This is a genomic window from Streptomyces sp. NPDC107471, from assembly GCF_055582845.1.
This window is the reverse complement of record NZ_JBVJPC010000004.1, coordinates 687,996-742,666: the sequence shown is the minus strand read 5'-3', so window position 1 is coordinate 742,666 and position 54,671 is coordinate 687,996. Positions and strand designations below refer to the sequence as shown.

Genomic DNA, 54,671 nt, shown 5'->3' with positions numbered 1-54,671 from the left:
CGTTGGCGTCGATGTCGAAGGCCACCTCGATCTGGGGGACGCCCCGGGGCGCCGGCGGCAGCCCGGTGAGGTCGAAGACGCCGAGCTTCTTGTTGTACGCGGCGATCTCACGTTCGCCCTGGTAGACCTGGACGCCCACCGAGGGCTGGTTGTCGGTGGCCGTCGTGAAGATCTCCGAACGGCGGGTGGGGATCGTGGTGTTGCGTTCGATGAGCTTGGTCATGATGCCGCCCTTGGTCTCGATCCCCAGGGACAGCGGGGTGACGTCGAGCAGCAGCACGTCCTTCACGTCACCGCGGATGACACCCGCCTGGAGTGCCGCCCCGACCGCCACGACCTCGTCGGGGTTGACCCCCTTGTGCGGGTCCCTGCCGGTGAGCTCCTTGACCAGCTCGGTCACCGCGGGCATCCGGGTCGAGCCGCCGACGAGGATCACGTGGTCGACCGCGGAGAGCTTGATGCCCGCGTCCTTGACCGCCTGGTGGAAGGGGGTCTTGCAGCGGTCCAGCAGATCCGCGGTGAGCTCCTGGAACTGCGCGCGGGTCAGCTTCTCGTCGAGGTGCAGGGGCCCCTCGGCGGAGGCGGTGATGTAGGGCAGGTTGATCGTGGTCTCCGAGGACGACGACAGCTCGATCTTCGCCTTCTCGGCCCCCTCGCGCAGCCGCTGCAACGCCATCTTGTCGTTGCCGAGGTCGACGCCGTACTGCCCCTTGAAGCGTTTGACCAGGTGCTCCACGATCCGGTGGTCCCAGTCGTCGCCGCCCAGGTGCGTGTCGCCGTTGGTCGCCTTGACCTCGATCACGCCGTCGCCGATCTCCAGCAGGGAGACGTCGAAGGTGCCGCCGCCGAGGTCGAAGACCAGGACCGTCTGCTCCTCGCCCCGGTCGAGGCCGTACGCCAGCGCCGCCGCCGTGGGCTCGTTGATGATCCTCAGGACGTTGAGGCCGGCGATCTCCCCGGCCTCCTTGGTGGCCTGCCGCTGGGTGTCGTCGAAGTAGGCGGGCACCGTGATCACGGCGTCGGTGACGTCCTCGCCGAGATAGGACTCGGCGTCCCGCTTCAGCTTCTGCAGGACCCTCGCGGACAGCTCCTGCGCCCGGTACCGGGTGCCGTCGATCGAGCCCTGGTCCGGGAAGCGCCAGCTCCCGTCGCCCATGTGCCGCTTCACCGAGCGCGCGGTGCGCTCGACGTTGGTGACGGCCTGCCGCTTGGCGACCTCGCCCACCAGCACCTCGCCGTTCTTGGCGAAGGCCACGACCGACGGTGTGGTCCTGGCCCCTTCCGCGTTGGCGACGACCGTGGGTTCACCACCTTCCAGCACGGCCACCACCGAGTTCGTGGTCCCGAGATCGATCCCGACCGCACGTCCCATCGCTGTCCCCTTCCGCCAGGAGTTCCGCCCAGGAGTTTCGCCCAGGAGTTCCGCCAGGGAGCCTTCCCGAACTCCAGCACAAAACTTGAGTGCGCTCTTGTCAATGGTGCGGGTGGGCCTGCTCAGTGGGACGAGTACCCCGGCACGCGCTCCTCGTGCGGTCCCCCGCGCAGCGCGACCGCCCGCCGCGGCCGGTCGGTGACCAGGACGTCGACCCGCGGATGGTCGAGGAACGCCCGCATGCGGGCGTCGTCGTTGACCGTCCACACCATGGTGAACAGGTCGTGCCGGACCGCCTCGCGCAGCACGTTGACCCGGGCCAGAAGGTGGTGCACGGCCACCCCGCTCGCGCCGCAGGCGCGCACCCGGCGCATCGGCAGGAGCTCGCTCAGCCGGGTGCCGGCGAGGCGCCACCGGGCGATCTCCTTGCGGTCGCGCCCCAGGGACAGCGCGGTGCGCACCCGGGGGAAGGCCCGCGTGACGGCGGCGACGGAACGGTCCTGAAGGGTCGTGGCGACGAAGCCGTCGGTGCCGAGCAGGGCCACCGCCCGGTCGATCAGCTCCCGCTCGTAGCCGCTCTCCTTCAGGTCCAGGTGCCCGACCAGCTTCCCCGCGATCAGCGCCATCACCTCGTCGACGACCGGCACGGCGTGCCCGGCCCGTGCGCTGAGCTCGGCGTGGGTGATCTCGTGGAGGAACGGGCCGGTGCCCTGGGCCCGGGCGTCGTGGTGCACGACGAGGACGCCGTCGGACGTGCGCCGGACGTCGAACTCGACGTACTCCGCCCCCGAGGCGATCGCGTCCTCGTAGGCCTCCCAGGTCGCGGCGCCGGCACGCTCGGAGCCGCCCCGGTGGGCGGAGACGGCGGGACGTCGTGGCATACGGCGGTCAGCTTCCGGACGGGGGCCGCTGGGCGGGAACCGGGGCGGCCTGGCGGAGCAGCGAGCCGGAGCGACGGCCGGCCCGGATGATCCGGACGTAGCCGATCACGGCGAGCACCAGGAAGGGAACCCAGGCCAGGACGTACGCCGGGAGGTAGCGCGGGTCGAACACGGAGCGATGGGGGTCCACGGTGGAGGCGTTGGCGCCGAAGAACCCGAGCAGCAGCGTCGGCGGCAGCGCGATCAGCGTGGCGATCGCCACCAGCACGGACACCGTGCGGTCCCGGCGGTCGTCGCGCTCCGAGAGCTCCGCGTCCAGGGCCGCCGAGCGGGCGTTGATCACCGACGTCAGCCGCTCCACCATGCGGGCCGAGTTGCCCAGGCTGTCGCGGATGCCGAGCGCGTCCCGCAGGGAGGACTGAAAGGCCTCCATGACCATTTCCGGGATCAGCAGGCTGTCGACGTACGCCTCCACCCCGAAGGCCAGGTCCAGTTGGAGTTCGTTGACCCCCGCGGACAGTCGCGAGATGAGCGAGCGGATCTCGTACGGGGAGCTCGCCGAGGCCTGTTCGTTCGCCCGCATGGTCGCGAAGGCGGCCAGCCGGGTGCGCTGGAGGACGGCGAGCGCGGAGACCATCCCGACGGCGACGAGCGTCAGACCGTTCTCCACGTGCTCGGCCCAGCCGGCGTGGACGGAGACACCGCGGCCGTGCGCGGAGAGCGTGCTGCCGTGGCTCCTGAGGTGGGGCGGCTCCGCCGTGGCCCGTCGGCCGCGGTACACGAGCTCGCTGAGCACGACGGCCTGCCGGGCCGGGTCGGCAGCGAGCAGTTCCTCGCGCAACTCGCCGCCGGGGAACACGAGTTGGTGGACGTTCTGGCCGAAGGCGAGCGGCTCCCGCGGGACGAGCCGCTCGCGCAGCGCGTCGAGCAGCGGCCGGCCGCCGAGGGTGATCCGGTCCCGGTCGAAGCAGGAGTCGGCGAGCCACGCGGCGAGGGCGTCGGAGGGGGTGCGGCCGGCGAACTCGCAGTCGAGGACCAGGGTGATGTCACCGCGCGGGGCGGTGAGCACGACGAGTTCGGCCGACGCCGGGGCGAGTCCGTGGTCGCCGTGCGGCAGCCGCAGCTCCCCGGGCGGTACGTCCGCCACGAGCACCGGCGCGGGCAGCACCGCCTCGCTGGACTTCAGGTGCAGGGCGAAGCGGCCGAAGTCGAACCGGTCGACCAGGCTGCCGAGCGAGGGCCCCGGCGGGTCCAGGGTGCCGCTGAGGCTGAACAGCACCAGGACGCGGGTGAGTCGGCGGGTGCCGGAGTCGAGTTCCGCCGTGCCGCCGGACGTTGTTCCCGTGATCATCGCGTCCCCTTCCCCGCCCTGGCCCGCCCGAGTGCGGCAGCGCGCAGACCGCCCCGGACGAGCGGTCTGCGCGACTGGTGCCCCGGGGTTCAGGCGAGCTTCGCGTCCAGCGTGATCGGCACGGACTGCAGGGCCTGGCTGACGGGGCAGTTGGCCTTGGCGTCGGTGGCGGCGGCGACGAAGCCGTCCTCGTCGAGGCCCGGCACGGTGCCCTCGACGGTGAGGTGGATGCCGGTGATGCCCTCTCCCGGCTGGAAGGAGACGTCGGCCGACGTGACGAGCTTGGTGGGCGGGGTGCCCGCGCCGTTCAGGGCGTGCGACAGCGCCATCGAGAAGCAGCTCGAGTGCGCGGCGGCGATCAGCTCCTCGGGGCTGGTCTTGCCGTTGGCGTCCTGGGAGCGCGAGGCCCACGTGACCGGCTGTGCCTCGATGGCACCGGAGGAGTCGAAGTTGACGACACCGCTCCCCTCGAGGAGGTTGCCTTCCCAGACGGTGTGTGCGGAGCGCGTGGTAGCCACGATCAGTCCTTTCCTGTGGTCCCGCGGACGGGAGTGCGGGATCCATCCGATCACACACTACGGCTCAGCTCACCCGGAAGACGGGCCCCCGTGCGGTGAACGGCAGCCTGGCGCCCTGCGGGATCAGATAGGCGTGCTCGCGCCGCACCCGCAGCACATCGCACCAGCCGTCGGTGATCACCAGCACGGGGGCGCCCGCGGGGAAGTCGTCGGCGCGCTGCAGCAGGTCGATGCCGGGCTGCAGGACGGTGCCGCCGCGGCCGTGCACCCGGACCCGCTCGGCGATCTCGGTCACGGGCAGATAGCCGGCGTCGTGCGGTGCCGCGTCGCAGAACACCACCCGGGCGGCCGGTACGTCGCGGGCCTCGGCGTACGAGGCGATCGCCCCGAGCGCCTTGCCGAGCAGGGTTCGGCTCATCGAGCCCGAGGTGTCCAGGACCACGCCGAAGGTGCAGCGGGCGGTCTCCTCGGGCGGGAAGTACCGGCCCGCGCGCGGGATGTCGGGGGTGGCGGACTGACGGCGCGCGGGACGGGCGTAGGACCGCACGGGCTGCGGGCTCGGCACGAACTCGTCGAACCAGCGGGCGAGTTGTGCGTCCCAGGGCAGCGGCGGATGGCTGAGCGCGCGGATCTCCTCGACCAGCCCGCCGGGCAGGAAGCCGCGCTCCTGCCGCTGGTGCAGGTCGAGGCCCTGACCCAGGCCCCGGCGGTAGAACTCGTCGAGGTCGACGTAGTCGCGGGGCGAGCCGAGCGGACCGCCGAGGATGTCGCCGGTGCCCTTGCCGCGGAGGGTGGCCAGCCGGCGCATGCGGCGCAGGTCACCCGCGATGCGGTCGTAGACCTCCTCGGCGGACAGGCCGGTGAGCTCGGGGTCGTGGAGCAGGCCCTCCGGCATGGTGCCGACCTGCATCTCGTGCAGCCAGCCGTTGATGACGTAGTCGCAGGCGACGTTGAAGAGGTAGGGGTCGCGGGTGCCGCAGCGGTCGCCGTGGCGCAGGGCGGCGTGCAGCATCTCGTGGGCGAGGACGAACCGCCATTCGTCGTCGTCGAGGCGGCGCAGCGGGTTGATGTAGATCTCGGCGGCCGCCGTGTCGACGGCGGCCACGGCGATGCCGTGGGCGCGGGCGATCTCGGCGTCGGCGACCAGGGTGATGCCGGCCGCGATGCCGCCGAGCAGCGGGTAGGAGGAGATGAACCAGCTCAGGGCCCGCTGCCAGGGGCGCTGCCGGGGCAGCTCGCCGTCGAGGGAGTCGCGGCGGCCACCGGCCATGTCCATCGCCGCCGACACGGTCCGGGTCAGGGCGGTGGCGAACGCGAGCTGCCAGTCGGGCGGCTGGGACCAGCCCGTCCACCGCAGCAGCAGTTGGTCGGGGTCGGGGCCCGCGGTGCCGCAGTGTTCGAAGGGGGCGGGGATGCCGTCGCGCCGCCAGCGGGCGGCGAGCTGCTCCTCGTCGCCGTCGGGGTAGGAGGCGGGCAGGTGCTCGGGGGTCTCGCCGATGGTGAAGCCGAGCAGGAAGCGGTTGACGACCACGCAGCGGGCGGCGAGGTCGAAGCGGTCGGGCTGGGTGCGCTCGTCCTTGACGGCGGGGACGTGCCCGAAGCCGAGGTGGAGGACGGCGTGGGCGAGCGCCCAGGCCCAGGCGGCGGGTTCGGCGAGGCGGTGCGGCTGGACGTGCAGGTCTCCGTCGGAGTCGGCCACCACGAGCCCGTCGCGGGGCGCGAACCGGCAGTCCTCCCTGCGGCAGACGTCGAACTCGACGGCGGCGAGGGCCGGGTTGGCCCTGAGCAGCCGCATGCCCTCGGCGAACGCCTCACCGGCGAGGTCCCGCTTCTTCTTCTTTTCGGGACCGCGGCTCACCGCCGCGCCTCCACGAGCCGCGGCATGTCCCGGGCGGCCTCGACGAGGAACCAGGACGGCAGAACGGGGTTCCCGTCGGCATCGGAGGCGATGACGGTCTGGGCGACCTCGACGGAGATCTCGGCGAGCTGGACCAGCAGCGACTTGGCGCGGTACGCGGTCTGCCGGCCGTTCGCCGACATGTGCTCCTTGCTGGCGGGGAGTTCCTTGACCAGGCGGCCGCGGAAGGACTCGGCGAGGTAGTAGAGCAGGTCGCGGTCGGCCGGTCCGTTCGGCCAGCGGGCGTCGCCCTTGATGATCGCCTCGATGCCGAACCGGCTGCGCACGATCTTGACGTAGCCGCAGAACGCGGTCGCGTGCCGGGGCGTCAGCGTGCCGTGCGCGAGGACCTTCAGGGTCTCCTCGTCGAGGTCCCGGCCGAAGGAGTGCAGCGCGTCGGAGAGCATGTGCCAGGAGCGGGGCGTGGAGAAGGGCTCCTCGGTCTTCGGCGGCTTGGACCACAGGTGGTCGGGCCGGTCGGTGAGGTGGTCGAGGATCCAGGGGTGGATGCCGTTCTCGGCGGCCCAGACCAGCCAGTCCTTCGCGGACGCCTCCAGGTGGACGTGGGTGAGGCGGTTGACGAGGGCGGAGGCGATGGGCCGGGCCAGCGCGTTGTCGGTGGCCCGGTTCCCGGCACCGATGACGATGGAGCCCTCGGGGAGTTCGTAGTCCCCGATGCGGCGGTCCAGGATCAGCGAGTAGAACGCCTTCTGCACGTCCGGGCCGGCCGCGTTCAGCTCGTCCAGGAACAGGCAGTACGGCTCGTCGCGGGCGATGGACTCCGGCGGGCAGAACACCGAGCGGCCGTCCCGGATCTGCGGCACCCCGATCAGGTCCTCGGGGGCGAGCTGCGTGCCGAGGAGACTCACGCACTCCAGGCCCAGCGAGGCGGCGAACTCCCTGACGAGGGAGGACTTTCCGATGCCGGGGGCGCCCCAGACGAACACCGGCCGCACGGTGGCGAGGCCGAGGAGGAGTTCGGGGATCCTGGAGGGCGAAACGGTGACGGCAGCCTGCAAAGCGGTGGCTCCTGGGAGTGTTCGAGAAGGGGGCGACTCGAACAGTGTCCGCGTCGAGCGGAACAGCCGCAGCCGATTTTCTCAGGGCGTCGGAACCCACCAGGGGCGCGGGGCTGTGTCGATGTGCGGCTCCGCCGCGTGGGCGCGACCAGCCCTCACCGGCCCGCAGTCCGGGAACTACGCGGCCTTCTCCTCGGACTTCTCCAACGGCACTTGAGGGCCCCCGGCCTCGTCGAGCCACCTCCGGAGCACCTTGTGCACCTGTTCGGCCCCGGCGAGTCCGTCCGGCGGCGCGGACAAGGCGAGCGGCGACAACAGGAAGGGCTTCCCCTGCGCCCCGCCCAGCCCGCCGTGCGACCCGATCTGCTCCTCGAAGGCCAGCACCTCCCCCTCCGCCGGGTCGTACCAGGAGTTGACCATGATGTCGGCGGTGTGCGGGAAGGAGTGCGTCCGCCGTACCGCCTCGACCGCGCCGGGTCCGAAGTCGGCCAGCGGCCCGGGGTCCTCGTCCAGCCGGTCCAGCGGGATCTCCGTGCCGAACGGGCCGAGCACCACCCCGCCGTGCGCCTCGCTGCGCACCAGGAGGAAGCCGATGCCGGGATGGTTGGCGAGGGTGGTCAGCAGGGCCGGGTGCCGGGCGTCCAGCTCCTCCTTGCTCATCCGGTGGTGCACGTCGGGGAAGGAGATCAGTCCGAGGTTGCCGGAGGCCAGCACGATCGGCTCCGAGCCGCGGGCGGGCCGGTGCTCCCCGCGTCCCTCCTTGCCGGGCCGGCGCAGCGCGGCCCGGACGGCGGCGCGGGCCTCGGCCCCGCTGTGGGTGCGCTCGGCCCTGCGCGGCACGGGCAGCCCGCAGCCGGCCCGGACCAGGTCGCCGAGGGTGAGTCCGTAGCGGGTGCGGAAGGTCTCGCCGGGGCTCTGGCCGTGGTCGGACAGGACGACGATCCGGTACGGGCGCGGGGCGTGCTCGGCGACGTTCTCGATCAGGGCGAGCGAGCGGTCCAGGCGTTGCAGGACCTTAGCGGCGTCGCGGCCGGCCGGCCCGGAGTGGTGGGCGACCTCGTCGTAGGCGACGAGGTCGGCGTAGACGGCGGTGCGGCCCGCGAGCATGTCGCCCATGACGGCGGCGACCACGACGTCGCGCTCGACGACGGTCGCGAAGGCGCGGACGAGCGGGTACAGGCCCCCGCGGCCCACCCGCGGGCGCTCCTTGCGGATCCGGGCGCGGGTCGACTGGCCGATCTCGCGGCCGACCTCGGCGAAGAAGGACAGGGCGGTGCGCACGGCGTTGGCGGGGTCGGAGAAGTAGGCGAAGTACCCGGCCCGGGATCGGGTCTCGCGGCTGCGGCGGCGGGTGGCGATGGACAGGACGAGGGCCTGTTCCTCGGCGCCGCCGGAGAAGAGGTTGCCGCGGCTGGCGCCGTCGACGGTGAGCAGTCCGCCGTGGCCCGCCTGCTGCACGGCCCGCTGCTGGAGTTCGACGGCGCTGGTCGGGCGGTTGCAGACCATCACCTCGCCGCGGTCCTTCTCGTACCAGCGGAACGCGGGGACGTCGTGGTTGCTGCCGTGCAGGATGCCGAGCTGGCTGGCGCCGGTCTGGCTGGACCAGTCGGTGCGCCAGGAGGTGAGGCGGTGGGTGGGGCGCACGGCCCGCCCGGGGGTGTCGTTGTGGCCCATCCAGCGGGCGACCGTGGGCATCAGGCCCCTGCCGACCGCGGCCAGCAGGATGTCGTGGCCGACGCCGTCGAGCTGGAGGAAGACCGTGCCGGGGGTGGCCGGGCCGACGGGGCCGCCTCGGCGCCTGCGGTCGGCGAGACGGTACAGGCGGCGCCGGTAGGCGTCGTCGTCGCGCACCGCGAGGGCACCGCCGGTGGCGGAGGCGACGGCGGACATCACGGCGGCGACCACGACCGCGGTCTCCGGGGCGGCGTCGCCGCGCTCGGCGGGGTTCAGGCGCAGCGCGAGCAGCAGCAGCGCCCCGTTGAGGAAGAAGACGAGGAGCCCGAGCACCAGCGTCGGCACGAGCAGGAAGAGCCGGACGAGCAGCGGCCACACGACGGCCGACAGCACACCGAAGGCACCGGCGCCGAACGCCGCCGTGACCGCGATCCGGGTCGCGCTGTCACCGGTCGGGGACTGGAGCCGGAAGTCCGGCAGGATGCCCGCCAGCACCAGCATCGTCAGGGTGGAGACGGCCCACACCGTGACGCTCCGCCCGACCTGACTGGCCGCCCGTCGCCAACGCCCCGCACCCACGCCCCGCACACCTCACGTCCCGGCCCGTCGTCGGTGCGGGCGCTGGGACCAGCGTGTCATACGGGCCGGACGTCAGCGTCCGTCGTACCCCGCGGTCGGCATCGACAGCCTGCGGTGCACCCTGGCCTTCATCTGGGCGTCGTAGTGGGGCTCCGCGAAGCCCACCGTCTCGACCCGGACCCCGCGGCGGGCGCACTCGGCGGTGAACTCCTCCACGGAGGACAGGGCGCTCGCGAGGACGCGGAAGCTGGGGGCCACGAAGAGGTCCCGGCCCGCCCGCACCCCGTCCCACAGCACGCAGTGGTCGGCGCGCAGGCCCCGCACCAGCAGTTCCCGCCGCACGGTGTACCCCCGCTCCGCGGCCCAGCGCGCGCACATGGCGTGCTGGCTGCGGGAGTCCACCAGGAAGGGATCGGCGTCCAGTTCCTCGAGCGGCGTCAGACTCGCGATCGCCGTGACGCGGAAGGCTCCCATGGTGTCCCCCTCACCTCCGGGTTTCGCCGCCGACCCTACTCCAGCCCGTAGGCTTCGGGGAGTCGCGCGAAGGAGGCAAAGAGGTGCCGGTGGAGATCACCTGGTGGGGCCACGCCACCTGCACGGTCACGGATTCGGACGTACGCGTGCTCACCGACCCTCTGTTCGCGCGCCGGCTCGCGCATCTGCGCCGGCGCCGCGGTGCGGTACCCCCGCCCGACGCCCGGCGCGCGGACGTGGTCCTGGTCTCCCATCTGCACGCCGACCATCTGCACGTTCCCTCGCTGGCGCGCCTGGAGCCGGGCACGCGCCTGCTCGTGCCCCGGGGCGCACCACGTCAGGTGCCGGGGCTGCGCCGGCTCACCCACCTGCGGGTGGACGAGGTGGCGCCCGGCGACGAGCGGCGCGTCGGCGACCTGCTGATACGCGCGGTCTCCGCGTGGCACGACGGGCGGCGGCTGCCGCTGGGACCGCACCGCTCCCCCGCGCTCGGCTACGTCGTCGAGGGCTCGGCGCGGACGTACTTCGCCGGGGACACCGGGCTGTTCGACGACATGGCCAAGGAGGTCGGGCCGGTCGACGTGGCGCTGCTGCCCGTCGGCGGATGGGGGCCCTATCTCGGGGAGGGGCACCTTGACGCGGGGCGCGCGGCCCAGGCGCTGGCCCGGCTGGGGCCGCGCAGTGCGGTGCCGGTGCACTACGGGACGTACTGGCCGATCGGGATGGACGCGGTGCGCCCGCATGAGTTCCACACGCCGGGCACGGAGTTCGTGCGACGGGCGGCGGAGCTCGCGCCCGAGGTGGACGTGCACCGGCTGGAGCACGGGGAGAGCGTGCGGCTGGGGGTCTCGCGGTGACGTGGCTCGCGGCCGCGACCACGGGGGCGACGCCCGGGGCCGCCGGTCAGGCGATCGGGTATCCGACGTTGTTCCTGCTGGTCTTCCTCGGCGCGCTGGTGCCGGTGGTGCCCACGGGCGCGCTGGTGAGCTCGGCGGCCGTCGTGGCGTTCCACCAGACGGCGCCCCTGTCCCTGCTGTTCGTGTTCGCCACGGCCTCCACGGCGGCCTTCCTCGGGGACATCGCCCTGTACTGGCTGGGGCGGCGCGGGATGAAGTCGAAGAACGGCTCGCGGTGGCTGGAGGCGCTCCGGTCCCGGGCGCCGGAGGAGCGGCTCGCGCAGGCGCAGGGCAAGTTGGCCGACCACGGGGTGGCCGTGCTCGTGCTGTCCCGGCTGGTGCCGGCCGGGCGGATTCCGGTGATGCTGGCCTGTCTGATGGCCGAGTGGCCGTTGCGGCGGTTCGTGCGAGGGAATCTGCCGGCCTGTCTGGCCTGGGCGGTGACGTACCAGCTCATTGGGATCCTGGGCGGATCGCTGTTCGAGGAGCCCTGGGAGGGCGTGCTCGCGGCGGTCGCGCTGACCGTGGCGATCAGCGTGGCGCCGAGTGCGTGGAAGCGGGTTCGGGCCGGGGGGTGAGGGTGCGAGGTGCGGCTGTCGCGGGGCCGGTCACGCACCCACGCGGCGGAGCCGCACCTCGGAAACTGTCCGCCGCGCCCCTAAGGGCGCTCCAGGACCCGTGAGGCCCCGATGGGCAGGTCCCACAGGTCCTCGCGATTGAGGCCCGCCTTCTCCCAGGCCTCCCGCACCCTTGTCAGCGGCTCCAGGACCGGCTCCGCCGACAGCACGAACGTGGCCCAGTGCATCGGCGCCATCCTCCTCGCGCCGAGGTCCTGGGCCGCCCGCACCGCCTCCTCCGGGTCGCAGTGCACGTCGCTGAGCCACCAGCGGGGGTCGTAGGCGCCGATGGGCAGCAGGGCGAGGTCGATGCCGGGGTAGCGCATGCCGATGCGGGCGAACCAGTGGCCGTAGCCGGTGTCGCCCGCGAAGTAGACGCGCCGGCCGTCCCGGGCGGTGAGGACCCAACCGCCCCACAGGGTGCGGCAGGTGTCGGTGAGGGAGCGCTTGGACCAGTGGTGGGCGGGGACGAAGTCGAAGCGGACGCCGTCCAGTTCGGCCGCCTCCCACCAGTCGAGCTCGGTCACCGCGGTGAAGCGGCGGCGGTGGAACCAGCGGGCCAGCCCGGCCGGGACGAAGACCGGGGTGTCGCGGGGCAGGCGGCGCAGGGTCGGGGCGTCCAGGTGGTCGTAGTGGTTGTGGCTGATGACGACCGCGTCGACGCGGGGCAGGGCGTCCCAGTCGATGCCGACCGGGGTGATGCGGGCCGGGGTGCCGAGGATGCGGCGGGACCAGACCGGGTCGGTGAGGACGGTCAGACCGCCGATCCGCACCACCCAACTGGCGTGCCCCGCCCAGGAGACGGCGACCGTGTCGGCGTCGACGGCGGGCACCGGGCCGGGCGCGTACGGCAGCCGCCGGATGTCGGCGAGACCCTCGGGCCCGGGGCGTACGGCACCCTCGCGGGCGAACCGGGCCATGGCCTTCAGGCCGGGCAGCGGGGCGGTCAGGCGGTCGTGGAAGGACTTCGGCCACGCTCTGCGCTCGCCCAGCGGGCGTGGTTCGGGAAGCGGCGGGGACGCGGGCGCGAGGGAGGACGGGGCCAGCGGCTCGTCGGCCACTCGCGTGCTGGTGGTCGACTCGGACTGTTGCGTCATCGAGGAGGCTCCCATCGCTGAGCGTCGTCGCGGAGGTCGTCGAGGACCGACTCCAGGGTGTTCAACGCGCGTTGCACATGTGGCAGTTCCAACGGCGTGGGTGACGTGAGGCATTCCGCGCGCTCCTCGTCGGAACCGCCGAGCAGGGGGCCGGTGGACAGCCGCACCCGCAGCGCGCCGAGGTCGTCGCCGAAGCGGTGGCCGCCGGGCGCGGGCATGCCGAGCCGGGCGGTGAGGAAGTCCTCCAGGTCCTGGGCGTCGCCGACGCCCCGCGCGACGAGCGCGGGCCGCAGCGGACCGAGGTCGGCGTAGAGGTGGCGGCCGGCCCGCGGGGGCCGGCAGAGCGCGCCCGCGCCGACGACCGCGGAGTGCGCGGCGGCGGCCACGCGCGCGTGGAGGTGTCCTACGGCGGCCCGGCGGGCGGTGACCGCTTCGGGCTCGGCGAGGGCGTGGGCGGCGGCCGCGGCGACGGGGGCGGCGATGTGGGCGCCGAGGGCGGTCAGGATGTCCAGCACGCGGGCGCGCAGACCGTCGCCGCTGCCGCCCGCCGGAAAGCGGGCGAAGGCGGCGGGCCAGCCGGTCGGGAGCAGGCTGCCGGCCAGGTCGGTGACGACGGTGACCCGCTCGGGCAGCATCTCGGCCGGGCTGAGCAGGACCGTCTCGCGCGGGGCGTGCACGGTGTCGCGCCAGGTCTCGTCGCTGACCAGGTGCAGGCCCTCGGCCGCGGCGGCCTCGACGGTCTCGTGCAGCACCTCGGGCGGGGCGACGGTGGCGGTGGGGTCGTCGGCGACGGACAGCACCAGCAGCCGGGGGTCGCCGCCCTCGGCGCGCACCCGGCGCACGGTCTCCAGGAGGGCGTACGGATCCGGGACGCCTCCGCACTCGGCCGGTGTCGCCACGTGGAAGACGGGCCTGCCCAACAGGCGTGCGTACGGCGCCCACCAGGCGGCACAGGGGCGGGGCACCAGGACGTCGCCGCCGAGCGCGGCGGTCAGGGCGAGCAGCAGGGCCGGGGCGCCGGGGGCGGCGGCCACGTGGTCGGGTTCGGCGGGCAGTCCGCGCCGGGCCGCGTAGCCGCAGGCGGCCTCCAGGAGGGGGGTGCCGCCGCCGACGGGTTCGGCGCGGGGGCGGGCGGCCGCGGCGGCGAGGACGGCGGTGAGCTCCGGCAGGACGGGCAGCCCGTCGTCGGGCAGTGGAGGGCCGTAGCGGACGGGGCCGTGGCCCTCCGGGTCGGTCCGCATGCTCACCTCCGCAAGGCGCTGTCCGCCGTCTCGTCTCCCCGCGCCGGGCGCGTTCCTCGCGCTCCGAGTACCCACCGGACGGTCTGCCCATGAGCGCCCGCACTGGTTGCGCCTGTCACACGAAGGTGAGGTTTGGTCCTCAGAGCTCCGCCGTCGGGGCCTTGCGGCGCAGTCGGTACACGGCACCGGCGGCCGCGCCCGCGATCAGCAGACCGCCCGCGACCAGGGCGGGCACGGAGTCGGTGAAGGAGCCGCCCTGTCCTGCCCGGACGGGGCTCTGGACGACCGCGGTGCCGCAGCTCTCGGTGCGCGGCTCGGGGTAGGTCCCGGTGCGCGGATCGGTGTACGTCTCGCTGCGCGGCTCGGCGTGCGTCTCGGTGCGCGGCGGCGGGCACGGGCGGTGGCTTGAGCCGGTGGCGGGGCCGCGGGTGACCGTGAAGGTGGCGGTCCAGGTCTTGCCCGGTGCGCGGTCCGAGGTCGGACAGGTGCCGTCGACGGTCCACGCGGAGTCCGTGCCGTCAGCGCCTGTACCCTCCTGGAGCTCCTGGTCGGCGGCGATCCGCGCGGTGCCGCTGTACGCGGGCCCGGAGACCTGGTCGTCGTCGCCGGGCACCAACTGGAGCCGTACGGTCGGCGACTCGAAGGCGTCGGAGGTGGCGTCGAGGGTGGCGGGCGGTGTCCCGGTGCCGGGATCGCAGGAGACCGACACGGTGACGCTGCCGCCCGGCTGGACACTGCTCGGGCTGACCTCCGCGGCCGGGTCCGCGAAGGCGCTCGGCGCGGCGCCCAGGGCGATCCCGAGTGCGGGCAGGACGACGGACAGGGCCCGGAGACGGGCGGTGCGGCGCATGGGGCGGACTCCTTCGGCCGACGGCTGCGGGGCCCGTCGTCGGGCGTCGGGGTCTCGACGACCGGGCCGGGGGCACGACGGTCGCACCCACGGCCATCACAGCCCGGCCCTGCCCGTCCCGCGCGCGGCCGGAGGCCATTGGCGGGACGGGCAGGGCCGAGTGGGTGACGCCGGTCTCCGCGGGCCCGGTCGCCGCGGCGCGCCCGTGTCAGCCGGCCGCGTCGCGCATGATCTGCTCGCGCATCCGTCCGCAGCAGCGGCTGATCAGCCGGGACACGTGCATCTGGGAGATGCCGAGCTGCTCGGCGATCCGGCTCTGGGTCATGTCGCCGAAGAAGCGCATGTAGAGGATGGCGCGTTCCCTCTCCGGGAGGGCGGCCAGCCGGGGCCTGACGGACTCGCGGTCGACGACCGTGTCCAGGGCCGGGTCGGCCGAGCCGAGGGCGTCGGCGAGCGAGTAGCCGTCCTGGCTGCCGGGCAGTTCGGCGTCGAGGGAGAGGGCCGTGAAGCTCTCCAGGGCCCCGAGGCCCACCAGGGCGTCCTCCTCGCTCATGTTCGCGTGCGCGGCGATCTCGGCGACCGTGGGCCGGCGTCCCGGGATGGTCTGGGCGAGGTCCTGGGAGGCGAAGCGGACGCGGTTGCGCAGGTCCTGGACCCGGCGCGGCACGTGCAGGGTCCACATGTGGTCGCGGAAGTGCCGCTTGATCTCGCCGGTGATGGTGGGCACGGCGTAGCTCTCGAAGGCGTTGCCGCGCTCGGGGTCGTAGCGGTCGACGGCCTTGACCAGGCCGAGGGCGGCGACCTGGCGCAGGTCGTCGTAGCTCTCGCCGCGGCTGCGGAAGCGGCCGGCGAGCCGGTGGGCCATGGGCAGCCAGGCCTCGACGACCTGTCCGCGCAGGGTGTCGCGCTCGGGTCCCGGGGGCAGTGCGGCAAGGCGGCGGAAGGCCTCGGCGGTGTCGGGGGCGTCGTCGTGCGGGTGGTGCTTCGCGCTCACTGGAGTGGGCATGTGCGTCGCAACTCCCTAGATCGTGCTCTGGTGGACGATCGGCGTGGGGAGCGCTTCCGGGTGCGGACAGGCGTGGCCGAGGCGGCCGATCGCCGCTCCCACGGAGGTGCCTCCGGTCCGAAGCACTGTGAGTGCGCCTGCCCCCGGCCCGGCGGGACAAACACCTCGAGTGGCCCGCAGGGTGTCCGGCGCGAGGTTCGCCTCCCCGGACCGGCCGTCCGGAGGACGTCGAGGCCGCCTGGTGGGCCGGGCTGAAGGCGGACGGCCCCGCCGTCCGGGTGTTCCGCACCGACCCCGCCGCACGCCACCTGAAAGCACGGTCACATCGGTCCTCCGGCGCGACCCCGACCGGGCGTCCTGGGTGAAGCAGGGCTTCAGGGCGAAGGTGCGGGAGTTCCCGCCGGGGCGGGCGAAGCAGCGGCCGGTTCGAGCCCGTCGCCCTCCGGCTCCGGCAGCATCAGTTCCTCGTACCTGCCCAGCGCGAGCAACGCGGCGAGCATGAGGATCGGTATGAGCGCGGCGAGGAGCACCATCGCCATGTCCTTCCCAAGGGAGGTGCGCGGGGGGTCGGAACCGGGTCTCCCGACTTCCGTCCGGCAAACCCTGTGTCGGCCCCCGGTGCACGGGTACGCGGTGCGGACCCCGAAGATCTGGAGGGAGACATGCAGCGAGGCAGCGACCGGTTGAGCCGCCACCGCGACGACGAGATGAAGCACGAACTCCAGGGTCTGCTCCGCTCCGGGCACCCCACCCGGACCGAGGAGTGGCACGACCCGGAGCCCACCGCCGACGACGATCCGCAGGTCTGGGGCGGGCCTGTGGCGCCGGGCAGCGCCGGGGCGTCGCTGGAGACCGTCCGGCTGGAGCTGGCCCGGCTCCTGGGCCGCAGCTCGTTCCCCGCCACCCCCGTGGAGCTGGGGCGGGCACTGCGCCGCAAGAACGCCCCGGACCCCCTGGCCGAGGCGGTGGAGGGCCTGCCGCGCAAGGAGACCTACGCCAATGTCCAGGAGCTCGCGCGGGCGCTGACCCGGACGGAGGGCACCCTGTGACGGCGGAGCTCGTCCGGGACGTGATGACACCCGGGGTGGTGGCCGTCCGCCCCGACGCCTCGCTGGTCGAGGCGGCGCGGCTGATGCGCGCGCAGGACATCGGCGATGTCGTGGTGGCCGACGGTCAGCACGTGGTGGGGATGCTCACCGACCGGGACATCACGGTCCGGGCGGTGGCCGACGGCGTGGACCCGCTGACGGTGAGCGCCCGGTCGGTGTGCACACCGGACCCGCTGACGGTCGCCCCCGGCGACCCGGTGACGCAGGCGGCCGCGCTGATGCGGGCCCACGCCGTGCGGCGGCTGCCGGTCGTCGAGGACGGCCTGCCCGTGGGCATGGTGAGCCTCGGCGACATCGCCGAGGCCCGCGACCCGGGGTCGGCGCTCGCCGACATCAGCCGCGCCGACCCGGACGACAGGCACTCCCTGTGACGAAAAGGCTTTTCAGGAAAGGACGTCGAATCTCATGCGCATCGCGTTTCTGACCGCACCCGAGGGCGTCGAGCAGGTCGAGCTCACCGATCCGTGGCAGGCCGCGGTGGACGCGGGGCACGAACCCGTGCTCGTCTCCACGGAGTCCGGCACGATCCAGGCGTTCAACCACCTCGACAAGGCGGACACCTTCCCCGTGCAGGAGGTCGTGGGCGAGACGTCCGCGGACTCCTTCGGCGGGCTGGTGCTGCCCGGCGGGGTCGCCAACCCCGACTTCCTGCGGACGGACGAGAAGGCGGTCGCGTTCGTACGGGACTTCTTCTCCCAGGGACGCCCGGTGGCCGCGATCTGTCACGCGCCGTGGACGCTCGTCGAGGCGGACGTCGTCCGTGGCCGGGTGCTCACCTCCTGGCCGAGTCTGCAGACGGACATCCGCAACGCGGGCGGCACCTGGGTGGACGAGCAGGTGAAGGTCTGCGACCACGGGAACAACAAGCTGGTCACCAGCCGCAAGCCGGACGACCTGAAGGCGTTCTGCGAGACCTTCCTGGACGTGTTCGCGAAGGAGGCCGCTTAGTGGACTCCCCCGACCCCAAGCAGCGTCAGCGCGAAGGCTTCCACGCCGACGACCCGACCGCCGGGCCGCTCACCACCGACCAGGGCGTCGAGGTCGACCACACCGACGACTCGCTCACCGCCGGTGAGCGCGGTCCGACGCTGATGGAGGACTTCCACTTCCGGGAGAAGCTGACCCGCTTCGACCACGAGCGGATCCCTGAACGGGTGGTGCACGCGCGGGGCGCGGGCGCCTACGGCTACTTCGAACCGTACGAGTCCTGCGCCGAGTTCACCCGTGCCGCCTTCCTCCAGGACCCGGCGGTGCGCACCCCGGTGTTCGTGCGGTTCTCGACCGTGCAGGGCCCCAAGGGCTCCGCGGACACCGTGCGGGACGTGCGCGGCTTCGCCACCAAGTTCTACACGTCCGAGGGGAACTACGACCTGGTCGGGAACAACTTCCCGGTCTTCTTCATCCAGGACGGCATCAAGTTCCCCGACTTCGTGCACGCGGTGAAGCCGGAGCCGCACAACGACATCCCCACCGGCGCCTCCGCGCACGACACCCTGTGGGACTTCGTGTCGCTCCAGCCGGAGACCCTGCACGCCATCATGTGGCTGATGTCGGACCGGGCGATCCCGCGCAGCTACCGCATGATGCAGGGCTTCGGCGTGCACACCTTCCGGTTCGTGAACGCCGAGGGACGCGGCACCTTCGTCAAGTTCCACTGGAAGCCGAAGCTCGGCGCGCACTCGCTGGTGTGGGACGAGGCGCAGGAGTGCCAGGGCCGTGACCCGGACTTCAACCGGCGCGACCTGTGGGACGCCATCGAGGCCGGCGAGTACCCGGAGTGGGAGCTCGGGGTGCAACTCGTGCCGGAGGAGGACGAGTTCGCCTTCGACTTCGATCTGCTCGACGCCACGAAGCTGATCCCGGAGGAGCGGGTGCCGGTGCGGCCGATCGGCCGGATGGTGCTCGACCGCAACCCGGAGAACTTCTTCGCCGAGACCGAGCAGGTCGCCTTCCACACCGCCAACCTGGTGCCGGGGATCGACTTCACCAACGACCCGCTGCTGCAGGCCCGCAACTTCTCCTACCTGGACACCCAGTTGATCCGGCTGGGCGGGCCGAACTTCTCGCAGCTCCCGGTGAACCGGCCGGTGGCGCCGGTGCGCAACAACCAGCGCGACGGCTACCACCAGAGCACCGTCCACCGGGGCACGAACTACTCCCCCAACTCACTGGGCGGTGGCTGCCCGGCCCACGCCGGGGTCGACGGCAAGGCGTTCACCCACTACACGGAACGCGTGGACGGGCACAAGATCCGCCGGCGCAGCCCGAGTTTCCAGGACCACCACAGCCAGCCGGCGCTGTTCTGGAACAGCATGGCCGACTGGGAGAAGCAGCACATCGTCGAGGCGTTCCGCTTCGAACTGGGCAAGGTGGGCGCCCGGACGGTACGGGCCCGCACGGTCGAGCAGCTCGCGAAGGTGGACGGCGAGCTGGCGGCCCAGGTGGCACGCGGTATCGGGGTCCCGGAACCGGCCGGGGGCGAGTCGGCGTACAAGCTGTCCTCCCCGGCGCTCAGCCTGGAGGCGCTGCGCGGTGACGGCTCCATCCGCACCCGGCAGATCGCGGTCCTCGTCACCGACGGGATCGACGCCGAGCAGGTGACCTCGGTGCGGGAGCGGTTGGCCGCCGAGGGCGCGATCGTGGAAGCGCTGGCCCCGGTGGACGGGGAGGTGCGGGGTGCCGACGGCGAGCTGTACACGGTGGACCGGGCGCTGCCGACGGTCGCCTCCGTGCTGTACGACGCCGTCCTGCTGCCCGGCGGTCCCGTGGGCACACCGCCCGCGGCCGCCGACCCGGACGCGATGCGTTTCGTGCGGGACGCCTACCGGCACGGCAAGCCGATCGGCGCGCTCGGCTCGGGCGTCGGGATCCTGTCGGCGCTGGAGCCGGAGGGGTTGCGCCTGTCCACGGAGTTCCACCACGTGGAGACCGACCGGGGCGTGGTGACGGAGACGTCTCCGGGTCCGGCAAGCGCGGAGTTCCTGGACGCGTTCGTGGCCGCGATCGCCGCGCACCGGCACCAGGACCGGCCGCCGGCGCGCCACTGAGCCCTTCGAGCACCTCACCGGCGGCCTGCTGATCAGGGGATCGGCAGGCCGCCCTCGGCTGTCCACGGGGTGCGCACGGTCAGTCCAGCGCCGGGGTCGCCGACTCCCCCGTCCCGCGCTCCCGCGCGCCCTCGCGCGTGCGGCCCGCGGCCACCGTCCGGCGCGGGTTGCGGCGCAGGTACTCGCCCTCGAGCCGGGCCATGCGCTCGTTGTGCGTGCTGAGCGCGTCGTTCGAGCCGTGGAGCAGGGTCTCGTGCCGGGTGCGGTGGATGGTCTCCAGCTCCTTCATGAGCTGCTGGTCGTCCAACTGGCTGGGGTCGACTCCGGTCATGGTGGTGGTCCGCTCGTCGTGTTCGTCCATGTGCCTCGGGTACCCGCGCCGCAGGCATTACCGCACCGCCCCCGAGCGGCATCCGGGAGGGAACCGTGGATCTCGCTCTCCTGCGTCCACTCTACGAACTTCCGGGCTCCCGGGCCTCCGCGCACCTCGACACCTCCCGCCACAGGTGCTGCGGGCGGGTCCGGGGGCCGGCGGTCACCGGGCCCGTTCGACGCGTCGTTCGTCCCACACCGGTTCCGGTGTCTCGCGCACCCGTCCGTCCGAGCCGAAGACCAGGTACCGGTCGAAGGACTTCGCGAACCAGCGGTCGTGGGTGACCGCGAGGACGGTGCCGTCGAAGGCCTCCAGGCCCTCCTGGAGGGCCTCCGCGGACTCCAGGTCGAGGTTGTCCGTGGGCTCGTCCAGGAGCAGCGCGGTGACGCCCTGGAGCTCCAGCAGGAGGATCTGGAAGCGGGCCTGCTGGCCTCCGGAGAGCCGGTCGAAGCTCTGCTCGGCCTGGCCGGTCAGCTCGTAGCGGCGCAGCCGGGACATCGCGGGGCCGCGGTCCTGGGCGTGCTCCTTCCAGAGGATGTCGAGGAGGGTGCGGCCGAGGAGCTCGGGGTGGGCGTGGGTCTGCGCGAAGTGGCCGGGCACGACCCGCGCCCCGAGCTTCCACTGCCCCGTGTGGGCGACGGTGGTGTCCCCCGCCAGCAGCCGCAGGAAGTGGGACTTGCCGGAGCCGTTGGAGCCGAGGACGGCGACCCGCTCGCCGTAGAAGACCTCCAGGTCGAAGGGCTTCATCAGGCCGGTCAGTTCGAGTCCCGCGCAGGTGACGGCTCGCACGCCGGTGCGGCCGCCCCGGAGGCGCATGGTGATGTCCTGCTCGCGCGGCGGCTCCGGCGGCGGGCCGGCCTCCTCGAACTTGCGCAGCCGGGTCTGGGCCGCCTGGTAGCGGGAGGACAGCTCGTGGCTGATGCTGGCCGCCTGCCGGAGGTTCAGCACCAGCTTCTTGAGCTGCGCGTGCTTCTCGTCCCAGCGCCGGCGCAGCTCCTCGAAGCGGGCGAAGCGTTCGCGCCGCGCCTCGTGGTAGGTGGCGAACCCGCCGCCGTGCACCCAGGCGTCCGCGCCGGTGGGCGAGGGCTCCACGGAGACGATCCTCTCGGCGGCCCGGGAGAGCAGTTCCCGGTCGTGGGAGACGAACAGGACGGTCTTGCGGGTCTCCGCGAGCCGCTCCTCCAGCCAGCGCTTGCCGGGCACGTCGAGGTAGTTGTCCGGCTCGTCGAGCAGCAGCACCTCGTCCGTGCCGCGCAGCAGCGCCTCCAGCACCAGCCGCTTCTGCTCACCGCCGGACAGGGTCCGCACCTGCCGGAACTGCGCCTTGTCGTAGGGCACCCCGAGCGCGGCCGTGGTGCACATGTCCCAGAGCGTCTCGGCCTCGTACCCGCGCACCTCGGCCCAGTCCGACAGGGCCTGCGCGTACTGGAGCTGGGCGGCCTCGTCGTCGACGGTCATGATCAGGTGCTCGGCCCGGTCGACGGCCTGCGCGGCCTCCCGGATCCGGGGCTGCGCGACCGACACCAGCAGGTCGCGTACGGTCGTCTCGTCCCGTACGGACCCCACGAACTGGCGCATCACACCCAGTCCGCCGCTCACGGTGACCGTCCCGCCGTGCGGCTTGAGCTCGCCGGAGATCAGCCGCAGCAGGGTGGTCTTGCCCGCGCCGTTGGGTCCGACGAGGGCCACGACGGCCCCTTCGCCCACCCGGAACGACACATCGCCGAGCAGCGCCCTCCCGTCGGGGAGGTAGTACTCGAGATGTGCGGCTTCCAGATGTCCCATGGGGCGCATTGTCGGTGCAGAGGCAAGACCCGGGCAAACTCATAAACCACCGGGCCGGGACCCACCCGGGGGGTGCGGGGCCGTACCGGTGTGCGGCTCCGCCGCGTGGCGCGATCAGCCGCACACACCCCGCACATGGCACCGACCAAGCGCCCCCACGGCGGGTACCCGCACTGTCATGAGCCCCGACGTCGATCTCAGCAGCCTCACAACCGGACGCCATCGCCTCCTCGCCCTGGACTCCCGTCTCTTCGCGTTCGCGGCCGCCCGGAACTGGCCCGCGGCCGAGCCGGTGCTGCCCCGGCTGAGCAGGAGCGCGAACCACGGGGTCCTCTGGTTCGCCACCGCCGCCGCGATGGCCGCGAGCCGCACCCCGCGCTCCCGCAGGGCCGCCGCCCGCGGTCTCGCCTCCCTGGCCCTGGCCTCCCTGACCGTCAACACCCTCGGCAAGCGCTCGGTGCGCCGCACCCGCCCCGGCCTGGACCCGGTCCCGCTGGTCCGGCGGCTCGAACGCCGGCCGATCACGACCTCGTTCCCCTCCGGCCATGCCGCGTCCGCGGCCGCCTTCGCGACCGGTGTGGCACTGGAGTCCCCGGCGTGGGGCGCGGCCGTCGGTCCGATCGCCTGGTCCGTCGCGCTGTCCCGGGTGTACACGGGCGTGCACTTCCCGAGCGACGTGCTGGCCGGCGCGGCCCTCGGCGCGGGCGCCGCGTTCGCCGTCCGGGGCCTGGTGCCGACCCGCGCCCAGATCGTGCCGCCGGCCCGGCCCCGCGCGGAGGTGCCCGCGCTGCCGGAGGGCGAGGGTCTGGTGATGGTGGCGAACACCGCCTCGGGGACCGCCGACCGGGTGCGCGCCCTGCACGACGGACTGCCGATGGCCGAGATCGTCGAGTGCGAACCGACCGATGTGCGGGCCGAGTTGGAGAAAGCCGCGGCCCGTGCCACGGTGCTCGGCGTGTGCGGCGGCGACGGCACGGTCAACGCGGCCGCCGAGATCGCCCTGCGGCACGGGGTGCCCCTCGCGGTGCTGCCGGGCGGCACCCTGAACCACTTCGCCTACGACCTCGGCGTGGAGGGGGCGCGCGATCTCACCCGGGCGGTCCGCCAGGGCGAGGCGGTGCGCGTCGACGTGGGCCGGTACGTCAGCGACGGCCGCGAGGGTGTCTTCGTCAACGGGTGCAGCCTGGGCGTGTATCCGGAGCTGGTGCGGGAACGGGAGCGCTGGTCGGGCCGGATCGGCGGCTGGCCGGCCGGGGTGCTCGGGGCGCTGCGGGTGCTGCGGGCCGACCGGCATCCGCTGGAGGCCGAGTTCCGGGGCCGGGCCCGGCCGCTGTGGCTGCTGTTCGTCGGCAACGGCACCTACCACCGGATGGGGCTCGCCCCGGGCCGCCGTACCGACCTCGCCGACGGCCGGTTCGACGTACGGCTGGTGCACGGTGGGCGCCGGCCCGCGCTGCGCCTGCTCGCCGCGGCCGTCGCGGGTCCGCTGACCCGCTCCCCCGCGCACGCGGCGGTCCAGGTGGGACGGCTGCGCCTCACGGGTGTCGAGCCGGGCACGCTCCTCGCCTACGACGGCGAGGTGACCGAGGTGCGGGGCGAGGTGACCCTGGAGAAGCTGCCCGAGGCGCTCACCGTGTACCGCCCGCTGCCCGGGAACTGATCACCCGTCAGTCCACATCGCAATACAGGGGTCTCACCATTCGACATGCGGGCGTACCGTTCTGCGTACCGACGGACCTGTCGAGAAGGGGAGCCCCGTGATGCGGACATCGCCGGAGACACAGCAGGAGAAGCCGCGGGAGACCGCGGTCTACACGCACGGCCACCACGAGTCCGTGCTGCGTTCGCACACCTGGCGCACCGCCGCCAACTCGGCCGCCTACCTGCTCGGTTCGCTGAAGCCCCACATGCGGATCCTGGACATCGGCTGCGGGCCGGGCACGATCACCGCCGACCTCGCCGCCCTGGTCCCGGACGGACACGTCACCGGCGTCGACCACGCGCCCGGCGTCCTGGAGCAGGCCCGGGAGACGGCCGCCGCGCGGGATCTGGCCAACGTCGACTTCGCGGTCGCCGACGTGCACGCGCTGGACTTCCCGGACGACACCTTCTGCGTGGTCCACGCCCATCAGGTGCTCCAGCACGTCGGCGACCCGGTGCGGGCCCTGCGCGAGATGGTGCGGGTGACCAGGCCGGGCGGGATCGTCGCGGTGCGCGACTCGGACTACGCGGCCATGACCTGGTATCCCGAGTCGGCGGGGCTGGACGACTGGCTCGACCTGTACCGCCGGGTGGCCCGGGCCAACGGCGGGGAGCCGGACGCCGGCCGGCGGCTGAAGTCCTGGGCGCTGCGGGCCGGGCTGACGGACATCACCGCGACCTCCGGCACCTGGACCTACTCCACCGCCGAGGAGCGGGAGTGGTGGAGCGGGCTGTGGGCGGACCGCACGCTGGCCTCGGCGTACGCGGAACGGGCCGTCGAGGGCGGCCACGCCACCCCGGAGGACCTGCGGGCGGTCTCGGCCGCCTGGCGGGAGTGGGGCCGGCAGGACGACGGGTGGTTCTGTGTGCTGCACGGAGAAATCCTGTGCCGGAAAGGCGCCTGAATCTTCGCATTCCGGATACCCGGGCAGAAGGAGGTTCACATCATGGTTGCCATTCTGCTGGTACTGCTTCTGGTGCTGATTCTTTTCGGCGCCGGATTCGCGGTGAAAATTCTGTGGTGGATCGCACTGGCCGTGCTGGTGCTGTGGCTCCTGGGGTTCCTGATGCGCGGGACGACGTCGTCCGGAGGCAGGGGTCGTTGGTACAGGTGGTGAGGTGACGTTCCCCGGTCGTTCCCGACGTCGTCCCGGCGTCACTCCCGGGGAAGCAGCGGTCCCAGCGGCCCGAGGTCCAGGTTCAGGTCCTCGGGCCGCAGTCCGTACCGCTCGCGCAGTTCGGTCATCCGCTCGTCGAGGAGCATCAGCGTGAGCCCGATCCGCTCCTCCTGCTCCTCGCTCAGGTCGCCCTCGTCGAACCGGCGCAGCGCCTGGCGCTCCATGAGCTGCCGCAGCAGCTCCACGACGGTCAGGACGAGCTTGACCAGGTCCCGCTCGACCGTGTCGGGCTCCAGGTCCAGCCGGTTGCGTCGGGCGGTCACAGCAACTCCTCCCACGGTGAGGGAACCTGGGCGTTGACCGAGCTGATCAGCGCGTTCAGGTCGATGCGGACGAGGTCGACGTCCGCGATGCGCAGGGTGATGTCCCCGGTGATGACGACCCCGCCGGCCAGCAGCCGGTCGAGCAGGTCGACGAGGGCCACCTCGCGGCGTTCTATGACGGTCACGGCTGCTGTTCCTCCCCCGCGAAGGAATACGCCGCCCAGGGCCCGGTGAGTTCCACCCGCATTCCCGGGACGTCGTCCTTGGTGCGGTCCACCAGTTCCACGAATTCCTCGGAGTCGCCGCGCGGCACGAGATAAGCGGCATTCAGAATGTTCTGCCCCGAGGCCCCGGAGAGCGCGGGGTTCTGCGGTGCGTGCAGTCGCGCGTCCTCGGCGTATCCGGACAGCGTTTCGTGCAGCCGGGTCGCGAACGCCTCCGCCTGCTGCCACATCTCCTCGTGCGACCGCACCCGCTGACGGCGCCGGCGCAGGTAGTCCCGGCCCGAGACCGGCTTCTCCGGCGACTCCGCGGGCTCCGCCCGGTCCTGGGCCGCCGTCTCGGCGTACACCTTGACGCCCCACTCCACCCGGTCCTGGAGCCGGTCGAGGGTGCGCCGGAAGCCGTCCTCGCGTTCCTCGATCATCACCCGGACCCCGCTGTCGTCACGGAACACGGTGCCGAGCCGGAGCGGCAGCGGGGTGGTGACGACGGTGAGCGCGTCGATCACGCTCTGATGCGCGCGCACCGTCCCGGTCAGCCACTCCAGGTCCTCCAGATGCCGGCGGAGCGGCTCCTCGGCGAAGTCCCGCTCCGGTACGTGGCTCACCACGGCCACCAGGCCGTGGTGGTGCAGCAGTCTGGGCGGATCTCCGGCGACCCCGGCCAGTTGGGCCTGCAACGGGGTGCCGAAGGGGCGGCAGACGGCGTACACGTACCGCAGTCCGGTCATGAACTCTCCTCCTCCTCGGCACGGCGGCTGGGCTCCAGCTCCTCCAGACGCGCGAGCCGTTCGCGCAACTCGCTGTTCTCCCGGGCGAGTTCGTCGCGGCGGGCGCGGGAGGACAACGCGGGGTCGTCCTCCCACCAGTCGATCCCCATCTCCTTGGCCTTGTCGACCGAGGCGACGATGAGCCGCAGCTTGATGGTCAGCAGCTCGATGTCGAGCAGGTTGATGCGGATGTCGCCAGCGATGACGATGCCCTTGTCCAGCACACGCTCCAGGATGTCGGCCAGGTTGGCGCCGCTCCCCTGGCCGTACGGGTCCGGGAGCCGGCTGGGCATGCTCATCGTCGGCTCCCGCCCTCGGCGTACTCCTCTTCCTCTTCTTCCTCTTCCTCGGGCACGTCCTCCTCGGACATCTCTTCCTCGTCCTCGGGAACCTCGTCCTCGGGGACTTCGTCCTCGGGAGCCTCGTCCTCGGGCTCCTCCTCGTCGTACTCCTCGTACTCGTCCTCGGCGTCCTCGGGCTCGCCCTCCTCCTCGGGCTCCTCCTCGGCCTCGTCCTCGGTCTCGTCCTCGGCGTACGGGCCTTCCTGCTCGTCCTCTTCCTCGGCGCCCTCGGTGTCCTCGGCGCTCTCGGCCTCTTCCTCCTCGGCCACCGCGTCCTCGTGGCTCTTGACGACCTCGCCGTCCTCGATCTCGCCGCGCCAGCCGTCCTCCGCCTCTCCCTTGAGGGTGATGAAGCGGGCGAAGTGCTTGAGGTCGAGCCGGGCCCGGCGGCCCTGGGCGCGCCAGATGTTGCCGGTCTTCTCGAACAGGCCCGAGGGGTAGTACTCGATCACCAGCAGGACGCGGGTGAGGTTGTCGGCGAGCTTGTGGAAGGAGACGACGCCCTTGGTCGTGCCCTTGGCGCCCTCCGACGTCCAGCGGATCCGGTCGTCCGGAATCTGGTCGGTGGTGGTCGCCTTCCAGCTACGGTTCGACCAGAAGATCTTCATCTGCCAGTCGGTGTGGGTGTCGTCGGCGCGGTTCGCGCTCTTGACGCCCTTCGCGAAGGTGGAGAAGTCCTGGTACTGCGTCCACTGGTTGTAGGCCGTGCGCAGATCGACGCCGACATCGATGAACTCGATGATCACCGTGGGCTTCTGCCCCGCGCCGCCCTTGCGCTTGCCCTTGCCACCGCCGCCGAGGTTCTTGAAGGCGCCGACCACGCTGTCCTTGGCGCGACCCGCTCCGAGCTCCAGGGCGCTGCGCAGCGGCCCCTTGCCCTGGGCCAGCTTGCGGCCGCCGTCGAGGGCGAGCTTGGCGAAGCCCGGGCTGTTGCCCTCGGCGATGTCGTTCAGCTTGCCGGTGGTCTCGCCCAGCTTGCGCCCGACACCGACCAGCATGCGCTGGGCCTGTGCGGCGACGTACTCCTGCAGCTCGGCCTTGAGCCGGTCGGCCGCCTCGCTGTGGGCCACCTCGGTGAGCGGGTTGTTCTTGCCCTTGTCGGCGGCGTCGCGGGCGGATCCGAGTGTCTCGGTCATCACTCACCGCCTCCCTTCGGCTGTCGGGACCGGGTGCTCCGGCCGGCCCCCCTGGCCGCGGTCGTCTTCTTGGCGGCCGTCTTCTTCGCCGTCGTCTTCCTGGCCGCGGTCTTCTTGGCCGCCGAGCGGCCCTGGCCCTGCGCCGCCTTCTTCGCGGGCGGCTTGCGGCCCGGCTCCTTCTTGGCGGCCGTCTTCTTGGCCGGGGCCTTCCTGGCCGGGGCCTTCTTGGCGGTCTTCTTCGCCGCCGGGGCCTCGTCCTGCTCGTCCTCGTCGTCCTCGGCCTCGTCGCCCTCGGCGCCGTCGTCCTCGTCCGCGGGCTCCTCGTCGGCCTCGGCCTCCGTCCCAGTCTCCTCCTCCTCGGGCGCCTCGTCCTCTTCGGACTCCTCGTCCTCGTCGTCGGAGAGACCCGGCACCTCGGGCGCCACGCCCGAGAGCTGGTCACGGACCTGGGCGGTGCGTCCGTGCAGCCGGTCGGCGATGGCGTCGATCTGCCGCTCCACCATGGCACCGGAGGCCGCCTTGCCGACGCCTCGCAGGTCCTGGCGGAGCGTGTCGCCTATCTCCTTGAACTGCGGGTTCTTCAGCAGTTGCTGGGAGACCAGGTCAGCCAGCGCCTTCGGGCTCAGGTGCATCTTCTTGCCGGCCACCACCGAGCCCACGGCGAAAGCCAGTTTCAGTTTCTTCGTACGTCCGAGGACGTATCCGGCCCCTACGGCGAGGCCCAGTCCCACTCGGTTCATCTCGTCGTCCCGTCGCCAGTCCCCGCGCCACCGCGCAGGCCGATCTCCAGTCGTTCGAGGAGCTCGTCCTCCTGTCGGTCGAATTCCTCCTCGTCGAGCTCGCCCGCCTCAAGTCGCTCCTCGAGCCGGGCGAGCTCGGCCCGGACCGTCGCCGGGTCGTAGTAGAGGCGCTCCGCCTCGTGCAGCACCTGCCTGATCACCCAGCCGCTCCCGCGTACCGGGGCGAACGGCAGCAGCAGCACCTCTCCGATGAGACCCACCGCCGGCTCACTCCTCCGCGTGGTCGATGCCGACCGTGGTGCCCGCGGGCTCGCCCGGACCCGGTTCGACGAAGCTGTACGGCGGCAGCGGGCCGTTGACCCGCAGGTCGAGGTGGGGATGGGCCTTGCGCAGCTCGTCCACCGCGTCCAGGAAGGACGCCGCCGAGTCGCGCTCCACGAGGAACGACACGTTGGCCAGCCAGCCCGAGGACTCGGGGCCCACGCTGATCGCGTCGGCCACCGGCTCCAGGGCACTCCGCACCTCGCCGGCGTCCTCGGCCTCACGCGCCTTGACCGCGGCCACGACCATCTCGCCGAGCCGCAGACGGTCCTCGTAACTGCCGCCGCCCGCCTGCCGGTTGGCCTCGGTCATGGACCGCAGGTCGGGGTTGTCGGACATCACGCGGTGCAGGACGGCCTCTTCGTCGTGCGTGGCCTTGACGTTGTACTCGACCTTGCCGTCGAGGGTCCGCAGGCGCTCCTGGTAGTGCTCGGAGCGCTCCGCGAGCACCCCGGTGACGGTCCCGTCGTCGGGGGCCACGCTGCCGAACCGCATGGGCAGGATGCAGCCGTCCGCGCCCGCCTCGCTCAGCACGTTCTGGTGGGCGAGGAGGTCACGGCGCTTGGGCCGCAGCCCTTCGGGGGCGTCGCTGACGATGGCCGCCAGCTCGCCCTCCTTCAGCACCCGCACCGGCATCGCGGGCTCACCGACGCCTGCCAGGTCCTCCGGCAGCGCGGGGTGGGAAGCGGCGGTGATGCCGTACACGTACGTGCTCACTCCTGTTCCTCCTTCCTGCGCGAAGCGGTGGACTTACGGGTACGCGGCCTGGACTCGCTCTGGCCGTCGCCCTCGCGTGCCTGCTTGAAGGCGTCGGAGATGGTTTCCGCGGCGCCGGACAGCGCGCCCTTGGACTTGCCGCGGGCACCGGACTCGGTCATCTCGCCGACCAGATCGGGCAGACCGGGGTTCTTGCGCGGGCCGGCCTCCAGGTCCAGCCGGTTGCACGCTTCGGCGAAGCGCAGATACGTGTCGACGCTGGCCACCACGACCCGTACGTCGATCTTGAGAATTTCGATGCCGACCAGGGAGACCCGTACGAACGCGTCGATGACGAGACCCCTGTCGAGGACCAGTTCCAGAACGTCGTAGAGGCCGCTGGAGCCGCCTCCGCCACCGCCCTGTTGTGCCGGGACAACGGTCATGTCGACCGCGCCTCCTTTTCTGTGTGCTGGTGAACGAATGTCTGTGCTGCGGAGCGGCGGTCTAGCGGCCGCCCTGCCTTTGTGCGTCCGCGCGCCCGCGTTCGTAACGACGAACGCGCCGATAGCCGGTGAGCTGTCCTTCCGGGTCGAGTTCGACCTGGTAACTGGCCATCAGGCTCATCGTGTCGGGCACGCGGGACAGCTCGAGAACCTCGATCTCGAGAGACCAGCCGTCCTCCGTCTGTTCGAAGGACGACACGTTCTCGGCGACCATGCCGGTCAGCTCGGCGAGCTGGGTGCGCGCGTTGCGCAGCACCTCCATCGGGTTCGGCCGCCGGTTCTCCGCCACGTTCTCTTCCGTGTCCTCTTCTGTCCCTTTGCGGGAGTTCTGTGAATTCGGTGATTCGGATGAGTTTTTTGTGTTCGACATGGCACCTCTCACCTCGGGTGGCCGCTCGTTCCTTCGCCAAACCTTCAAGAGGGCATCAAGGCGTTCAACCTGCGCCGGGCGGGACCCAGGGCACGCCCCTTGGTCATCACTCCGGCCCAGGGATCGGTGCGGGCCTGTTCGACCGCGTCGGCGACGGTCCAGCGGCGGGCGTCCAGGTCCGGATCGTCGAGCTGGTCCCAGGTCATCGGGGTGGCGACGGGCGCCCCGGGCTTCGCCCGCACGGTGAAGGGCACGACGGCCGTCTGCGCGTAGCCGTTGCGCTGGACGTCCAGGTAGAGACGGTCGCCGCGGTCCTTCTTGCGGGCGGCGGTGGTGAGCCGGTCGGGGTGGCCGGCGACCAGGGTGTCGGCGACGTCCTTGGCGAACTCCCGGACCTCGTCGAAGTCGTGCCGGGCGTTGAGCGGCACGACGACATGCAGCCCGCGCGAGCCGGTGGTCATCAGCGCCGAGGGCAGCTTCAGCTCGTCGAGCAGTTCCCCGAGCAGCAGGGCCGCCTCCCGCACGAGGGCGAAGTCGTCGTCGCCGGACGGGTCGAGGTCGAAGACCATCCGGTCCGGCCGCTCGACGTCCCCGACCCGGGACAGCCAGCGGTGCAGGGTGAGCGCGGCCTGGTCGGCGAGGTACAGGAGGGTGGCGGTGTCGTCACAGACCGTGTGGCGGACGGTGCCGCCCTCCTTGTGCACCTCGACCCGGCCGATCCACTCCGGGTAGGAGTCCGGGGTGTTCTTCTGCATGAACAGGGGCCCGGTCAGACCGTCCGGGTGCCGTTCCAGCATCAGCGGACGGCCGCGCAGGTGCGGCAGCATGAAGGGCGCGACGGAACGGTAGTAGTCGACGAGGTCGCCCTTGGTGTACTCCTTGGCGCCGTCACCGCCGGGGAAGAGCACCTTGTCCGGCCGGTGCACCTGCACGGTGCGCTTCCCGGCGCGTACGGTCCGTACGTCGTCCCCGCTCACGGCACGATCGCCTGCTCCACGAGGAGCCGTCCGGCGGCCGCGATCGACTCGGCGTCGATGCCGGCGGCGTGCAGCGACTCCTCGGGCGAGGCCGAGCCCGGCATCGTCCGCACGGCGAGGCGCACCAGACGCGGTACGGGCCGGCCGTCGGTGAAGGCGTCGAGGACGGCGTCGCCGAGGCCGCCCTCCTCGCGGTGGTCCTCCACGGTCAGCAGGCAGCCGGTGTCCTCGGCGGCCTGGCGCAGGGTGGCCCGGTCGACGGGCTTGACCGAGTACAGGTCGACGACCCTGATGCGGATGCCTTCCCGGTCCAGCGCCTCGGCGGCCTTGAGCGCCTCGTGCACGGTGACGCCCGCGGCGACGACCGTCAGCCGGTCGTTCTCCGAGGAGCGCAGCACCTTGCTGCCGCCGATGGGGAACTCCTCGTCGGCGCCGTAGATCACCGGGCTGTCGCCGCGGCCGGTGCGCAGGTAGCGGATGCCGTCCAGGTCGGCCATCTCGGCGACCAGGCGGGCGGTCTGGTTGGCGTCGCACGGGTACAGCACGGTCGACTCGTGGACGGCCCGCATCATCGCCAGGTCCTCCAGGCCCATCTGGCTGGGCCCGTCCTGCCCGATGGCGACGCCGGCGTGCGAACCGACGAGGTTGAGGCCGGCCCCGCTGACGGAGGCCATGCGCACGAAGTCGTAGGCGCGCGTGAGGAAGGCGGCGAAGGTCCCGGCGTACGGCACCCACCCGCGCGCGGCGAGTCCCACGGCGGCCGCCACCATCTGCTGCTCGGCGATGTAGCACTCGAAGTAGCGGTCGGCGTGTTCCTTGGCGAAGTACTCGGTACGGGTCGAGTCGCCGACCTCGCCGTCCAGCGCGACCACGTCACCGCGTCCGGTGCCGAGGGCGGCGAGGGCCTGTCCGTAGGCGTCGCGGGTGGCCACTTCCTCGCCGGTGTCCCAGCGGGGCAGTTCGACGTGCCCGGCGCGGACCGCGTGCAGGATGCGGGCGGCCGGCGGCTCGTGCACCTGGACGCGGAGGTCGCGGACGCCACCGAGCTCCTCGATGGCCTCGTCGGCGTCCTTGAGCGGCTTGCCGTGCAGTCCCTCGCGGTCCTCGACGTCGGCGACGCCCTTGCCCTTGAGGGTGCGGGCGAGGATCGCGGTGGGCTGGCCCTTGGTGGACTCGGCCTCGCCGTAGGCGCGGTCGATGGCGTCCACGTCGTGCCCGTCGATCTCGACGGTGTGCCAGCCGAAGGCCTGGAAGCGGCGGGCGTAGGCGTCGAGGTCGTGGCCGTGCCGGGTGGGGCCGCGCTGGCCGAGCCGGTTGACGTCCACGATCGCGGTGAGGTTGTCGAGGTGCTCGTGCCCGGCGTGCTCGGCGGCCTCCCAGATCGAGCCCTCGGCGAGCTCGCTGTCGCCGCACAGCACCCACACGCGGTAGCCGGTGCGGTCCAGCTTCTTCCCGGACAGCGCGATGCCGACGCCCACCGGCAGCCCCTGGCCCAGCGATCCGGTCGCCGTCTCGACCCAGGGCAGCCTGCGCGGGGTCGGGTGTCCTTCGAGCCGGCTGCCGAGCTTGCGGAAGGTCAGCAGTTCCTCGTCGTCGACGACACCGGCCGCCTTGTACGCGGCGTACAGCAGCGGTGAGGCGTGTCCCTTGGACAGCACGAAACGGTCGTTGCCAGGGTGCGCGGGGCGCTCGAAGTCGTAGCGGAAGTGGTTCGCGAGGAGCACGGCCATCAGGTCCGCGGCGGACATCGAGGAGGTGGGGTGCCCGGAGCCCGCGGCGGCCGAGGCGCGCACACTGTCCACACGCAACTGCTGGGCGAGTTCGACGAGTTCACCGGTGTTCATGAGTCTCCTTCCGCGGGGCCCGCGTCCGTGCGCTTGACGGGGCCGGGGGCTTGTCCCGGCTCACCGCCGGGTCGGTTCCTGGCGGGTTCGCCGCCTGGCTGGTTCTTCGCGGGTTCGGGGGCGGGCTGGTTCCTGGCGGGCTCGGGCCCCGGCTGCTGCTTCGCCATTTCGGCGCCGGGTCGGCTCGTCGCGGGTTCGGGAGCCTCCTGCTCGGGCGCCCGCCCCTCGGACTGCTCCTGCCCAGAAGCCCGCCGCTCAGGCGACCCCCGGTCGGCCGCCCCGCGCGCCTTCGCCTCGGCGATCACCGCCTCGCCCGCGCTCGCCACGTCCGTCGGCTCTCCCGCGCCGGTCTGTACGACCGCGGCCTCCTCCTGCTCGGCCCGCACAACCCCGCCCTCCCCGTGCTCGATCCGCTCGGTCGCGGGTTCCCCGGACCCGTCCTGTTCGGTTGACCGCCTGTCCGGCCTCGTTTCCTCCTCCGTCGCCGCTCCGGGGCCCGAGCGTGCCTCGGCCTCCTGGCGTGCCGTCGGCCGTCCCGGGACGCGTGCCAGTTCCGGCGAGGCGGTGTCCAGCGGTACCGACCAGGACCGTACGAGGCCCAACTGGACGGCCTGGCGCGGGAGTACGGCGTCCAGCAGCCAGTCGGCGGCGACCCGGACCCGGTTGCCGGGCATCGCGGCGAGGTGGTAGCCGCGGGTGACGGCACCGGCCGCGAGGCCGGACAGCGGGACGCCGAGCGGATTGGCCGCGGCCTTCGCGCCGCCGAGGTCCACGACGAAGCCCAGGTCACGGTGGTCGTAGGGGCGGCGTACCCCGGCTCCCAGCGAGGCGGCGACGTTGAGAGCCGCGACGCGGCCCTGCCGCCAGGCGTGCTGGGCCGTCATCGGCGTGTACTGCCCGGGGTTCTCCAGATCGGGCACCGCGGCCGCGTCACCGCACGCGAACACCTCGGGCCGGCCCGGTACCTGGAGGTTCGGGTCGACGAGCAGCCGGCCGCGCTCCATGGGCAGTCCGAGCGACTCGGCGAGCGGATCGGGCCGTACCCCGACGCACCACACGAGCGACCGCGTCGGGACGAACTCGCCGTCCGTCAGCAGCACCCCGTCCGACGTGGCCTCCTTCACGGAGGTGCCCATCCGGACCTCCACGCCCCGTTCCCGGAGCGTGCGGTCGGCGGTGCGGGAGAGGTGCTCGTCGAGTTCGGGCAGGACCCGCTCCGCGACGTCGAGGAGGAGCCAGCGCGGCCGCATGCCCTCCCGCAGCGGGTGCCTGCGCACCTGCGCCTCGGTGAAGAGCTGCCCGTGCGCGGCGACCTCGGTGCCCGTGTAGCCGGCGCCGACCACGACGAAGGTGCACCGGGCTGCGCAGAGCTCGGGGTCGTCGGCGGCCGCGGCGAGCTCCACCTGCCGGGTGACGTGGTCGCGCAGGTAGAGCGCCTCGGGCAGGCCCCGGAAGCCGTGCGCGTGCTCGGCGACGCCGGGGATGGGCAGCAGTTTGTTGACGCTTCCGGCGGCCAGCACCAGCCGGTCGTAGCCGAGCGTGCCCTCGGTGCCCTCGGGGTCGGTGTAGTGGACGGTGCGGGCGTCCAGGTCGATGCCGTCGGCCTCGCCGAGGACCAGCCGCACCCGGGGCAGGGTGTCGGAGAGGGAGACGGTCACCCGTCGTGGTTCCAGGATGCCGGCGGCGACCTGGGGCAGCAGGGGCAGGTACAGGAAGTAGTCGGTCGGGTTCAGCAGGGTGATGTCGGCCTTGCCGCGGGCTTGTCGGGACAGTTCCTTGGCCGTCCGGTACCCGGCGAAGCCGGCACCGACGATCACGATGCGGGGTCGACTCACGGTTCGCCTCCGGGGCTGTCGCGTACCACGGGAGCCTTCCGCGTCCCCCTGGCCGGAGCGCCCAAACGCCGGTTTCCGCACGGGCCGCCGGGTACTCGGACGGAGCCCCTCTCATCACGGAACCGCCGGAGGTACCCCCCATGCCCGAATACGGCTATTTCCTGTCGTGCGAGGAGTTCGGTCCCGCGGACCTCGTCGAGCAGGCACGGATGGCCGAGCAGGCGGGCTTCAGCTCGCTGTGGATCTCCGATCACTACCACCCGTGGAACGACGCGCAGGGCCAGAGCCCCTTCGTGTGGTCGGTGATCGGCGCGCTCTCGGAGGCGGTGTCCCTGCCGATCGAGACGGCCGTGACCTGCCCGACGGTGCGCATCCACCCGGCGGTGGTGGCGCAGGCCGCGGCGACCTCGGCCGTGATGACGAACGGCCGCTTCCGGCTCGGCGTCGGCTCCGGCGAGGCCCTCAACGAGCACGTGCTCGGCCATGTCTGGCCGCCCGCGCACATCCGCCTGGAGATGCTGGAGGAGGCGATCCAGGTGATGCGCCGCCTCTTCACGGGCGAGGAGGTCAACCACCACGGCACCCACTACACGGTGGAGAACGCCCGCCTGTACACGATCCCCGACGAGCCGGTCCCCATCGACATCTCCGGCTTCGGCCCGGCGGCCACGGCGCTCGCGTCGCGGGTCGGCGACGGCTTCATCACGATGACGCCGGACGAGTCGATGGTGGAGCAGTTCCGCAAGGGCGGCGGGGCCGGCAAGCCCGTCATCGGCGGCACGAAGGTCTGCCACGGCGTCGACCGCGACGCGTGCGTGCGTACGGTCCGCGAGCTGTGGTTCAACCAGTTCCTGCCCGGTGAGATGGCCCAGATCCTGCCCTCGCCGCGGCACTTCGAACAACTGGGTCCGCTGGTCACCGACGAGATGGTGAGCGAGAAGGCGGTGTGCGGGGACGACGTCGACGAGCACGTCTCCGCACTGAGCGCCTTCGCCGACGCGGGCTTCGACCGGGTCTACGTCAACCAGATCGGCCCCGACCAGCGCGGCTTCTTCGACTTCTACCGCACGAAGGTGCTGCCCCAGCTCCAGCAGGGGTGACAGCGCACGCCTGGCGGCGGGAACGACGGTGAGCGGCGGGAGCGATGCCCCGCCGCTCGTCGTGTGCCCGGTGTCAGGTCCGGCGCCGCAGCCCGGAGGCCACCGCGACGCCCAGCCCGCCGGCCGCGGCGGCCACGAGCCCCATGCCCATCCGGGCGCGGTTGCGGGAGACCCAGTCCTGCGGGCTCCTCGCCACGGCTTCCTCGTCGAACCGCCCGTGCGCCCCGAAGTCCCGTCCGTGCGGCCCGTCCGCGGGGGCCCACAGGTTCCCGGGGCCCTCGTGCGCGCCCTCCTCCTGCTGGGCCTCGAAGTTGGTGCGGGCCAGGTAGCGGTCCAGCACCCCCGGCACGACCGCGTTGGCGAGGAGGGTGGCCACGGTGGACCCGCCCACCCAGTACTCCCGGCGCCGCGCGTGGGAGGCCGCGTGGACGACCGCCCGGGCGGCGACCTCCGGCTGGTACACCGGCGCCACCGGCCGGGCCTTGCCCGGCATCCGGTTCAACACCCAGTCGAACTGGGGGGTGTTGACGCCCGGGAGCTGCACCATCGTCGTACGGACACCGCTGCCCGAGTGGAGCAGCTCGCACCGCAGGGACTCGTTGAAGCCCTGGATGGCGTGCTTGGCCCCGCAGTACGCGGACTGCAAAGGAATGCCCCGGTAGGCGAGGGCGGACCCCACCTGCACGATCGTGCCGCGGTCCCGCGGCAGCATGTGGTGCAGGGCGGCCCGGGTCCCGAACACATAGCCCAGGTACGTCACTTCGGTCACCCGCCGGAACTCGTCCGGGGTGATCTGCGTGAAGGGGGCGAAGACCCCGGTGAAGGCGTTGTTGACCCAGACGTCGATGTGCCCGTAGGCGTCCACGACCTGCTGGGCGGCGTCGTCGACGGCCTTGGGGTCGGCCATGTCGACGCTCACGACGAGCGCCTCACCGCCCGCCCGCTGCACCTCGTCGGCGGCGGCCGCGAGACCCTCGCGGCCCCGGGCCAGCAGGGCGACCCGGGCCCCGCGCTCGGCGAAGGCCCGGGCCGTGGCCCGTCCCACGCCGCCGCTGGCCCCGGTCACCACGACGACCTTGCCGTGCTTCACGCGTGCTTCCCTCCATGCGTCGCGCACCAGGTGTCAGGCCCGGTGGTGCGGCTGCTCGGGGTCGATGTCGTCCTGTCGCGGCGCGGCGCCCGGCTCCGCGGTGCCCGGTGTCGCGGGGGCGACCGGCGGCATGGGCGGGTACGGGGTGCCGAGCCCGCTCGGCGGCGCGGCGACCGGTGCCGCTCCCCCGGCGGCCCGGTCCGGCACGGCCGCCGTCTCCGCGTCCGGCGCGGCCTTCGGCCGGGACGCGGACGGCCGGGCCGCCCCGCGCAGGGCGTAGGCCACGGCCGCGAGGATGACGGCGGTGATCAGTGCGGCGGCCCAGTCGGGCAGTCCGAGGGCGAGGGCGAGGCCCACGGCCAGTGCCAGGGCCGCTCCCGCGTACAGCGCGACGGCACCGGACGCTGCGTACAGCATGGCCGTACGGCGCTGCTTGCGCGTCTGCTCGCGCAGCTCGTCCCGTACGGTCTCGCGTGCCACCTGCGCCAGCTCGTCGACGAGATGCCTGTCCAGATGCTCCAGGTGATCCAAGCGCTCCATGGCCGCCGGGTACCCGCACACGCGTGCGCATAACGCCGGGCCCGGTGTGCGGTGCGGGCGGCCGGGTCGGGAGGATCGCGTGAAACGATCACCGCGCCACGGTCGCCCCAACTAGGCTCGTCCGCATGGACATTCTGGGAACCACGCTGCGTGTCTGTGTCGACGACCTCGAGGCCGCGGTCGTCTTCTACGAACGGCTGGCGGGCGCCACGGCCCTCCGTTTCGAGCGCGGCGGCGTCCAGGTGGCCGCGGTGGGCTGCTTCCTGCTGATGAGCGGCCCCGAGGCCGAGCTGGAGGTGCTGCGCAAGGTCGCGGCGACCATCGCGGTGAAGGACGTCGACGAGGCCCACCGGCTCCTGAGCGAGCTGGGCGCCCGGATCATCGCGGGCCCCGTGCCCACGCCGGTAGGCCGCAACCTGATCGCGATGCACCCGGACGGCGTGGTCTACGAGTACGTGGACCGCAACGTCACCTAGCGGAGCGCTACGTCTGCGGTCGCATGCGGAAGTCGTGGCGCGGCGGCAGCGGTTCGTCGCTGATCCTGCTCCACAGGTCGCCGATCGCCTCGGCGCCCTCCCGCAGGTCGGCGACCTCGAAGCCCTCCTCGAAGACGGCCCGGGCCGCCTCGGGCCGTCCCTCGGCGAGCAGCAGCCCGGCCTCGATCAGCCGGAACCGGCCGCGGGCCCGGATCGCCGGGTACAGCCGCTCCCACACGGACCGCGCCTCGGCCGGACGTCCCGCCGCGAGCAGCGCCTCCAGCGTCTCGCGGCCGAGTGCGGCGGTGGCCGCCGTCCAGGACTCGCCGTCGTCGCGCCGCTCCTGGCACAGGTCGTCGAAGGCGTCGGCGTACCGGTCGGCGGCCCGCTCCCGGTTGCCGGCCACCTGGTCGGCGACGGCGAGGCAGCGCAGCAACGGCCAGCGGGACGGCGCCAGTGCGAGCCCCCGCTCCCAACTGCGCACGGCCTGCGCCCGGTCGTCGGCGTGCCACTGGGCGACGCCCAGGTGGTACTCGGTGAGCGGGGTGGCGGGCGCGGTCTCCAGCATGTCCCGCCAGTGCGGGGCGACCAGTGTCCCGCCGGGCGGCCGCACCCGGCGCGGTTCGGGCAGGGACCCGGTCCGCAGCAGCTCCAGCCAGGGTGCCTGCGCCTCCCCGAGGGTGCTCTCCTCGAAGGGCGTGCCGGGCAGTTTCCAGCCCGCGCGCAGCACTTCGAGGGCGCCCCAGCCCGAGCCGACGGCCAGCGTCCCGTCGGGTTCCGCGTCGGCGTACGGCTTCCAGGCGGCGTGCGCCTCGTCGACGGCGGCCCGCGGCAGTACGGCGGCCAGGCGCGCCTCCGCCTCGGCCGTCACCGGTGCCGCCGTCAGCGGTCCGTACGCCTCCAGCCACGTCACCTCGCTCTCGGCGTCCAGGCGTACGTGCTCCAGTTGGGTGCGGGCGAGCCCCGCCTGGATCTCGCAGTAGCCGCCGGTGCCGGGTTCGGTGAGCCACTCCTGCCAGCGCCGGCCGCCGCTGCCGGTCCCCCAGGCGAACAGCTTGCGGCCGCGCAGGAGGTCGGTGGAGGTCTGCACGAGCCCGTGGCCGTCGGGGTCGAGGGCGGCGATCCAGCGGCGCTGTGCGTCGGGCAGGTCGTAGAAGTAGTCGGTGGCGTGCGGGCTGTCCAGGGGGTCGGGCGGGACGGGCACCCGGCGCAGGTGGCGCTCGTGGCCGAACTGCCAGGCCTCCTCGGCCGGGGCGAGCACCGTGCGCTCCTCGGGCACGGCGATGTTCGACCACCAGTAGCCCGGCACCGGCCGCTGGTGCGGATTGCGGATCCGTACGCCGACGTACAGGAAGTCCGACCCGTCCGGCAGCCACAGGTCCACCTGGAAGGGCAGGTCGCGCAGGCGCTCCCACTCCCACAGGCGGAGCATCTGCCCGCCGTCGGGGGCGGGCACACGGGCGGCGTGCAGGGGGGCGCAGGACAGGGTGGTGTGGCCGGTGGCGCCGATGTTCCATTCGATGCCGCCGGAGAACCAGGCGCCGTTCAGGGCGAAGTTCGCGGGCTGGAACACCGGGTTGCGGTACAGGAGTTCCCGTCCGGTCGGCCGGTGGACGAGGGAGGCGACCCGGCCGCCGAGGCCGGGCAGGACCGTGGCGGTGAGCCGGTCGTTCTCGATCACGATCGTCTCGAGCGCGCGGGGTGCGCGCGCTCTGCCGTAGCCGTCCCGGACCCGGACCGGCAGCAGGCTCCGGAGCTGCCCGTAGCCGGTCTGCCGGGCCATGTCGCGGGGCAGGTCGTCCCGGTCCCTCGCGTCGACGCGGTGGAGCTCGTGCGGGAGCCGCAGCGGGGGCAGGGGGTTGTCGGGGCCCAGCGGTGCAGCGGGCAGGGTGAGTACGTCTCGCCGGATCGTCGTCACGATCACCATGGAAGCCGCTCGGCACCGAGTCGGCCAGGGGAGCTGCCGGTCAGGATTGCGCAAAGGCGTCCACGACGAGGTCGGTGAGCAGGGCGCCCGCCGTGCCGTCGGGGTCCAGATCGGGGTCGTAGATGGTGATGTTGAGGCCGACGCAGGAGGGGGAGGCGAGCAACGGCCGCAGCAGCGCGCGGAGTTCGTCGGGCAGGAGCCCGTCGGGGTCGGGCGCGTCGACGGCGGGCATGACGGACGGGTCGAGGACGTCGGCGTCCAGGTGCACCCAGAAGCCGTCGATCCCGGGGATCTCGAAGGCCTGCGCGGTGGCGCGGGCGAGGGTGTCCGCGCCCCACTCCCGGAGGTCGCCGACGGTCACGACGGGGATCTTCAGGGCGGCGAGTTCGGCGCGGTCCTCCTCGAACGCGTCCCGGATCCCGAAGTACCGCACGTCCTCGTCCCGCAGATAGGGCCTGAGCCCCTCCAGGTCCGTCAGGTCCTCCTGCCCGCGTCCGGTGGCCAGCGCGACCTCCTCACCACCGGCCGCGCCGATCCGGTCGGAGTTGCCGGGGTGCCGGAAGTCCGGCGACGCGTCGATCGCGGCCAGTCCGTACCGTCCGACGCGGCGCAGCGCGAGCGAGGCGCCGAGCTGGATGGAGCAGTCGCCGCCGAGGACGACGGGGAAGTCCCCCGCGCGCACATGGCGCTCGATCCGGTCGGCCAGCTTGACGGTGTACGCGGCGATCGCGGCCGCGTTGAAGACGCCGTCGCCCTCCTGCCAGTCCCCGCGGTCGTAGCGCGGCGGCACCACCACCCCGCCCTCCAGGGCGTGCAGCCTCTGCACGATCCGCTGCTCCCGCAGGGCACCGGCCAGCTTGTAGGAGCCGGGCACGGTACCCGGGGCGGGCGGGCGCAGGCCGAGGTTGGAGGGGGCGTCCAGCACGACGATATTCCGCATGCGGATCATCCTCGCCGACGTACAGTCGGCCGTCCACGGAGATACGCGAGGGAGCGACAGTGAGTGAGCAGCACACCTACCGGGTGATCGTGCGCGGAACCTGGGACGGGCTCACCGAGGAGGCCCGCGCCCGGCTGCTCGCCGAGGCGGCGCAGCACGGCATGGCGAGCATGCGGTTCTGCGAGGAGGGCTCGCTGACGTACGAGCCGGCGCCGCTGAAGCACTTCTCGATGCGGTACGTGGTGGTGTCGGACGCGGCGGACGGCGAGGAGATGGCGGGCGCGATCGCCGAGGACCGCGCGGAGCAGTACCTGCGGGAGCTCGGCTACGGCTTCGGGGGCCTGAAGTCGACGGTCACCGACCTCGACACCATGAAGATCAACCGGAAGCCCGCATCTCGGCGGTGAGCGCCCAGCGCTCGTGGTCCCGCCACTCCCCGTCGATGTGGAGCATCTTCGGGGAGAACCCCTCCAGCCGGAAGCCGCAGCTACGGGCGAGGGCGAGGGAGGCGGTGTTGCGGGGCTGTGCGTTGATCTCCAGGCGGTGCAGCCCCATCGGTCCGAAGGCGTGGCCGATCACGAGGTCCAGGCCCTCGCGCATCAGCCCGCGTCCGGCGGCGTGCGCGAAGACGCCGTAGCCGAGGGCCCCGCACCGGAAGCCGCCCTGGACGATGTTGTTGATGTTGATGAACCCGGCGACGGCCCCGCCGCCCCGCTCCCCGTCCTTCTCGCAGACCAGGAACCCCGCCTTGGTGGGGTCCTCGATGAGCCGGCCGGCGTACGCGAGATAGGCGCTCTCGCTGTCCGGCGGGAACAGCCAGGGCTGGTGCAGTTCCTTGCTCTCCCGGGCCCGGGCGGTGAACTCGGCGGCGTCCTCGTAGGTGAAGTGGCGTATGCCGGTGCGGGGGCCTTCGGCGAGCCAGCGGGAAGCGGTGTGCGGCATTCCGCCAGCCTACGACGTGCTAGCCGCGGCGCTTCGTGAAATACGCCCCGCACAGGGCGCCGATCAGGCTGGTGGCGAGCAGGGCCGTCCACAGCGGCATGGTCACCTCGGGCCCCAGCAGCCGGATCCTCGTGGCGCGGGTGTTCTCGAAGACGAAGATCATGGCTACGACGGCGAGCAGCAGCACGACCAGCCGGGCGGGCGCCGCGGCCCCGCCGCCGTCCTTGGTGGTGCCGCCGCTCTCGGCGGTCTTCGGGCTCATACGCCCAGGGTGGGGCCGCCGCCCGCGTCCCGCACGGCGAGTGCCCCCCACCGGGTGACCCGGCGCCGGTCACCGGCGTCCCGGCCACCCCCTAGTCAGCGCAGCGCGGGTTCGTCGAGGGTCAACGTGCCCGCGTCCGCGTCGAGTTCCGCGGCCGCCCCGAAGGGGATCGTCAGCGCCCCCTCGCAGTGCCCGAACCCGAACTCCTCGACGACGGGTACGCCCAGGCCGCCGAGCCGGTCGAGCAGCAGCGCTCGCACCCTCTCGTACGGCTCGCACCGCTCCCAGGAGCCGAGGAGCACCCCGCGCACCCCGTCGAACCAGTCCGCGCGCAGGAGTTGGGTGAGGTAGCGGTCGAGACGGTACGTCTCCTCGCCGACGTCCTCCAGGCAGAGCAGTCCACCGCGCGCTCCGGGCCGGGCGTGCGCGGAGCCCAGTTCGGAGGCGAGCAGGCACAGACATCCGCCCAGGGTGACGCCGCGGGCCCGGCCGGGGACCAGGGCCGTACCGCCGGAGGCGATCGTGCGGACCGTCTCCGGCTCGAACAGCGTGGCCCGCAGATGCTCCTGGGCCCGGGCGTTCTTGATGAAGTCGACGCCGGCTGCCATCGGGCCGTGCAGCGTGACCAGGCCGAGCCGGGCGGCGAACCCCTCGTGCAGCGCGGTGACGTCGCTGAAGCCGACCAGCACCTTCGGCCCGGCCGCGCGCAGCGCGTCCCAGTCGAGCAGGTCGACCATGCGCAGCACGCCGTATCCGCCGCGGGCGCACAGCACGGCGTCCACGGAGGGGTCGCACCAGGCGTTCTGGAGGTCGGCCGCCCGGTCGGCGTCGGTGCCGGCGAGGTAGGTGAACTCGCCGTGCCGGTCGGGGACATGGGGGGCCACGACCGGGTCGAGGTCCCAGCCGCGCAGGATGTCCAGTCCGCCCTGGAGGCGCTCCTCCGGCACCGGTCCGCTGGGGGCGACGACGGCCACGCGGGCTCCGGGCGCGAGCCTGGACGGCCGTACGAGTTGCTTCACCTGGTGAGCTCCAATGTCGGGACGCCGGGCGGGTTGAGCCCGAACACCTGCGCGTACAGGGAGAGTTCCGCCTCCAGTGCGCGGATCATCGTGTCCGCCCGGCGGAAGCCGTGCCCCTCGCCCTCGAAGGCGAGGTAGGCGTGCGGCACCTGCCGGCCGGCGATCCGGTCGAGGAACCGCTCGCACTGCGCGGGCGGGCAGATCACGTCGTCCAGGCCCTGGAGCAGCAGGAAGGGCGCGGTGACCCGGTCGGCGTGCTCGACGGGCGAGCGTTCCGCGTACCGTCCGGGGACCTCGGCGAGCGGTCCGACCAGGCTCTCCAGGTACTGGGACTCGAAGTCGTGGGTCTCCCCGGTGCCCCAGCCGGCCAGGTCGAGGATCGGGTAGACGATGGTGCCGCAGGCGTAGACGTCGGTCATGGTGAGCGAGGCGGCGGCGGTCCAGCCGCCCGCGCTGCCGCCGCGGACGGCGAGCCGGTCGCGGTCGGCGGTGCCCTCGTCGGCGAGGGCGAGCGCGACGGCCGCGCAGTCCTCGACGTCGACCACGCCCCACTGCTCGCGCAGCCGGTTGCGGTACTCCCGTCCGTACCCGGTCGAACCGCCGTAGTTGACCTCGGCGACGCCGATGCCGCGCGAGGTGAAGTAGGCGATCGAGAGGTCGAGGACGAGGGGCGCGTGACCGGTCGGCCCGCCGTGCGCCCAGACGACGTACGGCGGCAGCTCGTCGCCCGGCGCCCGGTGCCCGGGGTGGTGCGGCGGGTAGACGTGGGCGTGCACGTCCCGGCCGTCGGGCCCGGTGAAGACACGGATCTGGGGTTCGGGGTAGTACGCGGGGTCGACCGGGTCGTCGTGCTCGGCGCCGATCACCCGGGCCCGGCCGGTGCGGGCGTCCAGTTCGACGACCTCGTAGGCGGTGCGCGGGCTGGCGCCGACGGCCACGACCCGCTCGCCGTGCACCGCGAGGGTGGGGGCGAACTCGGTCCAGGGCCCGGCCGCGTCGACGAGCTCGCCGGTCTCGGGGTCCAGTATCCCGAGGGCGGTCGAGCCGGTGCCGTGCACGACGGCGATCAGTCCGCTGTCCAGCGGGGCGAACCAGCGGTGCCCGAGCTTCCAGAGGGCGCCGCCGAACTCCTCCTCGCGCGGGCAGAGCTGCTCGCCGTCGCGGTAGAGGTTCCACCAGCCGGTGCGGTCGCTCGCGTACAGGAGACGGCCGTCGGGCGACCAGTCGGCCTGGGCGATGGACTCCTCCGGGCCGCCGGCCACCGTGCGGGGCTCCCGGAGCGTGCCCTCGTGGACCTCGGCGACGACCAGTTCGGTGCCGTCCCAGGGCATGCGCGGATGGTCCCAGGCGAGCCAGGCCGCCCGCGAGCCGTCCGGAGACAGGCGGGGGCCGGTGACGAACCGGTGGTGGTCGTCGGTGAGTTCACGCACCGCGTCCCGGTCCTGCACGGCCGAGCCGTCCAGCGGCACGGCGGCCAGGACCCGCCGGACGTCGGTGGGCCCGTCGCCGGTGAACTCCTCCAGGACGCACCACACCTCGCCCAGGTCGGGTCGCAACTGCGGCTCCGCCCAGCGCAGTCCGCCGCCGACCGGGGAGACGGGCGTGAGCGGGCGCGGTTCGCCGCCGGGCTCGTACCGGTACAGCCGCTGGTCGGCGAAGTGCACGAACACGACGAGCGGTGCGCCGGCCACCACCGCGCCGGCCCAGGGGTGACCGCCGTACTCGATCACCCGGCTGCGCACGTTCCACGGGGCCGGCAGCACCGACTCCTCCCGGCCGTCGGCGCGTCTGCGCACCAGGGCGCGGCGGCCGCCCTCGGTGGGCCGGGGTTCGGTCCACCACACCTCGTCCCCGACGAAGCCCAGCCACTCCGGGTGGCCGTCGTGCGCGGCCGCGAGCGCCGCGTCGATGGGCGAGGGCCAGGAACCGTATGCCGACGTCTGCACGTTCTCCCCCACTGGCTCAGGCCGTCCTCAGGAAGCGGTCGAGTACCCGCACGCCGAAGTGCAGTGCCTCGACGGGAACCCGCTCGTCGACCCCGTGGAAGAGGGCCTGGTAGTCGAAGCCCTCGGGGAGCTTCAGGGGCGCGAAGCCGTACCCGGTGATGCCGAGGCGGGAGAACTGCTTGGCGTCCGTGCCGCCGGACATGCAGTACGGCACCACGGACCCCTCGGGCGCGAACTCCTCCACCGCGGCCCGCATCCGGGCGTACGTCGGTGAGTCGACCGGCGCCTGGAGGGCCACCTCGCGATGGCTGTACTCCCAGTCCACGTCGGGGCCGGTGAGCAGGTCCAGGGTTGTGCGGAACTCGTCCTCGCCGCCGGGCAGATAGCGGCCGTCGACGTAGGCCACGGCCTCCCCGGGGATCACGTTGAGCTTGTAACCGGCCGCCAGCATGGTCGGGTTGGCGCTGTTGCGCACGGTCGCCTCGACCAGCTTGGCCGCCGGGCCCAGCTTCTCCAGGAGCCCGTCGACGTCGGTCAGGTCGGTCTCGATGCCGTAGAGCGCGGCGAGTTCGGTGAGGGCCGCGCGGACGGTCGGGGTGAGCCTGAGCGGCCACTCGTGCTCCCCGATGCGGGTCACGGCGGCGGCGAGCCGGGTGACCGCGTTCTCCTTGTTGACCTTGGAGCCGTGTCCGGCGCGGCCGTTCGCGGTGAGCTTGAGCCAGCCGGTGCCGCGCTCGCCCGCCGCGATCGGGTAGATCTGCCGCCCGGCGCCGTCGTGGAAGGTGAACGCCCCGGACTCGCTGACCCCCTCGGTGCAGCCCTCGAAGAGCTCCGGGTGCTCGTCGGCGAGGAACCCGGAGCCGTCCTCGGCGCTGGCCTCCTCGTCCGCGGTGAACGCGATCACCACGTCCCGGCGCGGCCGTACGCCCTGCCGGGCCCAGGACCGCACCACGGCCAGGATCATCGCGTCCATGTTCTTCATGTCGACCGCGCCGCGCCCCCACACGACCCCGTCGCGGACCTCCCCGGAGAAGGGGTGCACGCTCCAGTCCGCGGCCTCGGCGGGCACCACGTCCAGATGACCGTGGACGAGCAGGGCGTCCGCCGACGGGTCGGTGCCCTCGATCCGGGCCACGACGTTCGTACGGCCCTCGGTGCGCTCCAGCATCAGGGGCTCCAGGCCCGCCCCGGCCAGCGCCTCGGCCGCGTACTCGGCGGCGGGGCGCTCCCGGCAGTCGCCGCCGCCCCGGTTGGTGGTGTCGATGCGGATGAGGTCGGACGTGAACCGGACGACCTCGTCCAGTGCCTGCTGGTCAGCCATATTGCTCCTCCACGGCGGCCGAGACGATGGTGGTGACCGCCTTGAAGGTCCGGATCGCCGCGTACATGGTCCCGCTCGTGTACGCGACCTTCCGTGCCCCGGTCCGCTGCACGCCCGGCACCACGGTGGCGGCCATGGCGAGGTGCTCGGCGTCGAACTCGACCGCGATCGTGAACGGCCCCGAATCCGCTGGTTCCTGACGGACCGCCAGTTCCGTGGCCGCCTTCGCGGCGGCCCGGATGTCGGCGGCCGTACGGGTCGGCGTACGGCACACGGCCGCGTACCGCGAGACATGGTCCTTGACGGCGACCTTCAACGCCCCGGGCGCGTACCCGAGGGCGTCCTCGCAGGCCACGTCGTCCCCGGTGACGAGGACGACGGGGACGCCGTACTCCGCGACCACGTGCGCGTTGAGGTACCCCTCGCTGGCGGGCACGTCGTTCAGCCACACCCCGGTGATCGAGTTGGCGAGGTAGGTGTGGGCGAGGACGCCCTCCTGGCCCGCGCCCGCGTGGTAGCCGATGAAGGCGATGCCGTCGACGTCGCCGTGCTGGACGCCCTCGACCATGGAGAGCGACTTGTGCCGCCCGGTGAGCATCTGGGCGCGCTCGTCGAGCCGCTCCAGGAGCAGGTTGCGCATCGTCCAGTGGGCCTCGTTGACGAGGACCTCGTCGGCTCCCCCGTCGAAGAAGCCCAGCACGGCGGCGTTCACGTCCGAGGTGAACATCGACCGGCACCGCTCCCACTGCGCGGTGCCGGGCAGCACGTCGGCCGGCCAGGTCACGCCGGTGGCGCCCTCCATGTCGGCGCTGATCAGGATCTTCATGGTCCGCCACGTTACGCGCCGCCGGGGTTCACGTCGCCCACGAGGGGTGAGGCGAGCCTGTTGGCGCTCACCCCCGCCGCACAGACAACTCATGGAAGACGCGTATTCTCCCTCGCGGGTTCCACAGCAGACGGACAGGGAGAAGCGTGAGCGACACCGCACAGCCCGTACAGCCGGCACGACGGACGGCGGCGACCGCGGCGCCGGGGAACCCGGCCGGACGCCCGAAGCAGCGCGACGCGTTCTTCGACAACGCCAAGTACCTGGCGATTGTGCTCGTCGCGATGGGCCACGCCTGGGAGCCGCTGCGCTCCGACAGCCGTGCCGTCACCGCGCTGTACACGCTCGTCTACGCCTTCCACATGCCGGCGTTCATCGTCGTCTCGGGCTACTTCTCCCGCTCGTTCGACGCGAGCCCCGCGAAGATCAAGCGGCTGGTCACCGGGGTCGTCGTCCCCTACGTGGTGTTCGAGACGGCGTACACGTACTTCACCCGGTGGTCGGACGGCGTCCCGGACCGGGAGATCAGCCTCCTGGACCCGCTGTACCTGACGTGGTTCCTGGCCGCCCTGTTCGTCTGGCGGCTGACCACGCCGATCTGGCGCTGTGTGCGGTGGCCGCTGCCGATCGCCCTGACGGTCGCCGCGCTGGCCACCCTCAGCCCGTCCATCGGCGACGACCTCGACCTCCAGCGGACCCTGCAGTTCCTGCCGTACTTCGTGCTCGGTCTGTGCCTGCGTCCGGAGCACTTCTCGCTGGTGCGCACCTGGCGGGTGCGTCTGCTCGCGGTGCCGGTCCTCGCGGGCGCGCTGGTGTTCTCGTACTGGGCGGTCCCGCGCATGGACTACGCGTGGTTCTTCCACCGCGACGCCGCCGAGCACTTCGCGGTGCCCGCCTGGTACGGCCCGCCGATGACGCTGGCCCTCTTCTGCTGCTCCCTCGTCCTGGTCGCCTGCTTCCTGTCCTGGGTGCCGGGGCGCCGCATGTGGTTCACGGCCCTGGGCGCGGGCACGCTCTACGGCTATCTGCTGCACGGTTTCGTCGTGCAGGCCGGCAACCACTTCGACTGGGCCGACCACCGCTGGACGCACACCCCGCTGGGCGAGATCGCGGTGACGCTGGTCGCCGGTGCCGTGGTGACCGCGCTGTGCACCGCTCCCGTACGGCGGGTCTTCCGGTGTGTGATGGAGCCGAGAATGGAATGGGCGTTCCGGAGGGCCTCACCGGCCACGTCCCTGCCCACCCAGTCGCGCCGGTAGGGGCACTCACGTCCGGGGGATGCGGTCGACCAGGGGGTCGATGACGTACCGCGCCGAGTTCACCAACTCCGCCGGCACGACCCGCCAGGACCCGGTGGACACCGACCCCGGCCCGGACGACGGCTCCGGCGCCTCCACGGGCGGATCGAGCACCGTCGCCACCGGTGTCACGGTGCTCTCCCTGGCCGCGCTCGTGGCCGCAGGCCGGGTCGCCTTCCGCCGCGGACGCTGGGCCGGCGAGCGGTGGCCGGCCGCGGGTGGTGCGCTCTGCGCGTGGGAGGGCGCACCACCCCGGGTCATGCCCCGACGTCAGGCGGTGTGGCCCACCACCCACCACTTCGACGGCAGTTCGATCCGGGTGCCGTCGGCCCGGTACTCGGTGGTGATGAGCGGCAGTTCACCGCTCGCCACGACGGTCAGCCCGGCCGCCCCGAGGTAGACGGGCACCGCTTCGTCGGCGACCTCGCCGGGGGCGATGCCGTGCCGGAAGACGGGGGCCAGCTTCGGGGGCGGTCCGTCGGGCCCCTGCGCCAGGCCCACCAGAACGGACTTGGCGGACTCGGAGAGCTCGACGAGGAAGGCCCGGCCGCGCTCCCCGACCAGCGTGGCGATCCCGTCGACCAACTGCTGCCGGTCCTCGGGCGCGGCCTGGTGCAGCACGCCCCGCATGTAGACGTTGGTGTCCCCGAGTTCGGCGTGCAGGTTCTGCGGTTCGCTCTTGTCGGAGGCGTCCATCAGCCGGTACGTCACCTGCCCGTCGGGGTCGGCGTCCCGCGCGCGGTCGAGGGCGGCGGCGGACAGGTCGACACCGAGGACCTGGGTGAAGTGGGCGGCCAAAAAACGGCTCTGGGTGCCGTTGCCGCAGCCCAGGTCCACGAGGGGCAGCCCGGGATCGACCAGGAGCGGCTCGAAGTGGGCGAGGTGGACCCCGGCGGTCAACACCGGCTCCGCGTCCCAGAACACGGCCCCCTGCCGCCCCGGGGCCTCCCGCCAGAAGCCCTCCCAGGACTCCCGGTACCGACCAGTCACGCTCATGCCCAACTCCCCAGGATGCGCCACAAACCCGCCACACTGGCGGGCCAGTACGGTGTATCGCGCCGGGGTCACGCGGACAAGCGCATGGCGCATTCCTTCACCGCCAGTTCGACGAACGCGCGCCCCCGCGAGGTACCGCTCAGCGCCGCGGCAGGGTCAGTTCGAACCAGACGGTCTTGCCTGCCTTCGTCCGGCTCGCGCCCCACTCCCGGGCCAGCGTGCTGACCACCCTGAGCCCTCGCCCCTGCTCGTCGGTGGGCCCCGCGCTCAGCAGGTTGGGCAGATCGTGGTCGTCGTCGTCCACCTCGCACAGCAGCGTGTCCTCCCGCACGAGCCGCAGCTCGACGGGCCGGCTGTGCGAGTGCCGTACGGCGTTGGTGACGAGCTCGCTCACCATGAGCTCCGCGCCGTCGGCCAGTCGCGCCAGCCCCCAGTCGTGCAACTGCTCGCGCACCGCCGCCCGGGCCCGCCGCACCTCGGCCGGGTCGAGGTTGATCCGCCACTCGGCCACGTCGTCCGGCCCGATGCCGTTGAGCCGGACCATGAGCAGCGCCACGTCGTCCTTGCGTCCGCCGCGCGGGTTGAGCGCACGGATGATCGCGTCGCAGGCGTCGTCCATGGACGCGGCCGGGTGCGCGGCGGACTCGGTGAGCGTCGCCAGACCCACCCCGATGTCCTCGCCCCGCACCTCCACCAGCCCGTCGGTGCACATCAGCAGCCGGTCCCCGGGCTCCACCCGCACGCGCACCGCCTCGAAGGGCACCCCGCCGACGCCGATGGGCGCGCCGGTGGGCAGGTCGAGCAGCTCGCTGCGGCCGTCCGCGGCCCGCACGACCACCGGCGGGATGTGCCCCGCGTTCGCGATGTGCAGTTCGCCCGCGATCGGGTCGTAGACGGCGTAGAGACAGGTCGCGAGGTAGGTGTCGCCGAGCCGCTGGGCGAGGTCGTCGAGGTTGCGCAGCAGTTGGGCCGGCGGCAGGTCCAGCGCGGCCATGGTCTGTACGGCCGTGCGCAACTGGCCCATCATGGCGGCCGAGTTGAGGCCGTGCCCCATGACGTCCCCGACGACGAGGGCGGTCCGCGCGCCGGGCAGCTTCACGGAGTCGAACCAGTCGCCGCCGACCCGCCCGAGGAGCGTGCCCGGCAGATAGCGGGTGGCGATGTCGCAGCCCGCCATGCGCGCCGGGATGTGCGGCAGCATGCTGTCCTGGAGGGTCTCGGCGACGGACTCCTGGAAGGTGTACATGCGGGCGTTGTCCAGCACGAGGCCCGCGCGGGCGGCGAGTTCGGCGCCGGTGACCCGGTCCATGTCGTTGAACTCGACGCGCTCGGGGTGCCGGAGCAGGATCATGAACCCGAGGACGACGTTGCGGGCCTTCAGCGGCACGACGAGCATGGAGCGGCCGGTGATCAGCGGCCGGATGTCCCGCTTCTCGAACTGCGAGGCGATCGCGTGCCCCATCTGTTCGCTGATGCGCGGCACGAGGACCGGCTCGCCGCTGGTCATGCACTGGAAGAACGGGGTGTGCGCGGGGAACGGCATGGCCTCGCCGACCGGCACCACGTCGTCCCAGCGGCCCGGCTCGTCGGTGTGCTCCAGGGCCACCCGGTGCCACATGGTGGTGGTGTCGGGCACGCCGTCGGGGAACCCCTCGCCGGCGACGACCTGTTCGCGCAGATAGGTCCCGGCGACGTCGGTGAAGCGGGGCACGACGGCCCGGCTGACCTCGACGATGGTCCGGGACAGGTCGAGGGAGGTGCCGATCTTCCCACTGACCTCGTTGAGGAACTCCAGCCGCTCGCGCACGGCGACGTACTCGAGGTCCTCGCCCTCGTCCGGCTCGTCCTGCGGCACCGGCAGACCCGCCGCGACCGCCCGGGCCGCCCGCTCCCGGCGGGCCCTGCGCTCCGCGCGCCGGGGCACGCCCCAGTCGGGGGTGACGGGCACCCGGTCGTTCTGGCTGAACTCCAGGACCGGATAGCCCAGTTCGAGGATCTGCCCGACGATGCGGGCGCTCTCGCCGACGCTCATGCTGGGCAGGATCTCGGGGAGCCTGCGGGCGAGTTCGTCGGCGCCGGGGAAGTCGGTGTGCAGGGCGAAGGCGGGCGCGATCCGCTCGACGGCCGCACCGCCCTCGTCCAGGTCGAGATCGCGGTGGAGCCCGCCCGCGTCGGCGGCCAGCACCAGCAGACGCTCCTGGCCGGGGCCCACCAGCGGGTAGGCCCACCACAGGACGTCGACGCGGTCCGCGCCGGGCACGGTGAGGCGGGCTCGGCCGGCGGCCGGGTAGGACAGCCCGCCGTCCAGGGAGGACTCGAGGTCGGGGCCCAGGCCGTCGTAGGCCGCGTGCACGCCGTAGGGCGGGGTGCTCGCCTCTTCGGGGAGGGCTCCGGAGACGGGCAGCAGGTCGGCGGCGGGACGGCCGATGGCCTCGTCCTTGCCGGCGCCGAACAGCCGGCTCGCGCCCCGGCTCCAGTGGGAGACCAGGCCGTCGCGGTCCACGACCACCACGGCCAGCGGGACTCGTCCGGCCGCGGCGGGTCCGTCCGCCGTGCCGTCCCCAGCTCCGCGGCTGGGAGGTGCGCCCCTCTCGGTGCCACGGTCCATGGCCCAGGCCCTCTCTCCGCAAGATCTGTGCCGCCTGCTCCACCGTACGGCGCCCGTCGGCCACGGTGTGCGGCAATGCGGGAATTGGCCCGGACCGGATCGCCCCGGCGCGCGCCCCCGCACTGACGCCCCGTCAGTCCTCGTGCCCGAGCCGGAGATCGCGCTCCGTGCGGCCGCCCCCGGCCACCTGGAGAACGGTGGCGACCGGCGGGTAACCGGTGGCGATCACGGTGTACTCGCCGCCGGACAGGTCGCCGAAGCGGAAGGTGCCGTCGGGGCCGGTCGTGAGGGTGTCCACGACGTTGCCTGCGACGTCCAGGAGCGTCACGCGCGCGTCCGGCACGGACCGCCCGCCACCGGCGCGCACGGTCCCGTGCAGCAGCGCGCCGCCCGCGAGCTCGACGTCCTGACGGGACTCCCGGGAGGCCCGCACGGTGACGGGCAGCGCGGCGGGACGGAACGCGGGCGCCCCGGCGGCGAGGGTGTACTCCCCCGCGACCAGTTCGGTGACGACGTAGGTGCCGTCGGGACCGCTGCGAGTGGTCGCCACGACCTGGCCCTGCGCGTCGGTGAGGGTGACGGTGGCGTCCGGTACGGGTGTGCCATCGGTGAGCACGCGGCCGGTGAGCCGTCCGGCACCGCCGAGGACGACGGCCAGTTCGACCGGGTCCTCGCCGACGGTCACGGCGACGGCCTGCGGCTGGTGGCCGCTCGCGGCGGCGATGAGGACGTACGACCCCGGCGCGGGCGCCGACAGCGCGAACCGTCCGTCCGCGCCGGCGGCCGCGCGCGCCGTCTGCGCTCCGGCCACGTCGATCAGGGTGAGCGCGGCCCGGGGCACCACGGTCCCGTCGGAGTGCCGGACGGTGCCGCACACGGGAACCGCGGCGGCCTGCGGCGCGACGGGGGTGCCCCCGCCCGACGGGTGGGGCAGGGCCTGCGGGATCGCGGGGGTCTCCGTGTCGGCGTGGGGGGACACCAGCGGTTTCTCCTTGAGGAAGAGGGCGATGAGCAGGCCGAGGACGAGCACCGGCACGAGGTACAGGAAGATCCTCGGCATGGCGTCGGCGTAGGCCTGGATGTAGCCGTCGCGCAGCGCCGGGGGCAGGGCGTGGACGAGCTGCGGGGTGAGGGACTCGGGGTCGGGCAGCCCCCGCGCGTCGGGGAGCCGCTGTCGCAGCGAGTCCGCGAGCCGGTCGGCGAAGAGGGTGCCGAAGATCGCCGCTCCGACGCTGCCGCCGATCTGCCGGAAGTAGTTGTTGGCGCTGGTGGCGGTGCCGAGGTCGGCGGGGCGGACGGAGTTCTGCACGGCGAGGATCAGCACCGGCATCACCATGCCGATCCCGGCGCCGAGGACGGCCATCCAGATGCTGTAGTGCAGCCGGGGGGTGTCGGCCTCGAGCCGGGACAGCAGCCACATCCCGACGGCGGCGAGGGCGCTGCCGAGGATCGGCCAGACCCGGTAGTGCCCGGTGTGGCTGATGAGCTGTCCTGCGATCACGGACGCGCCGACGATGCCCGCCATCATGGGCAGCATCAGCAGGCCGGACTCGGTGGCGCTCGCGCCGTCGACCATCTGGAGGAAGGTCGGCAGATAGCTGGCCGCCCCGAAGAGCGCGACCCCGATCACCAGGCCCACCAGGGCGGTGATGTTGAAGACGGAGTCCCTGAACAGCCGCAGCGGGATGAGGGGTTCGGCGGCGAAGCGCTCGGCGACCAGGAAGAGGACGCCGGCGGCCACCGCTCCGGCCCCGAGGCCGAGGATCGGCCGCGAGTCCCAGGCGTGCTCGGTGCCGCCCCAACTGGTCAGCAGCACCAGGCAGGTGGAGGCGGCGGCGAGCAGCAGGGTGCCGAGGACGTCGAAGCGGGGCCTGACCCGCGGCCTGGGCAGCTTCAGCACGGCGGTGACGACGGCCAGGGTCAGCAGCCCGAAGGGCACGTTGACGTAGAAGCACCAGCGCCAGGAGAGGTGGTCGGTGAACCAGCCGCCGAGCAGCGGGCCGGCGACGGAGGCGAGTCCGAAGGCGGCGCCGATCAGGCCCATGAAGCGGCCGCGCCGCCGGGGCGGCACGATGTCGGCGATGATCGCCTGCACACCGATCATGAGGCCGCCGGCGCCGACGCCCTGCACCGCGCGGTAGGCGATCAACTGGTCCATGGTCGCGGCCCGTCCGGCGAGCGCGGAGCCGACCACGAAGACGACGATCGCGAACTGGAAGACGCCCTTGCGGCCGAGCAGGTCGCCGAGCTTGCCGTAGACCGGCAGTCCGATCGTGGCGGTGAGCAGGTAGGCGGTGATCGCCCAGGACATCCGGTCCAGGCCGTGCAGCTCACCGACGATCCTGGGGAGCGCGGTGGCGACGATCATCTGCTCCAGCGCGGCGAGAAGCAGCGCGAGCATCAGCCCGAAGAAGATCAACCGCACCCGGCGCGGGCCGAGTTCGACGGCGGGGGCGGGGATCTCCGGTGGCGCCTCGACCCGTTCCTCGTGCGTCGCCGTCGTCACGCCCACGTGCCGCTCCCCTCGTCGCGCCTGCCCCGCATTTCCCGCATAAGGCGACAACTACGAGCAAGCGCGACGAGTTACGGCACCCAGGTGGGCCGCAGGGAGATCCACTCGATCCGGTGACCGGCGGCAACGTCCGCCGGGTGCCGGGGACTTACTTCTCGACCTCGGCGGCGAGCCGGTCGAGGA

The 54,671-nt window shown here is 72.9% G+C and carries 56 protein-coding genes (2 of these 56 cut by a window edge); 13 read left to right on the top strand and 43 right to left on the bottom strand.

The genetic code is table 11. The annotated features are described in order from the left end of the window. The 8 genes from dnaK to ACZ66S_RS17110 all read right to left on the bottom strand — a co-directional run. A protein-coding gene (dnaK, locus tag ACZ66S_RS17145) for a molecular chaperone DnaK (RefSeq protein ID WP_469902331.1) crosses the window boundary here: on the bottom strand, positions 1–1,372 show its 5' portion. 494 nt of this gene lie to the left of the window's left edge; the window shows 1,372 of its 1,866 coding nt (coding positions 1–1,372); it begins with the start codon at positions 1,370–1,372; the stop codon falls past the left edge of the window. A 122-nt stretch (positions 1,373–1,494) separates the two neighbouring features. Then, the gene (locus ACZ66S_RS17140; protein WP_469902330.1) at positions 1,495–2,253 is read right to left on the bottom strand and encodes a glycerophosphodiester phosphodiesterase family protein; all 759 of its coding nucleotides are present in this window, start codon (positions 2,251–2,253) and stop codon (positions 1,495–1,497) included. A 7-nt stretch (positions 2,254–2,260) separates the two neighbouring features. Further along, positions 2,261–3,604 carry a hypothetical protein gene (locus ACZ66S_RS17135; RefSeq protein WP_469902329.1) on the bottom strand — a complete coding sequence of 448 codons (1,344 nt, stop codon included), beginning with the start codon at positions 3,602–3,604 and terminating at the stop codon, positions 2,261–2,263. A gap of 89 nt (positions 3,605–3,693) precedes the next feature. Further along, complete coding sequence (locus ACZ66S_RS17130; protein WP_469902328.1) at positions 3,694–4,122, bottom strand: OsmC family protein; 429 nt, start codon at positions 4,120–4,122, stop codon at positions 3,694–3,696. A gap of 64 nt (positions 4,123–4,186) precedes the next feature. Beyond that, entirely contained in the window at positions 4,187–5,917 is a 1,731-nt protein-coding gene (locus tag ACZ66S_RS17125) for a vWA domain-containing protein (protein WP_469902412.1), read from the bottom strand. A 59-nt stretch (positions 5,918–5,976) separates the two neighbouring features. Next, on the bottom strand, positions 5,977–7,038 hold the full coding sequence (locus ACZ66S_RS17120) for an ATP-binding protein (protein WP_469902327.1): 1,062 nt from the start codon (positions 7,036–7,038) through the stop codon (positions 5,977–5,979). Positions 7,039–7,215: 177 nt separating this feature from the next. Next, on the bottom strand, positions 7,216–9,300 hold the full coding sequence (locus ACZ66S_RS17115; protein WP_469902326.1) for a phage holin family protein: 2,085 nt from the start codon (positions 9,298–9,300) through the stop codon (positions 7,216–7,218). Between the two features lie 63 nt (positions 9,301–9,363). Next, a complete protein-coding gene (locus ACZ66S_RS17110) occupies positions 9,364–9,765 on the bottom strand; it encodes a hypothetical protein (RefSeq protein ID WP_053853152.1) in 402 nt (133 codons plus the stop codon). Between the two features lie 83 nt (positions 9,766–9,848). On the opposite strand from ACZ66S_RS17110, the gene ACZ66S_RS17105 reads away from it, so the two are divergent. Further along, positions 9,849–10,622, top strand: a complete 774-nt coding sequence (locus tag ACZ66S_RS17105; RefSeq protein WP_469902325.1) for an MBL fold metallo-hydrolase — start codon at positions 9,849–9,851, stop codon at positions 10,620–10,622. Continuing rightward, positions 10,619–11,239 (top strand): DedA family protein, encoded by a 621-nt coding sequence (locus ACZ66S_RS17100; protein WP_469902324.1) that lies wholly within the window; start codon positions 10,619–10,621, stop codon positions 11,237–11,239. The genes ACZ66S_RS17105 and ACZ66S_RS17100 overlap by 4 nt, the downstream gene beginning before the upstream one ends. Before the next feature lie 80 nt (positions 11,240–11,319). On the opposite strand, the gene ACZ66S_RS17095 is transcribed toward ACZ66S_RS17100, so the two are convergent. From ACZ66S_RS17095 to ACZ66S_RS17075, 5 genes are all read right to left on the bottom strand, one after another. Then, a complete protein-coding gene (locus ACZ66S_RS17095) occupies positions 11,320–12,375 on the bottom strand; it encodes an MBL fold metallo-hydrolase (RefSeq protein WP_469902323.1) in 1,056 nt (351 codons plus the stop codon). After that, positions 12,372–13,616 (bottom strand): aminotransferase class I/II-fold pyridoxal phosphate-dependent enzyme, encoded by a 1,245-nt coding sequence (locus tag ACZ66S_RS17090; RefSeq protein ID WP_469902322.1) that lies wholly within the window; start codon positions 13,614–13,616, stop codon positions 12,372–12,374. The genes ACZ66S_RS17095 and ACZ66S_RS17090 overlap by 4 nt, the downstream gene beginning before the upstream one ends. A gap of 139 nt (positions 13,617–13,755) precedes the next feature. Then, on the bottom strand, positions 13,756–14,466 hold the full coding sequence (locus ACZ66S_RS17085) for a hypothetical protein (protein WP_469902321.1): 711 nt from the start codon (positions 14,464–14,466) through the stop codon (positions 13,756–13,758). Between the two features lie 208 nt (positions 14,467–14,674). After that, entirely contained in the window at positions 14,675–15,472 is a 798-nt protein-coding gene (locus tag ACZ66S_RS17080; RefSeq protein WP_469902320.1) for an RNA polymerase sigma factor SigF, read from the bottom strand. Between the two features lie 374 nt (positions 15,473–15,846). Then, on the bottom strand, positions 15,847–16,011 hold the full coding sequence (locus ACZ66S_RS17075; protein ID WP_469902414.1) for a hypothetical protein: 165 nt from the start codon (positions 16,009–16,011) through the stop codon (positions 15,847–15,849). A 123-nt stretch (positions 16,012–16,134) separates the two neighbouring features. On the opposite strand from ACZ66S_RS17075, the gene ACZ66S_RS17070 reads away from it, so the two are divergent. From ACZ66S_RS17070 to ACZ66S_RS17055, 4 genes are read left to right on the top strand one after another with little or no spacing between them, the layout of a single operon-like run. After that, positions 16,135–16,521: a DUF2795 domain-containing protein gene (locus ACZ66S_RS17070; RefSeq protein WP_469902319.1), complete on the top strand. Its 387-nt coding sequence runs from the start codon at positions 16,135–16,137 to the stop codon at positions 16,519–16,521. Continuing rightward, on the top strand, positions 16,518–16,952 hold the full coding sequence (locus ACZ66S_RS17065; RefSeq protein WP_469902318.1) for a CBS domain-containing protein: 435 nt from the start codon (positions 16,518–16,520) through the stop codon (positions 16,950–16,952). The genes ACZ66S_RS17070 and ACZ66S_RS17065 overlap by 4 nt, the downstream gene beginning before the upstream one ends. A 34-nt stretch (positions 16,953–16,986) precedes the next feature. Further along, positions 16,987–17,529: a type 1 glutamine amidotransferase domain-containing protein gene (locus ACZ66S_RS17060; protein WP_469902317.1), complete on the top strand. Its 543-nt coding sequence runs from the start codon at positions 16,987–16,989 to the stop codon at positions 17,527–17,529. Then, positions 17,529–19,628 carry a catalase gene (locus tag ACZ66S_RS17055; RefSeq protein ID WP_469902316.1) on the top strand — a complete coding sequence of 700 codons (2,100 nt, stop codon included), beginning with the start codon at positions 17,529–17,531 and terminating at the stop codon, positions 19,626–19,628. The genes ACZ66S_RS17060 and ACZ66S_RS17055 overlap by 1 nt, the downstream gene beginning before the upstream one ends. A gap of 79 nt (positions 19,629–19,707) precedes the next feature. On the opposite strand, the gene ACZ66S_RS17050 is transcribed toward ACZ66S_RS17055, so the two are convergent. Together ACZ66S_RS17050 and ACZ66S_RS17045 are read right to left on the bottom strand one after the other, a co-directional pair. Next, complete coding sequence (locus ACZ66S_RS17050; RefSeq protein WP_469902315.1) at positions 19,708–19,989, bottom strand: DUF6158 family protein; 282 nt, start codon at positions 19,987–19,989, stop codon at positions 19,708–19,710. Between the two features lie 174 nt (positions 19,990–20,163). After that, positions 20,164–21,786, bottom strand: a complete 1,623-nt coding sequence (locus tag ACZ66S_RS17045; RefSeq protein ID WP_469902314.1) for an ABC-F family ATP-binding cassette domain-containing protein — start codon at positions 21,784–21,786, stop codon at positions 20,164–20,166. A 178-nt stretch (positions 21,787–21,964) separates the two neighbouring features. On the opposite strand from ACZ66S_RS17045, the gene ACZ66S_RS17040 reads away from it, so the two are divergent. The 3 genes from ACZ66S_RS17040 to ACZ66S_RS17030 all read left to right on the top strand — a co-directional run bounded on the left by ACZ66S_RS17040 (position 21,965) and on the right by ACZ66S_RS17030 (position 24,605). After that, a complete protein-coding gene (locus ACZ66S_RS17040) occupies positions 21,965–23,446 on the top strand; it encodes a phosphatase PAP2 family protein (RefSeq protein ID WP_469902313.1) in 1,482 nt (493 codons plus the stop codon). Between the two features lie 100 nt (positions 23,447–23,546). Beyond that, complete coding sequence (locus tag ACZ66S_RS17035) at positions 23,547–24,392, top strand: class I SAM-dependent methyltransferase (protein WP_469902312.1); 846 nt, start codon at positions 23,547–23,549, stop codon at positions 24,390–24,392. A gap of 42 nt (positions 24,393–24,434) precedes the next feature. Next, positions 24,435–24,605, top strand: coding sequence for a hypothetical protein (locus ACZ66S_RS17030; protein WP_037706477.1), 171 nt, complete (start codon positions 24,435–24,437; stop codon positions 24,603–24,605). Between the two features lie 38 nt (positions 24,606–24,643). Here ACZ66S_RS17030 and ACZ66S_RS17025 read toward each other — a convergent pair whose 3' ends face one another. From ACZ66S_RS17025 to ACZ66S_RS16965, 13 genes are all read right to left on the bottom strand, one after another. After that, the gene (locus ACZ66S_RS17025) at positions 24,644–24,928 is read right to left on the bottom strand and encodes a gas vesicle protein K (RefSeq protein WP_053850365.1); all 285 of its coding nucleotides are present in this window, start codon (positions 24,926–24,928) and stop codon (positions 24,644–24,646) included. Beyond that, positions 24,925–25,113 carry a gas vesicle protein gene (locus ACZ66S_RS17020; protein ID WP_007385868.1) on the bottom strand — a complete coding sequence of 63 codons (189 nt, stop codon included), beginning with the start codon at positions 25,111–25,113 and terminating at the stop codon, positions 24,925–24,927. Before ACZ66S_RS17020 ends, ACZ66S_RS17025 begins: the two co-directional genes overlap by 4 nt. Then, positions 25,110–25,880, bottom strand: coding sequence for a GvpL/GvpF family gas vesicle protein (locus ACZ66S_RS17015; protein WP_469902311.1), 771 nt, complete (start codon positions 25,878–25,880; stop codon positions 25,110–25,112). Before ACZ66S_RS17015 ends, ACZ66S_RS17020 begins: the two co-directional genes overlap by 4 nt. Beyond that, on the bottom strand, positions 25,877–26,218 hold the full coding sequence (locus ACZ66S_RS17010; RefSeq protein WP_469902310.1) for a gas vesicle protein: 342 nt from the start codon (positions 26,216–26,218) through the stop codon (positions 25,877–25,879). The genes ACZ66S_RS17015 and ACZ66S_RS17010 overlap by 4 nt, the downstream gene beginning before the upstream one ends. After that, a complete protein-coding gene (locus ACZ66S_RS17005; protein ID WP_469902309.1) occupies positions 26,215–27,396 on the bottom strand; it encodes an SRPBCC family protein in 1,182 nt (393 codons plus the stop codon). Before ACZ66S_RS17005 ends, ACZ66S_RS17010 begins: the two co-directional genes overlap by 4 nt. After that, positions 27,396–28,136, bottom strand: coding sequence for a DNA primase (locus tag ACZ66S_RS17000; protein WP_469902308.1), 741 nt, complete (start codon positions 28,134–28,136; stop codon positions 27,396–27,398). The genes ACZ66S_RS17005 and ACZ66S_RS17000 overlap by 1 nt, the downstream gene beginning before the upstream one ends. Beyond that, a complete protein-coding gene (locus ACZ66S_RS16995) occupies positions 28,133–28,396 on the bottom strand; it encodes a gas vesicle protein GvpG (protein ID WP_469902307.1) in 264 nt (87 codons plus the stop codon). The genes ACZ66S_RS17000 and ACZ66S_RS16995 overlap by 4 nt, the downstream gene beginning before the upstream one ends. A 7-nt stretch (positions 28,397–28,403) precedes the next feature. Beyond that, a complete protein-coding gene (locus tag ACZ66S_RS16990) occupies positions 28,404–29,174 on the bottom strand; it encodes a GvpL/GvpF family gas vesicle protein (protein ID WP_469902306.1) in 771 nt (256 codons plus the stop codon). After that, a complete protein-coding gene (locus tag ACZ66S_RS16985; RefSeq protein ID WP_469902305.1) occupies positions 29,171–29,599 on the bottom strand; it encodes a gas vesicle structural protein GvpA in 429 nt (142 codons plus the stop codon). Before ACZ66S_RS16985 ends, ACZ66S_RS16990 begins: the two co-directional genes overlap by 4 nt. 61 nt (positions 29,600–29,660) lie before the next feature. Further along, positions 29,661–30,029 (bottom strand): gas vesicle protein GvpO, encoded by a 369-nt coding sequence (locus tag ACZ66S_RS16980; RefSeq protein WP_469902304.1) that lies wholly within the window; start codon positions 30,027–30,029, stop codon positions 29,661–29,663. 44 nt (positions 30,030–30,073) lie between these two features. Further along, positions 30,074–31,006 carry a non-homologous end-joining DNA ligase gene (gene ligD / locus ACZ66S_RS16975; protein ID WP_469902303.1) on the bottom strand — a complete coding sequence of 311 codons (933 nt, stop codon included), beginning with the start codon at positions 31,004–31,006 and terminating at the stop codon, positions 30,074–30,076. Beyond that, positions 31,003–32,850 (bottom strand): transketolase, encoded by a 1,848-nt coding sequence (locus ACZ66S_RS16970; RefSeq protein ID WP_469902302.1) that lies wholly within the window; start codon positions 32,848–32,850, stop codon positions 31,003–31,005. The genes ligD and ACZ66S_RS16970 overlap by 4 nt, the downstream gene beginning before the upstream one ends. Then, positions 32,847–34,667: an NAD(P)/FAD-dependent oxidoreductase gene (locus tag ACZ66S_RS16965; RefSeq protein WP_469902411.1), complete on the bottom strand. Its 1,821-nt coding sequence runs from the start codon at positions 34,665–34,667 to the stop codon at positions 32,847–32,849. Before ACZ66S_RS16965 ends, ACZ66S_RS16970 begins: the two co-directional genes overlap by 4 nt. Before the next feature lie 158 nt (positions 34,668–34,825). Between ACZ66S_RS16965 and ACZ66S_RS16960 the strand changes: the two genes are divergently transcribed. Then, positions 34,826–35,785, top strand: coding sequence for an LLM class F420-dependent oxidoreductase (locus ACZ66S_RS16960; RefSeq protein ID WP_469902301.1), 960 nt, complete (start codon positions 34,826–34,828; stop codon positions 35,783–35,785). Positions 35,786–35,858: 73 nt separating this feature from the next. Here ACZ66S_RS16960 and ACZ66S_RS16955 read toward each other — a convergent pair whose 3' ends face one another. Together ACZ66S_RS16955 and ACZ66S_RS16950 are read right to left on the bottom strand one after the other, a co-directional pair. After that, complete coding sequence (locus ACZ66S_RS16955; RefSeq protein WP_469902300.1) at positions 35,859–36,875, bottom strand: SDR family oxidoreductase; 1,017 nt, start codon at positions 36,873–36,875, stop codon at positions 35,859–35,861. Between the two features lie 33 nt (positions 36,876–36,908). Beyond that, positions 36,909–37,415 (bottom strand): phage holin family protein, encoded by a 507-nt coding sequence (locus tag ACZ66S_RS16950; protein ID WP_469902299.1) that lies wholly within the window; start codon positions 37,413–37,415, stop codon positions 36,909–36,911. 125 nt (positions 37,416–37,540) lie between these two features. On the opposite strand from ACZ66S_RS16950, the gene ACZ66S_RS16945 reads away from it, so the two are divergent. Then, positions 37,541–37,891 carry a VOC family protein gene (locus tag ACZ66S_RS16945; RefSeq protein ID WP_469902298.1) on the top strand — a complete coding sequence of 117 codons (351 nt, stop codon included), beginning with the start codon at positions 37,541–37,543 and terminating at the stop codon, positions 37,889–37,891. Between the two features lie 7 nt (positions 37,892–37,898). On the opposite strand, the gene ACZ66S_RS16940 is transcribed toward ACZ66S_RS16945, so the two are convergent. Together ACZ66S_RS16940 and ACZ66S_RS16935 are read right to left on the bottom strand one after the other, a co-directional pair. Continuing rightward, positions 37,899–39,818 (bottom strand): DUF5107 domain-containing protein, encoded by a 1,920-nt coding sequence (locus ACZ66S_RS16940; RefSeq protein WP_469902297.1) that lies wholly within the window; start codon positions 39,816–39,818, stop codon positions 37,899–37,901. Between the two features lie 40 nt (positions 39,819–39,858). Further along, positions 39,859–40,758: an arginase family protein gene (locus tag ACZ66S_RS16935; protein WP_469902296.1), complete on the bottom strand. Its 900-nt coding sequence runs from the start codon at positions 40,756–40,758 to the stop codon at positions 39,859–39,861. A 59-nt stretch (positions 40,759–40,817) separates the two neighbouring features. On the opposite strand from ACZ66S_RS16935, the gene ACZ66S_RS16930 reads away from it, so the two are divergent. After that, positions 40,818–41,165, top strand: a complete 348-nt coding sequence (locus ACZ66S_RS16930) for a DUF6204 family protein (RefSeq protein WP_469902295.1) — start codon at positions 40,818–40,820, stop codon at positions 41,163–41,165. Here ACZ66S_RS16930 and ACZ66S_RS16925 read toward each other — a convergent pair. From ACZ66S_RS16925 to ACZ66S_RS16900, 6 genes are all read right to left on the bottom strand, one after another. Next, the gene (locus ACZ66S_RS16925) at positions 41,137–41,700 is read right to left on the bottom strand and encodes a GNAT family N-acetyltransferase (RefSeq protein WP_469902294.1); all 564 of its coding nucleotides are present in this window, start codon (positions 41,698–41,700) and stop codon (positions 41,137–41,139) included. The two genes, ACZ66S_RS16930 and ACZ66S_RS16925, sit on opposite strands and share 29 nt — an antisense overlap. 19 nt (positions 41,701–41,719) lie before the next feature. Continuing rightward, complete coding sequence (locus ACZ66S_RS16920) at positions 41,720–41,962, bottom strand: LapA family protein (protein WP_469902293.1); 243 nt, start codon at positions 41,960–41,962, stop codon at positions 41,720–41,722. 95 nt (positions 41,963–42,057) lie between these two features. Continuing rightward, positions 42,058–42,981, bottom strand: a complete 924-nt coding sequence (locus ACZ66S_RS16915; RefSeq protein ID WP_469902292.1) for a S66 peptidase family protein — start codon at positions 42,979–42,981, stop codon at positions 42,058–42,060. Beyond that, positions 42,978–44,927 (bottom strand): S9 family peptidase, encoded by a 1,950-nt coding sequence (locus tag ACZ66S_RS16910; RefSeq protein WP_469902291.1) that lies wholly within the window; start codon positions 44,925–44,927, stop codon positions 42,978–42,980. Before ACZ66S_RS16910 ends, ACZ66S_RS16915 begins: the two co-directional genes overlap by 4 nt. Positions 44,928–44,943: 16 nt before the next feature. Next, positions 44,944–46,248, bottom strand: a complete 1,305-nt coding sequence (locus tag ACZ66S_RS16905) for a M20/M25/M40 family metallo-hydrolase (protein ID WP_469902290.1) — start codon at positions 46,246–46,248, stop codon at positions 44,944–44,946. Then, positions 46,241–47,074 carry a M55 family metallopeptidase gene (locus ACZ66S_RS16900; RefSeq protein ID WP_469902289.1) on the bottom strand — a complete coding sequence of 278 codons (834 nt, stop codon included), beginning with the start codon at positions 47,072–47,074 and terminating at the stop codon, positions 46,241–46,243. The genes ACZ66S_RS16905 and ACZ66S_RS16900 overlap by 8 nt, the downstream gene beginning before the upstream one ends. 146 nt (positions 47,075–47,220) lie before the next feature. Here ACZ66S_RS16900 and ACZ66S_RS16895 point away from each other — a divergent pair, with 146 nt between their 5' ends. Continuing rightward, a complete protein-coding gene (locus ACZ66S_RS16895) occupies positions 47,221–48,333 on the top strand; it encodes an acyltransferase family protein (RefSeq protein ID WP_469902288.1) in 1,113 nt (370 codons plus the stop codon). Between the two features lie 6 nt (positions 48,334–48,339). Here ACZ66S_RS16895 and ACZ66S_RS16890 read toward each other — a convergent pair whose 3' ends face one another. From ACZ66S_RS16890 to ACZ66S_RS16870, 5 genes are all read right to left on the bottom strand, one after another. Then, positions 48,340–48,504 (bottom strand): hypothetical protein, encoded by a 165-nt coding sequence (locus tag ACZ66S_RS16890; protein WP_469902287.1) that lies wholly within the window; start codon positions 48,502–48,504, stop codon positions 48,340–48,342. 138 nt (positions 48,505–48,642) lie between these two features. Next, complete coding sequence (locus tag ACZ66S_RS16885; RefSeq protein WP_469902286.1) at positions 48,643–49,368, bottom strand: class I SAM-dependent methyltransferase; 726 nt, start codon at positions 49,366–49,368, stop codon at positions 48,643–48,645. A 139-nt stretch (positions 49,369–49,507) separates the two neighbouring features. Next, positions 49,508–51,976 (bottom strand): ATP-binding SpoIIE family protein phosphatase, encoded by a 2,469-nt coding sequence (locus ACZ66S_RS16880; protein ID WP_469902285.1) that lies wholly within the window; start codon positions 51,974–51,976, stop codon positions 49,508–49,510. 133 nt (positions 51,977–52,109) lie between these two features. After that, positions 52,110–54,488: an MFS transporter gene (locus ACZ66S_RS16875; protein ID WP_469902284.1), complete on the bottom strand. Its 2,379-nt coding sequence runs from the start codon at positions 54,486–54,488 to the stop codon at positions 52,110–52,112. Between the two features lie 148 nt (positions 54,489–54,636). After that, positions 54,637–54,671, bottom strand: partial view of an SRPBCC family protein gene (locus ACZ66S_RS16870; RefSeq protein ID WP_469902283.1) — the final stretch only. 409 nt of this gene lie beyond the right edge of the window; only the last 35 of its 444 coding nucleotides appear in the window; its start codon lies beyond the right edge, outside the window; it ends in the stop codon at positions 54,637–54,639.

What these genes read in the sequence shown, in the direction of transcription:
- ACZ66S_RS17140 (WP_469902330.1), bottom strand. Translation starts at nt 2,253, where the DNA reads ATGCCACGACGTCCCGCCGTCTCCGCCCACCGGGGCGGCTCCGAGCGT.
- ACZ66S_RS17135 (WP_469902329.1), bottom strand. Translation starts at nt 3,604, where the DNA reads ATGATCACGGGAACAACGTCCGGCGGCACGGCGGAACTCGACTCCGGC.
- ACZ66S_RS17125 (WP_469902412.1), bottom strand. Translation starts at nt 5,917, where the DNA reads ATGCGGCTGCTCAGGGCCAACCCGGCCCTCGCCGCCGTCGAGTTCGAC.
- ACZ66S_RS17110 (WP_053853152.1), bottom strand. Translation starts at nt 9,765, where the DNA reads ATGGGAGCCTTCCGCGTCACGGCGATCGCGAGTCTGACGCCGCTCGAG.
- ACZ66S_RS17095 (WP_469902323.1), bottom strand. Translation starts at nt 12,375, where the DNA reads ATGACGCAACAGTCCGAGTCGACCACCAGCACGCGAGTGGCCGACGAG.
- ACZ66S_RS17090 (WP_469902322.1), bottom strand. Translation starts at nt 13,616, where the DNA reads ATGCGGACCGACCCGGAGGGCCACGGCCCCGTCCGCTACGGCCCTCCA.
- ACZ66S_RS17085 (WP_469902321.1), bottom strand. Translation starts at nt 14,466, where the DNA reads ATGCGCCGCACCGCCCGTCTCCGGGCCCTGTCCGTCGTCCTGCCCGCA.
- ACZ66S_RS17080 (WP_469902320.1), bottom strand. Translation starts at nt 15,472, where the DNA reads ATGCCCACTCCAGTGAGCGCGAAGCACCACCCGCACGACGACGCCCCC.
- ACZ66S_RS17075 (WP_469902414.1), bottom strand. Translation starts at nt 16,011, where the DNA reads ATGGCGATGGTGCTCCTCGCCGCGCTCATACCGATCCTCATGCTCGCC.
- ACZ66S_RS17070 (WP_469902319.1), top strand. Translation starts at nt 16,135, where the DNA reads ATGCAGCGAGGCAGCGACCGGTTGAGCCGCCACCGCGACGACGAGATG.
- ACZ66S_RS17060 (WP_469902317.1), top strand. Translation starts at nt 16,987, where the DNA reads ATGCGCATCGCGTTTCTGACCGCACCCGAGGGCGTCGAGCAGGTCGAG.
- ACZ66S_RS17050 (WP_469902315.1), bottom strand. Translation starts at nt 19,989, where the DNA reads ATGGACGAACACGACGAGCGGACCACCACCATGACCGGAGTCGACCCC.
- ACZ66S_RS17045 (WP_469902314.1), bottom strand. Translation starts at nt 21,786, where the DNA reads ATGGGACATCTGGAAGCCGCACATCTCGAGTACTACCTCCCCGACGGG.
- ACZ66S_RS17040 (WP_469902313.1), top strand. Translation starts at nt 21,965, where the DNA reads ATGAGCCCCGACGTCGATCTCAGCAGCCTCACAACCGGACGCCATCGC.
- ACZ66S_RS17035 (WP_469902312.1), top strand. Translation starts at nt 23,547, where the DNA reads ATGCGGACATCGCCGGAGACACAGCAGGAGAAGCCGCGGGAGACCGCG.
- ACZ66S_RS17030 (WP_037706477.1), top strand. Translation starts at nt 24,435, where the DNA reads ATGGTTGCCATTCTGCTGGTACTGCTTCTGGTGCTGATTCTTTTCGGC.
- ACZ66S_RS17015 (WP_469902311.1), bottom strand. Translation starts at nt 25,880, where the DNA reads ATGACCGGACTGCGGTACGTGTACGCCGTCTGCCGCCCCTTCGGCACC.
- ACZ66S_RS17010 (WP_469902310.1), bottom strand. Translation starts at nt 26,218, where the DNA reads ATGAGCATGCCCAGCCGGCTCCCGGACCCGTACGGCCAGGGGAGCGGC.
- ACZ66S_RS17005 (WP_469902309.1), bottom strand. Translation starts at nt 27,396, where the DNA reads ATGACCGAGACACTCGGATCCGCCCGCGACGCCGCCGACAAGGGCAAG.
- ACZ66S_RS17000 (WP_469902308.1), bottom strand. Translation starts at nt 28,136, where the DNA reads ATGAACCGAGTGGGACTGGGCCTCGCCGTAGGGGCCGGATACGTCCTC.
- ACZ66S_RS16985 (WP_469902305.1), bottom strand. Translation starts at nt 29,599, where the DNA reads ATGACCGTTGTCCCGGCACAACAGGGCGGTGGCGGAGGCGGCTCCAGC.
- ACZ66S_RS16980 (WP_469902304.1), bottom strand. Translation starts at nt 30,029, where the DNA reads ATGTCGAACACAAAAAACTCATCCGAATCACCGAATTCACAGAACTCC.
- ACZ66S_RS16970 (WP_469902302.1), bottom strand. Translation starts at nt 32,850, where the DNA reads ATGAACACCGGTGAACTCGTCGAACTCGCCCAGCAGTTGCGTGTGGAC.
- ACZ66S_RS16960 (WP_469902301.1), top strand. Translation starts at nt 34,826, where the DNA reads ATGCCCGAATACGGCTATTTCCTGTCGTGCGAGGAGTTCGGTCCCGCG.
- ACZ66S_RS16950 (WP_469902299.1), bottom strand. Translation starts at nt 37,415, where the DNA reads ATGGAGCGCTTGGATCACCTGGAGCATCTGGACAGGCATCTCGTCGAC.
- ACZ66S_RS16945 (WP_469902298.1), top strand. Translation starts at nt 37,541, where the DNA reads ATGGACATTCTGGGAACCACGCTGCGTGTCTGTGTCGACGACCTCGAG.
- ACZ66S_RS16940 (WP_469902297.1), bottom strand. Translation starts at nt 39,818, where the DNA reads ATGGTGATCGTGACGACGATCCGGCGAGACGTACTCACCCTGCCCGCT.
- ACZ66S_RS16935 (WP_469902296.1), bottom strand. Translation starts at nt 40,758, where the DNA reads ATGCGGAATATCGTCGTGCTGGACGCCCCCTCCAACCTCGGCCTGCGC.
- ACZ66S_RS16925 (WP_469902294.1), bottom strand. Translation starts at nt 41,700, where the DNA reads ATGCCGCACACCGCTTCCCGCTGGCTCGCCGAAGGCCCCCGCACCGGC.
- ACZ66S_RS16920 (WP_469902293.1), bottom strand. Translation starts at nt 41,962, where the DNA reads ATGAGCCCGAAGACCGCCGAGAGCGGCGGCACCACCAAGGACGGCGGC.
- ACZ66S_RS16905 (WP_469902290.1), bottom strand. Translation starts at nt 46,248, where the DNA reads ATGGCTGACCAGCAGGCACTGGACGAGGTCGTCCGGTTCACGTCCGAC.
- ACZ66S_RS16900 (WP_469902289.1), bottom strand. Translation starts at nt 47,074, where the DNA reads ATGAAGATCCTGATCAGCGCCGACATGGAGGGCGCCACCGGCGTGACC.
- ACZ66S_RS16885 (WP_469902286.1), bottom strand. Translation starts at nt 49,368, where the DNA reads ATGAGCGTGACTGGTCGGTACCGGGAGTCCTGGGAGGGCTTCTGGCGG.
- ACZ66S_RS16880 (WP_469902285.1), bottom strand. Translation starts at nt 51,976, where the DNA reads ATGGACCGTGGCACCGAGAGGGGCGCACCTCCCAGCCGCGGAGCTGGG.